48 protein-coding genes, 1 pseudogene and 1 riboswitch (2 of these 50 running past the window's edge) are annotated in these 57671 nt (G+C 60.1%); of the genes and pseudogenes, 36 read left to right on the forward strand and 13 right to left on the reverse strand.

Annotated elements, in window-relative coordinates:
- From JQN68_RS00970 to JQN68_RS00980, 3 genes are all read left to right on the forward strand, one after another.
- A protein-coding gene (locus tag JQN68_RS00970; protein WP_225071274.1) for a putative sulfate/molybdate transporter crosses the window boundary here: on the forward strand, nt 1–636 show its 3' portion. Its footprint begins 492 nt before the window's first position; only the last 636 of its 1128 coding nucleotides appear in the window; the start codon falls outside the window, past its left edge; the stop codon is at nt 634–636.
- A gap of 107 nt (nt 637–743) precedes the next feature.
- The gene (locus tag JQN68_RS00975; protein ID WP_225071275.1) at nt 744–941 is read left to right on the forward strand and encodes a hypothetical protein; all 198 of its coding nucleotides are present in this window, start codon (nt 744–746) and stop codon (nt 939–941) included.
- A gap of 228 nt (nt 942–1169) precedes the next feature.
- Nucleotides 1170–4037 (forward strand): EAL domain-containing protein, encoded by a 2868-nt coding sequence (locus tag JQN68_RS00980; RefSeq protein ID WP_225071276.1) that lies wholly within the window; start codon nt 1170–1172, stop codon nt 4035–4037.
- Nucleotides 4038–4071: 34 nt separating this feature from the next.
- On the opposite strand, the gene JQN68_RS00985 is transcribed toward JQN68_RS00980, so the two are convergent.
- Entirely contained in the window at nt 4072–4908 is an 837-nt protein-coding gene (locus tag JQN68_RS00985) for a sulfide/dihydroorotate dehydrogenase-like FAD/NAD-binding protein (protein WP_225071277.1), read from the reverse strand.
- Between the two features lie 218 nt (nt 4909–5126).
- Between JQN68_RS00985 and fdxA the strand changes: the two genes are divergently transcribed.
- The gene (fdxA, locus tag JQN68_RS00990; protein WP_225071278.1) at nt 5127–5300 is read left to right on the forward strand and encodes a 4Fe-4S ferredoxin; all 174 of its coding nucleotides are present in this window, start codon (nt 5127–5129) and stop codon (nt 5298–5300) included.
- Nucleotides 5301–5693: 393 nt separating this feature from the next.
- Here fdxA and ribB read toward each other — a convergent pair whose 3' ends face one another.
- On the reverse strand, nt 5694–6347 hold the full coding sequence (gene ribB, locus JQN68_RS00995; protein ID WP_225071279.1) for a 3,4-dihydroxy-2-butanone-4-phosphate synthase: 654 nt from the start codon (nt 6345–6347) through the stop codon (nt 5694–5696).
- Nucleotides 6348–6426: 79 nt separating this feature from the next.
- Nucleotides 6427–6573, reverse strand: a riboswitch (FMN riboswitch).
- Between the two features lie 123 nt (nt 6574–6696).
- On the opposite strand from ribB, the gene JQN68_RS01000 reads away from it, so the two are divergent.
- From JQN68_RS01000 to JQN68_RS01010, 3 genes are read left to right on the forward strand one after another with little or no spacing between them, the layout of a single operon-like run.
- Nucleotides 6697–7098 carry a PA2779 family protein gene (locus JQN68_RS01000; protein WP_225071280.1) on the forward strand — a complete coding sequence of 134 codons (402 nt, stop codon included), beginning with the start codon at nt 6697–6699 and terminating at the stop codon, nt 7096–7098.
- The gene (locus tag JQN68_RS01005) at nt 7095–7634 is read left to right on the forward strand and encodes a cysteine peptidase family C39 domain-containing protein (protein WP_225071281.1); all 540 of its coding nucleotides are present in this window, start codon (nt 7095–7097) and stop codon (nt 7632–7634) included. The genes JQN68_RS01000 and JQN68_RS01005 overlap by 4 nt, the downstream gene beginning before the upstream one ends.
- A gap of 11 nt (nt 7635–7645) precedes the next feature.
- Nucleotides 7646–8221, forward strand: coding sequence for a tetratricopeptide repeat protein (locus JQN68_RS01010; protein ID WP_249620957.1), 576 nt, complete (start codon nt 7646–7648; stop codon nt 8219–8221).
- 121 nt (nt 8222–8342) lie between these two features.
- Here JQN68_RS01010 and JQN68_RS01015 read toward each other — a convergent pair.
- Nucleotides 8343–8735: pseudogene (locus JQN68_RS01015) on the reverse strand (TraR/DksA family transcriptional regulator); the annotation flags it as partial.
- A 247-nt stretch (nt 8736–8982) separates the two neighbouring features.
- Here JQN68_RS01015 and JQN68_RS01020 point away from each other — a divergent pair.
- From JQN68_RS01020 to JQN68_RS01055, 8 genes are all read left to right on the forward strand, one after another.
- Nucleotides 8983–9252: a hypothetical protein gene (locus JQN68_RS01020; RefSeq protein ID WP_225071284.1), complete on the forward strand. Its 270-nt coding sequence runs from the start codon at nt 8983–8985 to the stop codon at nt 9250–9252.
- Nucleotides 9249–11696, forward strand: a complete 2448-nt coding sequence (locus tag JQN68_RS01025) for a hypothetical protein (RefSeq protein ID WP_225071285.1) — start codon at nt 9249–9251, stop codon at nt 11694–11696. Before JQN68_RS01020 ends, JQN68_RS01025 begins: the two co-directional genes overlap by 4 nt.
- Nucleotides 11671–12675: a phosphatidylserine decarboxylase gene (locus JQN68_RS01030; protein ID WP_225071286.1), complete on the forward strand. Its 1005-nt coding sequence runs from the start codon at nt 11671–11673 to the stop codon at nt 12673–12675. Before JQN68_RS01025 ends, JQN68_RS01030 begins: the two co-directional genes overlap by 26 nt.
- Nucleotides 12676–12856: 181 nt before the next feature.
- Nucleotides 12857–13954, forward strand: coding sequence for a prolipoprotein diacylglyceryl transferase family protein (locus JQN68_RS01035; protein WP_225071287.1), 1098 nt, complete (start codon nt 12857–12859; stop codon nt 13952–13954).
- A 368-nt stretch (nt 13955–14322) separates the two neighbouring features.
- Nucleotides 14323–15471, forward strand: coding sequence for a glycosyltransferase family 4 protein (locus JQN68_RS01040; protein WP_225071288.1), 1149 nt, complete (start codon nt 14323–14325; stop codon nt 15469–15471).
- Entirely contained in the window at nt 15404–17272 is a 1869-nt protein-coding gene (locus JQN68_RS01045) for a GGDEF domain-containing protein (protein ID WP_225071289.1), read from the forward strand. The genes JQN68_RS01040 and JQN68_RS01045 overlap by 68 nt, the downstream gene beginning before the upstream one ends.
- Before the next feature lie 129 nt (nt 17273–17401).
- Nucleotides 17402–17983 carry a phosphatase PAP2 family protein gene (locus tag JQN68_RS01050; protein ID WP_225071290.1) on the forward strand — a complete coding sequence of 194 codons (582 nt, stop codon included), beginning with the start codon at nt 17402–17404 and terminating at the stop codon, nt 17981–17983.
- Between the two features lie 22 nt (nt 17984–18005).
- Nucleotides 18006–20183 carry a methyl-accepting chemotaxis protein gene (locus tag JQN68_RS01055; RefSeq protein WP_225071291.1) on the forward strand — a complete coding sequence of 726 codons (2178 nt, stop codon included), beginning with the start codon at nt 18006–18008 and terminating at the stop codon, nt 20181–20183.
- A 265-nt stretch (nt 20184–20448) separates the two neighbouring features.
- Here JQN68_RS01055 and JQN68_RS01060 read toward each other — a convergent pair whose 3' ends face one another.
- Nucleotides 20449–20823 (reverse strand): T6SS amidase immunity protein Tai4 family protein, encoded by a 375-nt coding sequence (locus tag JQN68_RS01060; RefSeq protein ID WP_225071292.1) that lies wholly within the window; start codon nt 20821–20823, stop codon nt 20449–20451.
- Entirely contained in the window at nt 20820–21287 is a 468-nt protein-coding gene (locus JQN68_RS01065; protein ID WP_225071293.1) for a type VI secretion system amidase effector protein Tae4, read from the reverse strand. Before JQN68_RS01065 ends, JQN68_RS01060 begins: the two co-directional genes overlap by 4 nt.
- Before the next feature lie 430 nt (nt 21288–21717).
- On the opposite strand from JQN68_RS01065, the gene JQN68_RS01070 reads away from it, so the two are divergent.
- On the forward strand, nt 21718–22500 hold the full coding sequence (locus JQN68_RS01070) for an inositol monophosphatase family protein (RefSeq protein ID WP_225071294.1): 783 nt from the start codon (nt 21718–21720) through the stop codon (nt 22498–22500).
- A 44-nt stretch (nt 22501–22544) separates the two neighbouring features.
- On the forward strand, nt 22545–23351 hold the full coding sequence (locus tag JQN68_RS01075; RefSeq protein WP_225071295.1) for a pyruvate, water dikinase regulatory protein: 807 nt from the start codon (nt 22545–22547) through the stop codon (nt 23349–23351).
- A gap of 83 nt (nt 23352–23434) precedes the next feature.
- Here JQN68_RS01075 and JQN68_RS01080 read toward each other — a convergent pair whose 3' ends face one another.
- Complete coding sequence (locus JQN68_RS01080) at nt 23435–23737, reverse strand: rhodanese-like domain-containing protein (RefSeq protein ID WP_249620958.1); 303 nt, start codon at nt 23735–23737, stop codon at nt 23435–23437.
- Nucleotides 23738–23959: 222 nt separating this feature from the next.
- On the reverse strand, nt 23960–24415 hold the full coding sequence (locus JQN68_RS01085) for a YaiI/YqxD family protein (RefSeq protein ID WP_225071297.1): 456 nt from the start codon (nt 24413–24415) through the stop codon (nt 23960–23962).
- 385 nt (nt 24416–24800) lie between these two features.
- On the opposite strand from JQN68_RS01085, the gene JQN68_RS01090 reads away from it, so the two are divergent.
- The 7 genes from JQN68_RS01090 (at nt 24801) to JQN68_RS01120 (ending at nt 33462) form a co-directional block, all read left to right on the forward strand.
- Nucleotides 24801–26435: an ABC-F family ATP-binding cassette domain-containing protein gene (locus JQN68_RS01090; protein WP_225071298.1), complete on the forward strand. Its 1635-nt coding sequence runs from the start codon at nt 24801–24803 to the stop codon at nt 26433–26435.
- Between the two features lie 308 nt (nt 26436–26743).
- Nucleotides 26744–28078 carry a sigma-54-dependent transcriptional regulator gene (locus JQN68_RS01095; protein ID WP_225071299.1) on the forward strand — a complete coding sequence of 445 codons (1335 nt, stop codon included), beginning with the start codon at nt 26744–26746 and terminating at the stop codon, nt 28076–28078.
- A 235-nt stretch (nt 28079–28313) separates the two neighbouring features.
- Nucleotides 28314–30167, forward strand: coding sequence for a sensor histidine kinase (locus JQN68_RS01100; protein ID WP_225071300.1), 1854 nt, complete (start codon nt 28314–28316; stop codon nt 30165–30167).
- A 2-nt stretch (nt 30168–30169) separates the two neighbouring features.
- Entirely contained in the window at nt 30170–30838 is a 669-nt protein-coding gene (locus JQN68_RS01105) for a response regulator (RefSeq protein WP_225071301.1), read from the forward strand.
- Between the two features lie 6 nt (nt 30839–30844).
- A complete protein-coding gene (locus tag JQN68_RS01110) occupies nt 30845–31285 on the forward strand; it encodes an NAD-binding protein (RefSeq protein ID WP_225071302.1) in 441 nt (146 codons plus the stop codon).
- 3 nt (nt 31286–31288) lie between these two features.
- On the forward strand, nt 31289–31954 hold the full coding sequence (locus JQN68_RS01115) for a potassium channel family protein (RefSeq protein WP_225071303.1): 666 nt from the start codon (nt 31289–31291) through the stop codon (nt 31952–31954).
- Nucleotides 31954–33462: a TrkH family potassium uptake protein gene (locus tag JQN68_RS01120; RefSeq protein WP_225071304.1), complete on the forward strand. Its 1509-nt coding sequence runs from the start codon at nt 31954–31956 to the stop codon at nt 33460–33462. Before JQN68_RS01115 ends, JQN68_RS01120 begins: the two co-directional genes overlap by 1 nt.
- A gap of 293 nt (nt 33463–33755) precedes the next feature.
- On the opposite strand, the gene JQN68_RS01125 is transcribed toward JQN68_RS01120, so the two are convergent.
- Nucleotides 33756–36368, reverse strand: coding sequence for an MMPL family transporter (locus tag JQN68_RS01125; RefSeq protein WP_249620959.1), 2613 nt, complete (start codon nt 36366–36368; stop codon nt 33756–33758).
- A 256-nt stretch (nt 36369–36624) separates the two neighbouring features.
- Between JQN68_RS01125 and JQN68_RS01130 the strand changes: the two genes are divergently transcribed.
- From JQN68_RS01130 to JQN68_RS01145, 4 genes are all read left to right on the forward strand, one after another.
- Nucleotides 36625–37587: a glycosyltransferase family 10 domain-containing protein gene (locus JQN68_RS01130; RefSeq protein WP_249620960.1), complete on the forward strand. Its 963-nt coding sequence runs from the start codon at nt 36625–36627 to the stop codon at nt 37585–37587.
- 116 nt (nt 37588–37703) lie between these two features.
- The gene (locus tag JQN68_RS01135; RefSeq protein WP_249620961.1) at nt 37704–38336 is read left to right on the forward strand and encodes a bifunctional DNA primase/polymerase; all 633 of its coding nucleotides are present in this window, start codon (nt 37704–37706) and stop codon (nt 38334–38336) included.
- Nucleotides 38337–38378: 42 nt separating this feature from the next.
- A complete protein-coding gene (locus JQN68_RS01140) occupies nt 38379–40547 on the forward strand; it encodes a glycosyltransferase (RefSeq protein ID WP_225071308.1) in 2169 nt (722 codons plus the stop codon).
- A complete protein-coding gene (locus JQN68_RS01145) occupies nt 40544–42115 on the forward strand; it encodes a glycosyltransferase (protein ID WP_225071309.1) in 1572 nt (523 codons plus the stop codon). Before JQN68_RS01140 ends, JQN68_RS01145 begins: the two co-directional genes overlap by 4 nt.
- Before the next feature lie 101 nt (nt 42116–42216).
- Here the strand turns inward: JQN68_RS01145 and trkA are convergent, their stop codons facing one another.
- Nucleotides 42217–43575, reverse strand: a complete 1359-nt coding sequence (gene trkA, locus JQN68_RS01150; protein WP_225071310.1) for a Trk system potassium transporter TrkA — start codon at nt 43573–43575, stop codon at nt 42217–42219.
- Between the two features lie 78 nt (nt 43576–43653).
- The gene (locus JQN68_RS01155) at nt 43654–44808 is read right to left on the reverse strand and encodes a cation:proton antiporter (protein ID WP_225071311.1); all 1155 of its coding nucleotides are present in this window, start codon (nt 44806–44808) and stop codon (nt 43654–43656) included.
- Nucleotides 44809–45375: 567 nt separating this feature from the next.
- Between JQN68_RS01155 and JQN68_RS01160 the strand changes: the two genes are divergently transcribed.
- From JQN68_RS01160 to JQN68_RS01170, 3 genes are read left to right on the forward strand one after another with little or no spacing between them, the layout of a single operon-like run.
- Nucleotides 45376–46101: a LolA family protein gene (locus JQN68_RS01160; protein ID WP_225071312.1), complete on the forward strand. Its 726-nt coding sequence runs from the start codon at nt 45376–45378 to the stop codon at nt 46099–46101.
- The gene (locus tag JQN68_RS01165; RefSeq protein ID WP_225071313.1) at nt 46064–46816 is read left to right on the forward strand and encodes a hypothetical protein; all 753 of its coding nucleotides are present in this window, start codon (nt 46064–46066) and stop codon (nt 46814–46816) included. Before JQN68_RS01160 ends, JQN68_RS01165 begins: the two co-directional genes overlap by 38 nt.
- 22 nt (nt 46817–46838) lie before the next feature.
- Complete coding sequence (locus tag JQN68_RS01170; RefSeq protein ID WP_225071314.1) at nt 46839–47840, forward strand: polyprenyl synthetase family protein; 1002 nt, start codon at nt 46839–46841, stop codon at nt 47838–47840.
- A 16-nt stretch (nt 47841–47856) separates the two neighbouring features.
- Here the strand turns inward: JQN68_RS01170 and JQN68_RS01175 are convergent, their stop codons facing one another.
- Both JQN68_RS01175 and JQN68_RS01180 read right to left on the reverse strand, forming a co-directional pair.
- Entirely contained in the window at nt 47857–48561 is a 705-nt protein-coding gene (locus JQN68_RS01175) for a class I SAM-dependent methyltransferase (RefSeq protein WP_225071315.1), read from the reverse strand.
- A gap of 58 nt (nt 48562–48619) precedes the next feature.
- A complete protein-coding gene (locus tag JQN68_RS01180; protein WP_225071316.1) occupies nt 48620–49237 on the reverse strand; it encodes a hypothetical protein in 618 nt (205 codons plus the stop codon).
- A 297-nt stretch (nt 49238–49534) separates the two neighbouring features.
- Between JQN68_RS01180 and JQN68_RS01185 the strand changes: the two genes are divergently transcribed.
- From JQN68_RS01185 to JQN68_RS01205, 5 genes are all read left to right on the forward strand, one after another.
- A complete protein-coding gene (locus tag JQN68_RS01185) occupies nt 49535–50824 on the forward strand; it encodes an NRAMP family divalent metal transporter (RefSeq protein ID WP_225071317.1) in 1290 nt (429 codons plus the stop codon).
- 22 nt (nt 50825–50846) lie between these two features.
- Complete coding sequence (locus JQN68_RS01190; RefSeq protein ID WP_225071318.1) at nt 50847–52259, forward strand: sodium:solute symporter family protein; 1413 nt, start codon at nt 50847–50849, stop codon at nt 52257–52259.
- Nucleotides 52260–52270: 11 nt separating this feature from the next.
- A complete protein-coding gene (locus JQN68_RS01195) occupies nt 52271–53566 on the forward strand; it encodes an amidohydrolase family protein (protein WP_225071319.1) in 1296 nt (431 codons plus the stop codon).
- A 90-nt stretch (nt 53567–53656) separates the two neighbouring features.
- Nucleotides 53657–54073, forward strand: coding sequence for a cupin domain-containing protein (locus JQN68_RS01200; protein WP_225071320.1), 417 nt, complete (start codon nt 53657–53659; stop codon nt 54071–54073).
- Nucleotides 54074–54103: 30 nt separating this feature from the next.
- Nucleotides 54104–57307 (forward strand): autotransporter domain-containing protein, encoded by a 3204-nt coding sequence (locus JQN68_RS01205; RefSeq protein ID WP_249620962.1) that lies wholly within the window; start codon nt 54104–54106, stop codon nt 57305–57307.
- A gap of 186 nt (nt 57308–57493) precedes the next feature.
- On the opposite strand, the gene JQN68_RS01210 is transcribed toward JQN68_RS01205, so the two are convergent.
- Nucleotides 57494–57671, reverse strand: partial view of a hypothetical protein gene (locus JQN68_RS01210; RefSeq protein ID WP_225071322.1) — the final stretch only. The gene runs 656 nt beyond the window's last position; the window shows 178 of its 834 coding nt (coding positions 657–834); the start codon falls outside the window, past its right edge — the gene reads right to left on this strand; it ends in the stop codon at nt 57494–57496.

Genomic DNA, 57671 nt, shown 5'->3' on the forward strand with positions numbered 1-57671 from the left:
TTGGGTGTGGGGGTCATGGGTTTTCAGGGCAACCTGGCGGGTTTGCAGGCTCCGTCTTTTGCCTGGCCTTCCCTCACCGGGTTTTCCCTGCAGGACAGTTGGCGAACCATGCTCCTGGCCGGTTTTTCCCAAGTGCCCCTGACAGCGACCAACGCGGTCATCGCCACCGCCGTGCTGATACGGGAATACTGGCCGGAGCGGACCGTGAGCGAGAAGCAATTGGCCGTCAACATGGGCGTGATCAATCTGCTGGCTCCCTTCGCCGGCGGCATGCCCATGTGTCATGGTGCGGGCGGTTTGGCCGGCCAATATTATTTCGGTGCCCGCTCCGGGGGGGCCAATCTCCTGGAGGGTGCCATGGAACTGGCCATGGGGCTGTTTTTGGCCGGATCCATAGCTGCCCTGTTCGCCGCCTTTCCTTCTGCGATCATCGGTGCCATGATGCTGCTGGTGGGGATTGAAATGACCCGTTTTGCCCGCGATGTGCGTTGGGACTGGAACCTGGCGCCGCTGTTGATGACGGTTCTGGTATCCTTGCTTTTCAATATGGCGGTCGGTTTTCTGGCCGGCTTGCTGTTGCATTATGTGCTGTTGCGCTGGTTGTCGCGCCTGCCTTCCAGGAAGGCGGGGCCTTGACGGATTGCGCTCCCCTTGCGAGGGCGGTTGACCGGGTTATAATAGAACCATGCAAGGCGCAATCGGAGGCCGCGTCAGGTTGTTAACCCCGGACAGGAGAAGGTGCTATGAAAATCCAGGATGGTGACGTGCTGATTGGCAAGTGCGGTGAGTACGATATCGAATTGACCGTTACCAAGGTGTGCAAAGGGGATGTCTGCTGGTCGGAATGCGATGCCGATTTGGTCTGCAATGGCGAACCGATGATTCCCGTTGCCGCCGGCAAGCGGCTGTCCGAACGGCGGCCGGACCGGATCAAAAGCTAACAGTCTGTCGAGAGGCTGCCAAGGCGATGGTTCGGTGCTCCCCACGGCGTCGGGCAATTTTTGAACTGTGATGTTTGTGAACCCGGCAAGCGTCGTTTTCCCGGTTGGAGAAACGGCGCTTTTGTCGGGTTTTGCTTTTTTTTTATCGCCGCCTTGCCTACAATGCAACTTTGTGCATGCTGACCGCGTCTTGCCGCGGACTTTCGTTGTTATCGTGGGGTTTGGTTCATGAAGTACCTTCGCCTGAGCGGGCTGATCCTGTGGCTTTGCCTGCAACTGATGGGAATGGGGCAGGCCGAGGAATGTCGGGGGTTTATCCTGCATTCCTATCATTCCGGCTTTGCCTGGACCGAAAGCCAGCACCAAGGCTTTGTCGAGGTAATCCAAAAGGCATCCGGTTGCCGGCAGCCCTTTTGGGCCACGGAATATCTCGATACCAAGCGCAAGCCCTTCGAATCCTCCTACCAAACCGCCGCCGCGCGTTTTTTTCAAGACAAATATCGGGATTGGACCCCGGATTTCATCTATGCCACGGATGACGATGCGATTGGATTCCTGCAACGGTTCAAGAGAGATTTGTTTCCGGGGGTGCCGGTCTTTTTCAGCGGCGCCAACAACCTGGGCCTCGACCAAATTCTCGACCCGGTTCAATTCGCCGGCATCTACCAGGTTCAGGAGGTGGCCGCCAATGTCGAACTGGCACGTCGTCTGGCTCCCGGGCAGAAGACGCTGCTGCTGGTCGGTGACGGCACGGAACCGGATGTGGGCAATCGAAAACAGATTGAAGCCGCACTGGCCGGGCAGCCTGACGGGCTGAAGCCGGTCTTCATCAGCCATCGGCGCTTGGCCGAAGTGCTGCGCCAACTCACTCCCTACCGTAGCGGTGTGGTGATCCTGCTGACGGCCGGCGGCTTTCATGACGAGCAGGGCCGTTTGCTGTCGGTGCCCGAAGTCACCACCGCCCTGGGCCAGGCCGGTTCCTTCAAACTGCTGACCCTCAACGATGCCTACCTGACGGAACCGGTGCTGGGCGGCATCATGGCCAGTGGCCGCCAGCAGGGTGCCCACGCGGCGATGTTGGTTCGGGAGCGTTTGCTGGACGAATCCTTTGCCGATGTGGAGGCTTCCTCAATGGTGGCACCCTCTTTGGCTCTGTTCGACTATCGGCAGTTGCGCCGGCAGGGCATCCCTTTGGGTTCCCTGCCCGCAGGCAGTCTTCTGCTGAACCGGCCCTTGCCGTTCTGGCAGCGGATGCCGCAGTTGTTCTGGCCGCTGCTGACCACCGGGGCGATGATGCTCGCCCTGCTAGCCTGGCTGCTCGGGACAAAGCGCCGCTACCGTCGCGCAGCACAGGGGCAGAGGAAGACAGCCAAGCAGTTCAAGGCCCTGATCGAAGCCAGCCGGGATGCCATCATCGCCATCGACGAACGTGGCCGTATCACTTTGTTCAACTCCGTTGCTGAACAAGTGTTCGGTTGGGCCGCCGAAGACGTCCTGGGTGGTACCCTGGACCGGCTGATGCCGGAAAACTATCGTCGGCAGCACCGACAGGACGTGCAGGGTTTTTTTACCACCGGGCAACCTTGCGAGGCCGTTGGCCGACCACTGGAACTGTTGGCGATCCACCGTGACGGCCGCGAATTTCCCATCGAGCTGGAATTGACCGCCGGCGGCGACGGTGTTGACCGTTTCGTCCTGGCCACCCTGCGCGATATTACCCGGCAGCGGGAAATCGAGCGGGAAATCCGCCAGCTCTCATGGTTCGACAGCCTCACCGGCCTGCCCAACCGCACCCTTTTCGAAGAGCGGTTTCGGCGGGTGCTCAGCAACTCCGAACGGTCCGGATCCATGGCCGGACTGCTGATGCTGGGAGTGGACAACCTTAAAGTGATCAACGATACCCGCGGCCATTCCTGTGGGGACCAACTGTTGAAACTGATTGCCCAAAAGCTGAGCAAGTCGGTGCGGGCCGAAGCGACCGTGGTGCGTTGGGAAGGGGACAAGTTCGCCATTTTGCTGCCGGGGCTGCAGAACGTTTCCCAGATTGACGATTTAGCCCAGAAGATTCTGCAGTTGTTTACCGAGCCCTTCGAACTGGAGGGAAATCAGCATTTTTCCACCGCCAGTATCGGCGTCGCCCTGTTTCCCAAAGATGGCACTGACGGCGAGCGGCTGTTGAAAAGCGCCGATATGGCCATGTATGCGGCCAAGGAACAGGGCCGTCACACCTACCGGTATTTCAACGAGGACATGAATCGCCGCGTCATCGAACGCAGCGAATTGGAAACCAGCCTGCGTCAGGCCCTGGCACGGGAGGAGTTTTATCTGGTCTTTCAGCCACAAATCGATCATCGCAGCGGTGCCATGGTCGGGGTTGAGGCCCTGCTGCGGTGGTGCAACCGCGACAGGGGACTGGTTTCTCCCGGCATCTTCATCCCCCTGGCCGAGGAAACCGGTCTGATTCTGCCCATTGGCAACTGGGTGCTGCGCACCGCCTGCATGCAGAATCGCGCTTGGCAGGAAGCGGGCTTTCCGCCGTTTCGGGTGGCGGTCAATCTTTCCGCGCGGCAGTTTCAGCAGCCCGATTTTTATGATCAGGTTGCGCGGATTGTCGAGGAAACGGGTCTCGACCCCAACTATCTGGAGTTGGAGCTTACCGAAAGCGTACTGATGACGGACGCCGCCGGTGCGGCCGTAGTGCTGCACCGGCTGCGGCAGTTGGGGGTGCATATCACCATCGACGACTTTGGCACCGGCTATTCCTCGTTGGCCTATCTGAAAACCTTCCCCCTCGATCGCATCAAGATCGCTCAGGAATTCGTGTTGGACATCGCCCGGGATTCCGGCGATGCGGCCATCGTCGAAACGGTCATTGCCATGGCTCACGGCCTGGATCTGATGGTGGTGGCCGAGGGCGTGGAGACCGCGGAACAGCTCGATTTTCTACGGGTTCGGGACTGCCACATCATGCAGGGTTATTACTTTGCCCGGCCCATGCCGGCCGAAGAGTTCATTGAATACCTGTCCCTCGAGTGTCCGGTGGCCGCCGCTGCGGCGCAACCGTGCCCTGCCGCCTCGCCATTGAACGGCGCTTGAGGTCCCGGCGGTCGACGCCGCCGCCAAAGTCCGGTCAGGAGGAGCCTTCCTCCTCGAGTTGCTGCAGCATCCGGCATTCCTCGTTGCGGTAGGTGGTCAGGCGATCCGCCAGGAGGGCGAAGTCCACCTGATGGCCATCGAATTCCGGCCCGTCCACGCAGGCGAAACGCATCTTACCGCCGACCATGACCCGGCATCCGCCGCACATTCCGGTACCGTCGATCATGATGGGATTGAGGCTGACGATGGTTTCGATCCCCCAAGGGCGGGTCAGTTCGGCTACGGCCCGCATCATCGGAACCGGCCCCACGGCGAATACCGCCTGCGGCTGCAACCGGGGATTGACCAGCCTTTCACGCAGGGGGTCGGTCACGAAGCCGCGCCGGCCGAGGCTGCCATCCTCGGTGGTGATCAGCACCTCTTCACAGAAACGGCGCAAATCATCGGCCAGGATGACGAAGGCCGCGGCCCGCCCGCCGATGATGGCCAGCACCCGGTTGCCGGCTTCGGCCAGGGCTTTGGCCAGGGGATAGAGCACCGCCGTACCGACGCCTCCGCCGACGCAGGCGACTTGGCCCCACTTGGCGATATGGGTTGGGTTGCCCAGGGGACCCGCCACATCCCGAAAACCCGCGCCGGCGGGGAGCGCCACGATCTTGCGGGTCGAATAGCCGACGGCTTGGACGAACAGAGTGATGGTGCCGCTCCGGGAGTCGGCATCGGCAATGGTCAGAGGAATGCGCTCTGCGTTCTCATCGGCATGGACAATGACGAATTGGCCCGGTTGCCGGCGGCGGGCGATACGCGGAGCCAGGACCCGGATCCGGTGCAGGTTGGGTGCTATCTGCTGATTGTCGAGGATTGGGAACATGCCTTTTGCCTTTTTGGGAAAAGGGTTCACCACTCATTATAGCAGGCGGTCCCGGCGTCGCGGCGCAAGCTCGGCCAGAGGCAGGTCGGCATCGTCGGGGCCGGCTGGAGCAGGTGGCGGGTGCGGGTGCGGGAAAAATGTTCGTCAGCGCTGGACATGCCGACAGGGTTGGCTATTCTTTGGGTAGTTTTGCCCCTCAACCCGCACGGAGGTGAAAAATGGGAACCCACTATATTACCGAAGATTGCATCAACTGTGGTGCCTGTGACGATCTATGTCCCGTGGATGCCATCAGTGAACAGGGCGAAGTGCATGTCATCGACATGCCGGTCTGCACCGATTGCGGTGCCTGCGACGAGGTGTGCCCGGTGGATGCCATCAAATGGGACTGAAGTCGTTGCTCTGAAACACCCTCTTTCCTTTAATGCCGATTCCGGCCGTCCCTGTTGCGGGGGCGGCTTTTGTTTGTGTCGGCAATGCAAAAAAGGGCGGCCCTCGGGCCACCCTCGACATTGTGTGTCCGAAAGTAAAAATTCAAAAGTCGATGGAGAGGGCACAAAAAAAAGACGCGCTGCTCAGGAGGTTGAGGCAACGCGCCAAGAATGGAGGTTTGGAACTGTTCTCGCCAACCGTGTTGCAGGTTTTTGATGTCGTGATATTAGCTTGGCGGGGCCGGCATTGCTACGTGGGTTTTCGTAACAATGCCGAACCAAACCGACATTCTTGGACTGTGCTTATGCGCACGGCGGCTCCGCGCCGGATGAATAACCGTCTTTGCGGTCCTGTCAGGCGGTGGCGGCCAGGTGCTGGGAACGATAGGCAACCAGGTCTTCGATGGTGACTACCGGGTAGTAGTGGCGTTCAGCGAAGGTGACGATTTCCGGCAGGCGCGCCATGCTGCCGTCGGGATTGGTCAGTTCGCACAGTACTCCGGCCGGGCTGTAGCCCGCCAGGACCATCAGATCGACGGTGCCTTCCGTATGTCCGCGTCGGGTCAAGACCCCGCCGGGCCGGGCACGCAGGGGAAAGACGTGGCCGGGCCGGCAGAGATCCTCGGGACGGGCCTCGGCGGCTACGGCGGTGCGGATGGTGGTCACCCGGTCGGCGGCCGAGACACCGGTGGTCACCCCGTGGCGCGCTTCGATGGAGACGGTAAAGGCAGTGCCGTTGGCGCTGCTGTTGTCCTCGACCATCTGCGGCAATTGCAGTTGGCGGAGTTTTTCGTCCGTCAGGCACAGGCAGACGATGCCGCTGCATTCCCGAATCAGCAGGGCCATCTGCGGCACGCTGATGGCTTCCGCCGGGAAGATGAGATCGCCTTCGTTTTCGCGGTTTTCATCATCCACCAGCAGGATGCCGCGCCCCTGGCGCAGGCGTTCAACGGCTTTTTCGACGCGCTCCAGCGGTGCGCCGAAACGGCTCAGCAAAGAGTGGGACATCACGATCCTCCGGTTGTTCAGGTTGGTGGTACTCAGGATCGTGACGGGAGGCGGGAGGCAGGCGCAGGGCCATGTCGATACCAGTTCTCTCCCGTCCGGACTGTAACCGTCGGCTCCGGAATCACACCGGATCAGCCGCCCTGTCTGCGACAGGCGCTCGCGGGCTCGTTTGCCGATAGGCAACATCACCGCCGGTGGGGAATTGCACCCCGCCCTGAGAATGGTCTGCATGCAATCTACCGCCGTGACGGGAATCCTGTCAAGATAAAGTGGTTGCAAGGAAGGGGGGCCCGGTTACAATCATGACAAGGAGTGTTCTTGGATATGACGGACGGTTTGGAGGTGTCTCGTGAAGAAACCCTGGATTCTGGATGGCCGGATCTGCTGGCTGGTAATGCTGACCTTTTCCCTGTTGGCCGTTTGGCCGATTCAGAGCCACGCGGCCCTCGCACCCAGCCGCCTGGCCACCGGAGAGATGGTGACAGCGGAGCGCGCGGAACAGATCGCCAAGATCCGCCAAGCCCTGGAGCAGCAGGTCGTCGCTCAAAGGTTGGCCGATTACGGCCTCACCCCGGCCGAGGTGGAAGCCAAACTGCCAACTCTCAGCGACGAACAGCTGCAGCAGTTGGCCGGGTTGTCCGATACCCTGGCCGAAGGCGGAGTGCTGGGGGTCATTATCGCCCTGCTGGTCATCACCCTGCTGGTGATCGTCATTCTCAAGCTGATGAACAAGCAGATCATCATCCGGTGACGAGGTATCGTCATTGGTGGTGGTTTGCAGCCGTGATGCTGGTGGTCGGGTGCGGTCCCCTGCGCCCCGTCGACGAGGGCCGGCTGCACCCGGAGGCACAAATCCTTGCCGGGGTGCCCTTCGTCGCTCAGCAGGATCGCTACGATTGCGGGGCGGCGGCCCTGGCCGTTCTCCTCGGCCATGCCGGGCGGGACGTGCCTCGGGAGGAGATTCAAACAGCAACCTATATGTCGGTCCTGCGCGGCACCTTACTGCCCGATCTGGAAAATTATGCCCGGCGCCTGGGCCTGGCCACGGTTTCGGGGCGGGGCGGAACCGATCTGCTTCGACAGCGCCTGGAGGCCGGCTATCCCATATTGATCCCCTTGGAACTGGGCTGGGGGGGCGTGTCGCAACCCCATTACGTAGTGGTTGTGGGCCAGGATCGGGGAGGTTTTTTTCTGCGACCCGGCAATCGTCCGCTGGCGTATATTGCCGAGGCAGAGCTGGAAAATCGTTGGAGCAAAATGAACCATCTCTATCTGTATCTGCCATGAGCCGACGGATTTTGAAACTGCTGTCGGCCATGGCTTTGCTGGTCCTTCTGAGCGGTTGCAGCCTGCCGCGGATCATCGTCCTGAATGATCCCCTCACACCCCGGCAACACAACGATCTGGGAGTCGCCTACGAGCAGGCCGGAGAAACGGAGCTGGCCTTGCGCTCCTACCGGCGTGCGGCCAAGGGGGATCGCTGCTGGGCCCAGCCCCTGGTCAACACCGGCAACGTGCTGGCGGCCGGCGGCGATTGGAAAGGGGCGGTGACCAGCTTTCGGGCCGCCCTGCGGCGCGAAGCGCAACATGCCGAGGCCATGAACAACCTGGCCTGGTCCCTGTTGCAACAGGGCGAACTGGCGGAGGCCCGGCGCTGGGCGGAGGCAGCCCTGCAACAGCAACCCGATGAGGTACTGTTCCTCGATACCCTGGCTGAAATCCAGCTTGCCCAAGGGGATGCCGCCGCTGCCGGGGCCACTCTTTTACGTGCGCTGCAACAGCCTCTGCCGGATGCCGAACGCCGGCGCCTGCTTCAGCGTCTTGAAGAAGTGACCGGCGCCATGGGCGGGGCCGTCGGCGACGAAACACCCTGAACCTTCTTCGAGCGGTTTCGCCTGCCTCGAACTCACCTCAAAAGTTTGCGACTTCTCCGCCCAACCCGCGTTGCGGATTCAGTCCGGCAATATCGCCGAGACCGGGCCGGCTGTGATGGGCACGCTCCCGCATTTCCTGGGCCTCGATGGACAGGGTTGCAAAGGGCAGCACCTCCAGGCGGCGGATGCCGATTTCCTCGCCACTGGCCAGGCAATAACCGTAGCTGCCGTCGGCGATTCTCGCCAACGCGGCATCGATCTGCGCCAAGCGTTGCCGACAGCGCACCCGACCGGCCAGTTCCAGTTGCCGATCCGATTCCTGCACCCCGCGGTCGACGGGATCGGCGGAGCGCTCGTCATCCCGGCACAGCACCGCCAGGGTATCCTGGTCCTCACGCAGCAATCTCTGCCGCATCTCCAGTAACAGTCGCATAAAGTAAACCAGTTGCCGAGCATTCATGTAAGGTTCGTTTTCGCTGGGCCGGTACCCGTCTGCCTCGCTGAAGGGGATCATAATCCGTCCTTTGCCTTTCAAATCTGGAAGGGGGGTACTATTTTCAGGGGCATTAAAGGCGGTGTTTTTTAAGAAAATGTGAGTGCCGGGTGAGAATTCGTCCCGGCCTGGGTGTCGCGGGATTAAAATTCGATTTTTCCTTCCAGGAAAAGAAATAACCGGCGGGTAACCATTCTCTAACCACTCATGACTAGTCTCAGCGTCGCTGCGGCAGCCGTTGCTGTTGCACTTTTCTACGGGAGGCTGCATGAAATCCCATTCCGGAAGTACCAGAATTGCCTCCGCGACCGCCCGCCACGGAACGGAGTGTTCTGCTCTGGAACAATGTCACGGCGGGTTGCTGAGCTTGTTGCGGGCCGGGTCCTTGTGGTGGCGTCGACGGCGTCTGGACGGTCGGCAACGGCGTCGCTTGGAGCGTTTGCATCGGCAGTGCGATCACTTGCGGCGCCGTCTGCTGGCGGCCGGCGGTGATAAAACGGCCGGCCGGCCCGAGGCCGAGCGCAGGCGGATGCCATGAGCGGGCGCTGGTTGCCCACGGTACTCACCGGCAGCGCCGCCGGTCGCGATACGGTCGCCGCTCCGGATGAGGTGCTGGCACGCCTCGGCGTGGACACTGGCAGTGCCGAAGGGTTGCTGGCCACCCTGCCGTTTCTGCGCGACGACGCCACCGGCGGTGCCGAGGCGGAACTGCAAGCCGCCGTGGCGGGCGATGCCTGGGCGGTGGATCTGCCGGCCCGCCTGCGTCGTTCGAGCCATTTCGAACAGGTGGCCCGACGGGCCGCCACCGGCGACGTTTCACCCCGTTTGGCCGAAGGCCTGTTGGGCTATGTGGCGGACAACGATGCGGGCATCTGGGAAAACAGCTGGGTCTGTCTGCCCCGGCAATCCCTCAACGGGCTGGCCGAAGCCGTTCTGCAGCGGGATCTGTTGGCCGACAAACAGCGCCCCGAACTGGGACTGCGTAGCGACGTCCACCGGTTCGTGGCCGCCGGCACCCAGGGCGAGGAACTCCGCATCCCCGTCAGCTATCTGCTGAAGCTGGCTCTGGCCGATGCCGTGGGCCGGCCGGATCTTGCCGGGCCGGTGCGCGCCACCGGTCAGGAACTCCTGGAGCATTTTCTCAACGACAACACCTCTCCGGAAACCTTCTCCTTTTTTGTGGTGCCCCTGTCCCCCGGCCGCGGCTTGGGCCGGGCTTTGGGGCGGGAAGCGGCGCAGCGCTTTCTGCTCAGTCATCTGCTGGTGCAGTATGCCAATCGGCAATTCCATCTGGCGGACGGCGGCCAGCGGGCCATGATCTATGCGGCACCCCAGCCGCCCTGGCGCCAGCGCCGGCTCAACAGCCTGATTCCCGACGCCCTCTATCGCGAGCTGTTCATGAGCCCCTGCCTGTCCGGCTGGGATCGCGGCGAGGAAAAGCATCAATACATGCACCTTTGTCACCGCGTGCTCAGCCGCAGCCATCTCAATGCGGTGGCCAAGTTGCGCGATGCCGGCATCATCGTCAACAACCTGGTGGTGTTGCCCGATACCTCCAACACCAGCCTGGCCAACAACGGTGTCCATATCAGCCTCGGCAGCCGTCTGCTTGGCGCGGCCCGCCGGGATCCCGGTTCGGGCTTCGGTGCGGCCGAGGAGAAACATCTCGGCGACTTGGCCATCAAGATCATGGAACATTTTCTGCCCCTGTTTGTCGGTACCTACAGTGCCGCCCCTTGGCGCCTCGGCTTCGGCGATTTCCATCCGGAACAAGCTCTGGGATTCTTATCTCACGAGCTCGATTTCAGCCACCTGCGCATGCTCTGGCGTCGCTGGCGTCAGAAAGCCCGGTTGACGGTGTTGGGCCGCTCCGTGACACCCTTCGGTCCGCCCTGGTTGGATCGCCTGGTCGCCCGGGTGCTGGGTCTGCAGGGAGATTTCGTGCCCGACTACCGACTTGTCGATTATCCGGTGGCCCTGCTCAGCACCGAACGCTGTCCGGCCCTGGACGGTCGCCTCGGCAACCAGCAGCGCCTCAAGGAGGACCTGGCCGGGCTGGGGATCATCGATACTCGCATGGCTCTCTATCTGCCGGTGCGGCAGCGCGAGTTCGACGCCATGGGTTTTTGCGGTTTCGAGGGTCGTCAGTACAGCCTGTTTCCGGAATTCGAAGGGGATATGGGCGCCGCTGCGAGCCTGCAGCAGCTGATCACCGCCCTGGTTTACAAATACCTGGCATTGGGTCAGCTGGATCACCGCCATCTGCCCGACCAACCGGAGGCGGAAAGCGAGCGCCGGCAGATGTTCTTTGCCGCGGCCCTCGATCTGCCGGAATTTTTTGTTCGTCAAAACAGCCGCAACATCCTGTTGCATCGCATTCTGGCTCGTACCGTCGGGGTCCGACCCAGTCGGCGTTATGCCGGCTGGCTGCGGGTGCCGGCGGCCGCCTATCGCCTGGCGCTGCTCCATACCCTGCAGGCCGATGGTGCTGATCTGGTGGAGGCCTTGGGGCTGCAGGAAACTCTGCAGGATCTGCGGCGACGCCTGGAACTGCCCGGCCCCTTTGCCGCCAGCGGCCGGTTGACGGGGGCCATTCTGGAAGAGCTGGGGGCGGCCGAGCCCCTGGCCGTGCCGGCCGAGGAGTTCAACCAGGCCGCGGAACGGGTTTATCGGGAAGCCTTGCGCCGGAGCCAGTTGGCTGAAGGTCTGGAACTGCTGGCCACCGATTTGGCGCACCTGGAATGCCTGGCGGCCCGGGACGGGGAACTGCGGCAGGCCTTGCACGAGCTGCTCGGTGCCGGCTCGGCGGCCCAGTGGCTGCGGGCGTTGCGCGGTGATTGCCTGGAGGAGCGGCTGCCGGCCGAGGTACTGCGAAAGATCATCCATCTTGTCCTGCTCAACGTTCACGTTCAATCCGGTCGGGAATACCAGAACCCGACAACTGCCGGAGTCAAGAATGTCCATGCTGCATCAGTATATTGACCGCGACAGTGGCGCGGTGTGCACCGAACAGTTGTTTGGTGACCGTATCATCCGCTTTCTCTACGGCCCGGTGCGCGAAAGTGCTCCAACCCTGTTTCGCGCCTTGACCGGCGCCCGCTCTTCAGCGGCCCTGGCCCTGTTCAACTACGATTCGGTGCTTGGCACGCGGGTACTGGGCAACCGCCGTTTCCTGCAGGAAGCGGGGGTGGATTTGAGCGAATGCCTGGATCCGCCGGAAGCTCTGGATACGGCCCGCAAGGTCTTCGAGCGCCGCATCCGTTACTGGAGTTGCCGGCCCATGCCCACGGCGCCCCGGGCCGTGGTGTCGCCGGCGGACGCGCGCCTGGTGACCGGTACCTTTGCCGATGGCGAGCCCTTGCGCCTCAAAGGCTGTTTTTTCGACTTTGACGAATTGCTCGGCGAGCGGCAAGCGTGGCGCCGGGCCTTTGCCGGTGGCGATTACGCCGTGTTCCGGTTGACGCCGGACAAGTATCACTACAACCATACGCCGGTGGCCGGACGGGTTTTGGACATCTATACCCTGGATGGTGTCTGCCACAGCTGCAATCCCCAGGCGGTGGTGCGGTTGGTGACCCCCTATTCCAAGAACCGGCGGGTGGTGACGGTGTTCGACACCGACGTACCGGGCGGCACCGGCGTCGGACTGGTGGCCATGATTGAGGTGGTGGCCCTGATGATCGGCGATATCGTTCAGTGTTACAGCGACGTGGCCTACGACGACCCGGTGCCGGTGGTGCCCGGCCTGGCGGTGGCGCGCGGATGTCCGAAAAGTCTCTACCGTCCCGGCAGCAGCACCGATGTGCTCCTGTTCCAGCCCGGCCGGGTGTGCTTCGCCGCCGATCTGTTGCACAACCAGCGCCGACGCGATGTTCAGAGCCGCTTCAGCCACGGCTTCGGCCGGCCTTTGGTCGAGACGGAGGTGCGGGTGCGTTCCCTCATCGCCCGCGGCCTGGTTTAGAAAAGGCCAAACAGTTCAGAACGGGGTCTCGGGGTGCTTACGCCGAGGGTGTCTGGCGCCCGGATGGCGTCAGCCGAGCCCCAGGGATGGGTTCATGCGGCCTTCGGCGTAGGCGGCGCGAGACCCTGCTCCACCGCTGCTGAACAGGTTACCAGAAAAACACCCTTTCAGGAGGTATTCCATGCCCAATCTGCTGTTTCTCTGTGCTTTGGCCGGGCTGTCCGGCGGCGCCCTGCTCTGGGGTTGTCAGGTGCTGCCCCGTCCCCAATGGCAGGTGGCCGCGACCCTGCCGCGTTATGATGCCGCCTCGGACAGCTGGCAGGGGCTCAACCTGACCTGGTACGGACTGCTGACCGCCGGCGCCGGTCTGGCCGCCATGGTTCTTTCCCTCATTCTGCTGGGAGCTGTCGGTGCGGACCGCAACGCCGTGCTGCTGGTCATGGCCGCCCTGCTGTTGATTGGGCTGCCGACAGCCAAGGGCCTGGCTTACTGGATTGAGGGCCAGGCCCACACCTTTACCGTCGGCGGGGCGGCGTGCGTCGGCCTGCTGCTGGCGCCATGGCTCATCGAGGGGATCAATCGCCTGCTGCCGGACCATGTGGCGGCGCCCTTGCCGGTTCTGGCGACCCTGGCGGCATTGACCATCGGCTACGTGTTCGGCGAAGGATTGGGGCGGCTGGCCTGTATCAGTTACGGCTGCTGTTACGGTAAGCCGGTCGCCCAATGCGGTCGGCTCGGACAGCAACTGTTCAATCGCCGCCATTTCGTGTTTCACGGTGCCACCAAGAAGATTTCCTACGCCGGCGGCCTGGAGGGCACCCCCGTGGTGCCGGTGCAGGCGCTGACCATGGCAGTCCATGGATTGGCCGCCGTGGCGGCCACGGCTCTGTTTTTGGCCGGACGTTTCGGCAGCGCTTTTCTGGTCGCGGCCCTGGCCAGCCAAGGCTGGCGGGTGTTTTCGGAAACACTGCGCGCCGACTGGCGCGGCGGCCAGTCCTTTTCGGTCTACCAGCGCATGAGTCTGCTGGTCATGCCCTGCGCCGTCTTCATGACCTGGCTGTTGGCAGGGCCGTCCGTCCTGCCGGTGAATGTTGAGAGGGGTCTCGGCAGTCTCTGGCATCCCGGTGTCCTGCTGACTCTGCAGGCCGCGAGCCTGGGGATTTTCTGCTTTTTGGGCCGCAGCCGCATGACCGGAGCGGAGCTGTCCTTTTTCGTCACCGTGGAGCAGGGAACCTTGCCGAAACGGGAATTCGCTCACGGAGTTCAAGGACCAGGCTAACCTTCGACTAACGCCGGATAGCTATAAAGGAACCGACAAGGCTTCTGCAAGGCAATGCTTCAGCAGCGGTGGAGCAGGATCCTGTGCCGCCCACACCGAAACCCTATGCTGAACAGTAGCCCGAGCAGAAGCAGAAGCAGAGGAGAACATCGGTGGCCGGTGACGAACAGGGAGGTGAACATGTTCTGGCTCGGATTGCTGGTTTTTCTGGGTGGCTGCGTGGTGATCGGACGCTACAATTATCGCCATGCCCTAAGCACGGCGCGACGTCTGCAGCAGCTCTATCCCCGCTCCTGAGTATCCCATCCTTGGCGGTTGAGAACCGGGGGGCAGCGCACCCGGGCCCGGATTCCCGGAGGCCCTTGCGGGTGGCCTTGGTCACGGAAACCTACCTGCCGCAGATCAACGGGGTCTCCCGGACGCTCTTTCAGCTGGTCGAGCATCTGCTGGCCGGCGGCGATCAGGTATTGATCCTGGGCCCCCATTACGACGAACCGGCCCCACCGCAGGCGACGCAGCGCAGCACCTGGCGCGGCTGGCGCCTGCCCTTCTACCGGGAAGTGGTGCTGCCCCTGGCCTCGCCGCGCCGGTTGCGGCGCACCCTGAGGGATTTTGCGCCGGATGTGGTGCACATCGCCACCGAAGGCCCCCTGGGGTGGAGCGCCCTGTGCGCCTGCCGCAGCCTGGGTCTGCCGACGGTCAGCTCCTTTCATACCCTGTTTCCCAGCTACCTGCCCGCCTATGGGCTCGGCTGCCTGGAGGCTCTGGCCTGGCGTTATCTGCGCTGGTTCCATAACGCCACGGCCATGACCTTTTGTACCACGCCCTCCTTGCGCACCATGCTGGAAGAGCGCGGTTTCGAGCGGCTGCAGGTATGGAGCAGGGGGGTGGATACCAAGCTGTTTCATCCCGGCCTGCGGGATGCGGATCTGCGGCGCCAGTGGGGGATCGCCGACGACGAGGTGGTGGTGACCTATGTCGGCCGGCTGGCGGCGGAAAAGAATCTCGCCGAATTGCTGCAGGCCTGGCGCGCGGTACCGGCCGACGCCCGGCTGCGACTGGTGCTGGTCGGTGATGGTCCGCTGCGCCCTGCTCTGGAGGCGGCGGCGGACCGCCGGGTGATCTTTGCCGGTTACCGGCAGGGCGAAGATCTGGCCCGGCACTATGCCGCCGCCGACCTGTTCGTGTTCCCGTCCCGCACCGATACCTTCGGCAACGTGCTGCTGGAGGCCATGGCCTCGGGACTGCCGGCCATCGCTTTCGATGTTCCGGGTCCTCGGGATATCATTCAACACCAGCGTACCGGCCTGATCGTTGCCGAGCCCGGTGCCGCGGCCCTGGCCGCCGCTTTGCTGCAGGCGGCGGGCGAACCGGAACGGCGAATGTGGTCGGCGGCCGCCCGCCGCCATGCCGAAGGGCAGTCCTGGTTTCACATTCTGGAGCGCGTGCGTGAGCAGTATCACTACCTGGGACGCCCTGTCGGACCCGCCGTGGATGGATCCCGCCATGTTGGCTGACCTGCTGCGCGACATCCTCCATCAGCAAAATTTGAAAAGCCTGTTTCAGCCCATCGTCGATCTGGGCAGCGGCCGGATTTACGGTTACGAGGCCTTGCTGCGCGGACCTTCCGACAGTCCCCTGCATTCCCCGACCAGCCTGTTTACGGTGGCTGAGCGCTGCGGGCGCATGGCGGAACTCGACCAGTTGGCGCGCACCGTTCACATCCGAAATTTCGCGGCCCTGGATCTGCCCGGCAAACTGTTTCTCAATGTTTTTCCCGGCACTCTGCTGGACGCCGATTTCCGCATCGGCCTGACCCGCCAGGCCCTGCAGGAGGTGGGCCTCAGCCCCGGCCAGGTAGTCATCGAGTTGACGGAGCATTTTCCCATCGATGATTACGATCTGGTACGGCATGCCATGACTCACTACCGGCAGATGGGCTTTGCCGTGGCCATCGACGATCTCGGTGCCGGTTATGCCGGTTTGCGTTTGTGGTCGGAACTGCGCCCCGATTTCGTCAAGTTCGATCGCCATTTCATTCAGGGTATCGATACCGATCCGGTCAAGGACCAGTTTGTCCGCTCGCTGCAGGAAATCGCCGCCGAACTGGGTTGCCGGACCATCGCCGAGGGCATCGAAACCGCCAGCGAACTGGCTACCGTCGCCCGTCTCGGGGTCGGTTTCGGTCAGGGCTATCGGTTCGCCCGTCCGCAAGCAATCCCGGTGCGCTCTCTGAACCTGCCCGCCAGGCCCTGGATTGCCCTTCGGCAACAGACGTTACATACCGCCAGTCAGAGTCGGACAGCCGCCTGCCTGGTGCGGGAGGTGCCGACCGTGCGCCCCGAGGAACGGATCACGGATGTCGCCGAAATTTTTTCGGCCTCGCCGGCGTTGCAATCCCTGCCGGTGGTGGACGGCAACGGTATCCCTGTTGGCCTGTTGGCCCGCCAGCAGCTCATGAACATCCTCGGCAGCCGTTACGGGCGCGATCTGTACGGCCGCGATCCGGTGGCCAAGTTCATGGAGGTCCAACCGCTGGTCATCGAGAAGGATCAACCCCTGGAGGAACTCAGCCAGTTTCTGACCCGGTCCGCCGATACCACCGCACCCGACGACTTCATCATCGCCGACCAGGGCCGCTACCTCGGCACGGCCACGGTACTGTCCCTGCTGCGCGAGATAACCGATTTGCAGATCCGCCATGCCCGGCACGCCAATCCGCTCACCCTGCTGCCCGGCAATGTTCCTCTCAACGAGCACCTCGAGCATTTGCTGCGAAGCGGCGAAGACTTTGCCGCCTGTTATTGTGATTTGGACCATTTCAAGCCCTACAACGATCATTACGGCTATCGCCGGGGCGACCAGGTGATCTGCCTGCTTAGTCGTCTGCTGGTGGAAGCGGCCGACAGCCGGACGGACTTTGTCGGCCATATCGGCGGGGACGACTTCATGGTGGTGTTCCGCAGTGCCGACTGGCAGGAGCGATGTCGGGCGCTGATTGCCCGGTTCGATGCCGAAATCGTCATCCATTACGATCCCCTGGAACGTCACCAGGGCGGCTTCTATAGCGAGGGTCGGGAAGGCAGTCGCCGTTTTTTCCCCTTTGTCAGCCTTTCCATCGGCGCCGTCCACTCCGCCGCCGGGCCCTTCGATACCTGCCACGCCATTTCCGCCGCCGCCGGCGAAGTCAAGCACCAGGCCAAAAAAATCGTCGGCAGTTGTCTGTTTGTCGACCGTCGCAGCCGCGTCTTGACAACCTCGGCCGAACCTGCCCGGTGTGCAGGGGAGGGTGCGCAGAATACCGGTCTGTCAGTCTGAGAAAGGTCTTCTCGAAAATCTAGTCCCATCCTAACCGCACCGTAATCCCTGTGGGTTATCCCTGTAGCGAAGGAAGAGTCTGCCTTCGATGAACGGGTGAGGATGGAAGAGCCGCGAGGAGAAACAGCCATGACCGAGCTCTATGTTCTGAAGCGCCTGGTGGACGGTTACGCACAGCGGGTGACCCCCCTGGAAGTCCGGTTCATGTTGCGCCTGGCCTGGTGGCGGGACTTTCCCTGGCTGACGGCCTTTTTCAGACTGCTCAGCCGCCTCGGGGACGGGCCGCTGTGGGGCGCCATCGGCGTGACTTTGCTGTTGTTCGGAGCTGGGCCGGAGCGTCGGGCCGTGCTGGCCGGCGCCTTGGCGGCCCTGACCAGTGTCCTCTTGTTTTCGGTTCTCAAAGGTCTGATTCGGCGCCCGCGGCCTTTTGACCGCTGGTCGAGCCTGTCCGGGCTGGTGCCGACCCCGGATCGCTTTTCCTTCCCGTCCGGCCACACCATGACCGCCTTCGCCATGTATGCCTCCCTGGGTGGCATTTTGCCCATGTGGGGCTGGGTACTGCTGCCGACGGCCTGGCTCATCGGCCTGTCCCGAGTCTATCTGGGGGTACACTACCCGACGGATGTGCTGGTCGGCGCTCTGCTGGGAACCTTGGTGGGAAAGGGAGCCGTCTGGGCGGTGACCGAGATCGGTACCACTGTATTGCAATGAGTGAATAATAAGGGTGAAAAACATGTTATGGAAATGGACGATTGGTCGGCGGCTGGCCGGCGGTTTTGCCGGCATCATGGTGCTGGTCGGCCTGATGTTCCTGCTCATGACCTGGGCGACGCGGGACATCCGTTCGTCGCAGGGCGAATTGGCCGGAGCCCTGCGCGATGCCTCTCAGGTGCAGGTCGAGGCGGCGACCGTGGAACGCTGGTCAGCGGATTTGCAACAGACCCGCAGTGCCTTGGCGGCGGATCTCAATCTGCTGCGCGACGCGGTGCTCAACAACGCGCCGCGCGCCGAACTGTTTCCGGCCGGCCGACAGGAACCCCTGGCGGTCCTGCTGAAGGGAGCGGCCCTGCGGGATTTGCAGAAGGCCATGCCGGAGGCGAGCTCCACGGTCCGTAAACTGGCCGATGCCCAGCAGCAACTGCATGCCGCCGATGAGCGCATCCGTGCCCTCTGGCGGCCCCGTCACGACGGGCTGGCCGAGGCCTTGGACGATCTCAAGCGCACCCAGCTGTACTGGACCCTGAGCATCGCCAACATGCTGTTCATCCGCAGCAGCATCGGCGAGCTGCTGCATGAAAATCAGACCGACACCCCCTTCGAGGAGTTTCGCAACGGTCCCGTCGGCCGCCGTTACCGGGCTTCCTTCGCGCCTCTGCAGGCGGCGCTGCAACGCATCGCGCCGGTCAACAAGAAGCTCTGGGATGCCTCTTATAAACTGGCCGGCCTGATTATGGAAAGCAATTGGGAAGAGGCCCGCCTGCTGTACCGCGACGTCTTTCCGCCGGCGGTCAAGGCCATGTCCGTCGACCTCGACCAGGTGTTGGCCGCGGAGCGTCAGATACTCCACCAACAGCAGCAGGTGGTGACTCTGCTCAATGACCGGATCAAACCGGCCTCCGAACAGGCTTTTGCCGCCTTGGCGGAACTGGATGCCCAGTTGGCAACCCTCGGTGCCGCCAAGGGGGCGGCGGTGCGCGGCTCGGCCAACCTGATCCTGGAACGCGAGCAGGCCATGGCCGCAAAACTGACCGCCCTGCAGCGCGGCAGCCTGATACTGACCCTGGTGGTCATGGTGTTGTGCGCCGTGCTCGGTTGGCGTATCACCCGCGGCATTACCCGGCCTCTGAGCTTGACCGTGGACATGTTGCGGCAGCTGGGTGCCGGGCAACTGGACCGTCGTCTGGGTCTGACCTCGCGGGATGAATTGGGTGACATGGCCCGGGCTTTGGACGGCTTTGCCGATCAGATGCGGGATGAAGTGCTGGCGGCTTTTGATCGCCTGGCGGCGGGCGATTTCACTTTCCGCGCCGCCGGACCCATCCGTGTGCCCCTGCAGCAGGCCAACCTGGCCCTGACGCGCCTGGTGAAACGCATGCGCCAGGCCGGCCATCAGGTTGCCGCCGGCGCGGCGCAGATCGCCCGCACCAGCCAGGAATTGTCCCAGGGGACCGCCCAGCAATCCCAGGCCTTGCAGGATATGTCCGCCAGCCTTGGAGAAACCGTCGCCCAGGCCCGGCAGAACGCCGAACGCGCGGCCCGCTCCACCAGCCTGGCTGCCGGACTGCGGGATACCGCCCGCAGCGGTCAGGAGCAGATGCAGGACATGGTGACCGCCATGACCGAAGTGCGCGAAGCGGTCCAGGCCATAGCCGGCGTCATGCGCCTGATCGATGACATCGCTTTTCAGACCAATCTTCTGGCCCTCAATGCCTCCGTCGAGGCCGCCCGCGCCGGCCATCACGGCAAGGGCTTCGCGGTGGTGGCGGACGAAGTGCGCAACCTGGCGGTACGTAGTGCCGAAGCCGCCCGGGAAACCGGCAGTCTGATTCAGGATACCCTTCAAAAGGTGGCCTTGGGGGTCGATTCCGTGGCGGATACCGACGAAGCCCTGCGGCATATCGGGCAGGGTGTGGTGGAAGTCGCCGCTCTGGCCGACGAGGTGGCTCTGGCTTCCCAATCCCAGGCCGAAAAGGTGGACGACATCACCCGGTCGGTGGCCCGCATCGATCAGGTTATCGACCGCAATGTCGCCGGCACCGCCAAGGCCGCGGCAGCGGCCGGGGAACTGGCCGCCTGGGCCGAGCAGTTGCATCGGATGCTGGGCACTTTCCAGTTACCGGATACAGTGGCGGAACCGGCACCGGCCGGGAACGATGCCGACCGCCATCACCGTCATCGTCTCAGCGCCTGACGGCGTTCATGCCCGGAATATCGCCCCCGGGAAGTGGCGAATTCCGAATCGTACCAGTCGCCTCCGAACCGTTGCCGGGTGTCCCGACGCATCCACCAACGGATCGCTCCGTGCCCGCCAAACCGCGTTGTCTCTCCCGCGGTTTTGGCGGGAATTTTTTTCGGGCTGGTTTTTCGGAATCAATGGGTTTTCCATGCGATATCTGACGCGGACTATTTCGTTGCAGTTGTTACTCGGGTTCTGTGATTTTTCGAAAAAGCTGCTGCTAGCGTGATTCGGAAGCATATTTCTCGATTAAATCAGTCATGGCTGGGGAGGTGGATAAGTCCAGGCACTTCATTATGTGTAAAGGACGACCATCCTTGCCTAAGTATGGTACGGAAAGAGTCTTCTCAACCAGGTGAACGGCTTCTTCATAGGCTTCGATGGGCAAGCTTCCGAATTCCATGTAGCCTGCCGAGGCCGCACGAGCTTCGCATGCAACTTCGCTGTTCGGATAAGCACGTGCAATGCATTGGCTTAGGATAAATTTCCGAAACAGGTTGGCTTCGAGAATATCTATATTTCGAGCATTTTTTTGGTGAGAGCAGGCAATTGATACCATTGATAATAGTATAATTATTAATTTTTTTGGTTTCATCTCAGTTCCCAAAATAAGATACGACTGGATTGGGAAAAATAACACCTGTCTGAGCACTGATAACCGTTCCATAGCGTGGCATGTCCTGTTGCATTGTTCCAGATTGGTACCTCAAAGATCAAGATTCCTTTTTTGTTTTCTAGTCTGGCATCATTTGTGTTTGATAGTGTTATGTCCGGAGGGCCAAAAGTTTTTCGCAGATATTCTGTCAAGTCGCGAATACGATAGAGGTATAGAAAGCCATTGTTGTCCGATACTGTGGCACCTGCAGCAGCAGAAATTCGGACTCCGCTCGTATTTAATACAAAGCTCATCCTCAGGGCACATGCATTTTGAAAAATACCACTCTCGATATTCAATCCGACTCTTCCACCAATATGCTGGCCTACATGATCCAGGGAGCCATCACCATGGACGCGTGAAAAGGCGTTCCATGCTTGCGTGAAATCAGGTCTGCTGCCCATTTGCGTCTCCGCTTTGGTTGTTAAATTTAATAATCTGGATATGCACTCCACTCCGGTTGATTCTGTTCGTTCTCGTTCTCGTTCTCGTTCTCGTTCTCGTTCTCGTTCTCGTTCTCGCCGTGGGATCGCTTGCGATGACGCAAACGACAACCCTTCCGCTACCGCTTCACGGCCAACGACGGGAACTCCTGGAAGCCTTCGTAAGTTCGACTAATGAATGTGCGGAGCAATATATAATAATACAAATTAAATTAAAAATTTAATTTGTCAAGCACGTTTTTGCCGCTGCCGTTTCTGCAGATCTTACTCGGGGGCATTCGGGCTTTTTTCGGCGAGACGACCTCTGTTGCAATATGCTATGTTTCGACCGTTGAAGATGGCCGCATAACACTGCCCTGATCCAACCCCAAAAAGAGACGATCACCCTGCCATGCACGAGATTCTGCGTACCGCCGAAACCGCCGCCCGCCAAGCCGGCGCCTATATTCTGCAGGCCATGTCCGAGCTGCGCCAGGTGGATTACAAGGGGCGCGTCGATCTGGTCACCAATGTCGACCGCGGCTCCGAAGCCATCATTCTGGAATGCATCCGCAGGGCCTATCCCGAACACGCCATCCTGGCCGAGGAAACGGGCGATAATCAGCAACGCAGCGATTGGCGCTGGATTATCGATCCCATCGACGGCACCACCAATTTTGTCCATGGCTATCCGTTTTTCTGCGTCTCCATCGCCGTGCAGTTCCAGCGGCAAACGGTCGCGGCGGTGGTTCTCGATCCGGTGCATGACGAAATGTTTTCGGCTCTGCATGGCCAGGGAGCCTTTCTCAACGGCGCGCCCCTGCGGGTATCGCCGACCGCCGAGTTGGGCAAGGCTCTGCTGGCGACGGGCTTTCCCTACGAAATGGGCGACCGCTGGCACCGTTCCATGGATTACTTCAAGCTGTTTTATTACCGGACGCGCGGCATTCGCCGCGATGGCGCGGCGGCTCTCGATCTGTGCTACGTGGCGGCGGGGCGGTTCGACGGTTTCTGGGAATATGATTTGAAGCCCTGGGACGTAGCGGCGGGCATGCTGCTGGTGACCGAGGCCGGCGGCAGGGTCAGCGACTATCGGGGCAATCCGGGCAGCATCGATGCCGGTCAGCTGCTGGCCAGCAACGGTGCCATCCACGATGCCATGCTGGAAGTGCTCAACACCTTGCCGAATCTTTGATTCGCTCCTCGGCGCTTGCCGTTCGGCCATTTCCCGGAGGATTCATGACCAGTCCGCAAATGATTTACCTGCTTTCCGATGCCACCGGCGAGACCGCCGAAAAGATTGTCAACGCGGTGCTGGTTCAGTTCCGGGACAAGCCGGTGAGGCGGCGGCGCATCAGCCATGTGCGGGACCAGGCGGCCGTGCTGCATGGGCTCGATGAGATCATGCAAAACCCCGGGATGGTGGTCTATACGGTCGTCAACCGGGATCTGGCCCAGTTCATTCAGACCGAGTGCGAGGCTCGGGGTCTGATGGCCTTTGACTTGGTGACGCCCTTGTTGTCCCAGTTTGCCAAATTTTTCGGGCGGTCGCCGAAACAGACGCCGGGGCTCCTGCACAGCATGGACGCAGATTATTTCCGCCGCATCGAGGCGGTGGAGTTCACCGTCAAGCACGATGACGGGCAGTCGGTCCAGCATTTGGCGGATGCCGATATCGTGCTGGTAGGAGTCTCCCGTACCAGCAAAACGCCGCTGTCGACCTATTTGGCTCATCTCGGCTGGAAGGTGGCCAACGTGCCGCTGGTGTTCGGCATCGACCCACCCAAGGAACTGTTCCACGTCGATCCCCACCGGGTGGTCGGCCTGTATATCGAATCGCAACGCCTGGTGGAGTTGCGCATGGCACGGCTGCAACATCTCGGGCAGGATTTTAAAACGGCTTACGCCAATATGGATAAAATCGAAGAAGAGCTGCGGTATGCCAGAATGCTTTATCGCCGTCAAGGCTGGGTGACGGTCAATGTTTCGGGCAAGGCCCTGGAGGAAACCGCCAACGAGGTGCTGGTCAAGCTGAAGCTGAAATGAAGGTATGGCCAGAGGTTTTTGGCGTCTGTCAGTGAATCCGCAGAGGGCGGAGCAACTCCTTATTTCACAGGAAACCCGCCGGCCTATTTCGGGCCGGGCCAACCGGCTACGCCACCATCCAGTATCGCCACATTGTTCCACCCAGCCGCCTGCGCCAGGTGGGCCGCTACGGTGGCCCGGCGCACCGTCCGGCAGACGAAAATCAGGGGGATGCCTCGATCCTGCGGCAATTCGTGCAGCCTGTGCGGCAGACTGTCCAAGGGAATCAGCCGCTCACCCAGTCCCAGACGGTGGGCCGCGAACTCCTCGGCACTGCGTACATCGATCAAAGCGTGCGGCCCGGCCATCCAAGCCGTTCGCAATTCCTCGGGCGATATCCGTTTCACTCGTTGCGGCTCCTGCGAAAAGGCCGTGAACGCCTGGATGACCAGAAATAGGGCTGTCAGGGCGCTCATGGCTATCCAACGCCATGCTGTATCCCCTTGGAGTGGTGCCAACTTAAGCATCATCGCAATCCTAAAATATTCAGGTCTGCTGGGCCATCTATCATGGTCGACCCATCTTCATCCAGTTCCCTCCGAAAGAATAATCCAAACTTCAATCCTCTGTCACCCAGGTTTCAGCGCCCGGGTTAAAACCTGATCCAGCCGGTTCGAAAAGGCCTGCCGGTCGCTCTGACTCAGGGCCGAAGGACCCCCGGTCTCGATGCCGCTGCCGCGCAGGGAATCCATGAAATCCCTGATGGCCAGCCGTTCCCCGATGGTGCCGGGGTCATACAGTTCACCGCGTGGATTGAGGGCATGACCGCCCTTTGCAATGACCTGCGCCGCCAGGGGAATATCCGCCGTGATCACCAGATCGCCGGGGTCGAGGCGTTGGACGATTTCATTGTCGGCCACATCCATCCCCGGCGCCACGTGCAGAAAGCGGATATGGGGGGAGGGGGGAAAGCGCATGGCATGGTTGGCGACCAGGGTCAGGATAACGCCGGTACGCCTTGCCGCTCTGAATAGAATTTCCTTGATCACCGCGGGGCAGGCATCCGCGTCTACCCATATGTTCATGGCAGAACATTCCTGTTGAAGAGGCTGAGGGTTACATTCAATCCGGTACCCAAGTTACCTGCAAACAACCGGATATGACAGGTAAATCTTCCTGCGTAGGGGCTTTTTCGCCGAGTTGCACGCAAAACCGGTTGCCGCGGTCCGTTGATCGGTGGTATAAGGCACGGCTTGCATGAACCCTGGGGAACGTCCCTGCGGTTCTTTTTTTATTTCAGATCGGGGTAACTTTCAGCCGCTGTAGAGAAGGACCTCGCGCCCCCCACGCCGAGGGCCGCATGAACCCATCCCTGGGGCTTGGCTGACGCCATCCGGGCGCCAGACACCCTCTGCGTGGGCGCCCCGAGGCCCTTTTGTGAACAGTTAGAGACAAGGAAGTATTGCAACCATGATCAGCGCCCACAACGTGGCCCTCGCCTACGGCAAAAGGGTCATTTTCAAAGACGTCAACATCAAATTCATTCCCGGCAACTGCTACGGTCTCATCGGCGCCAACGGGGCCGGCAAATCGACCTTTCTCAAAATACTGGCCGGGGAAATCGAAGCGGACAAGGGCGATATCTCCGTCGGCGCGGGCCAGCGCATCGCCATGCTGCGCCAGGATCACTTTGCCTTCGACGAGGAGACGGTGTTCAACACCGTCATGATGGGGCACCGCCAGCTTTACGAGGTTATGGCCGAACGGGAGGCCATCTATGCCAAGGGGGAATTCACCGAGGCGGACGGCATCCGCTCCGGCGAACTGGAGGCTCTGTTCGCCGAAATGAACGGCTACGAAGCCGAGTCGGAAGCGGCGGTGCTGCTCAACGGTCTCGGCATCCCCGAAGACCTGCGCGGCAAAAAGATGAAGGAACTCGAAGGCGGGGAAAAGGTCCGCGTGCTGCTGGCCCAGGCCCTGTTCGGCAATCCCGATATCCTGCTCCTCGACGAACCGACCAACCACCTTGACCTGAAATCCATCGCCTGGCTGGAGGAGTTCCTCTCCCGGTTCCAGAACACGGTCATCGTGGTCTCCCATGACCGCCACTTTCTCAACCAGGTCTGCACCCACGTGGCCGATATCGACTTCGGCAAGATCACCGTTTATGTTGGCAATTACGACTTCTGGTACGAAGCCAGCCAACTGATGCTGAAGCAAAAGCAGGAAGAAAATCGGAAGGTTACGGAAAAGGCCAACGACCTCAAGGAATTCATCCAGCGCTTCAGTTCCAACGCTTCCAAGGCCAAGCAGGCGACCTCGCGCAAAAAGCTTCTGGAAAAACTCACCGTCGAGGATCTGCCCGTCTCCTCGCGCAAATACCCCTTCGTGGTGTTCAAGCCGGAACGCTCCTGCGGCGATATCATCCTGGAGATCAAGGATCTGTCCAAAACCGTTGACGGCGTAAAGGTGCTGGATGATTTCAGCCTGACCGTCAACAAGGGGGACAAGATCGCTTTCGTCGGCGGCGACGCCCAGACCAAGACCACCCTGTTCCAAATCCTGGCCGGTGAATGCGAACCGGACAGCGGCGGCTTCCGCTTCGGAGTTACCATCACCCCGGCGTTTTTCCCCAAGGAGAACCGCCGCTTCTTTGAAAACGATTTGACCCTCATCGATTGGCTGCTGCAATACGCACCGACCGAGGGGGAGAATTTCGCCCGCGGTTTTCTCGGCCGCATGCTGTTTTCGGGGGAAGAGGCGACCAAAAAATCCAACGTCCTTTCCGGTGGCGAAAAGGTGCGGTGCATGCTTGCCCGGATGATGCTGACCGGGGCCAACGTGCTGGTTTTCGACGAACCGACCAACCACCTCGATCTCGAATCCATCACCTCCCTCAACAACGGCCTCATCGCCTTTCCGGAAGTGGTGCTGTTTGCCAGCCACGACCACAAGTTCCTGTCGACGGTCGCCAACCGCATCGTCGAGTTTACCCCCGCCGGATTCATCGACCGCAGCATGACCTTCGACGAATACCTCGAAAGCGCCGAAGTCGCCATGGTCAGGGAGGAACACTACGGCGAGGAGGCTGCTTTGGCCCTGTAGTCAAGGTTCCCAGCTTCCCGGTTGGGACCAGGAAAGAAGCCCGGCGCTATAAGGTGCCGGGCTTCTCCTTTGTCATGCTTGGCAAAAGGCCGACAATTGTCCTCCCATGTTGTCTTGGTCCCCCATATCATTTCTGGGCAAAGACCTTGGCCTTGGGTTCCTTGCCCGCCATGGCGGGGTGGTGGCCAGATGGTTGAGAAACTCATCCCTTTTTAGCTATCGACCGAATATGCTACAAAAGAATCTTGCTGACCGTTTCCTTCTCCTGTCGTAAGTTCGAGTGCGGTGCAATCATCCCGGAGAAATGAATGACTCTGGACATCCTGGTTATCGACGACGAACCGAATATTTGTAAAACGCTCTCTCTGTGCCTGGAGTCCGAAGGGCACCATGTGGTCAGCGTGCACCATGCCGGGGATGGGTTGGCGAGGATATCTCACGCGGTCTTCGACCTTGTGTTTCTCGATCTCAGGCTGGGGGCTGACAATGGCCTCGATCTTTTGCCCCGATTATTGGCGGAGTTGCCTGGTGCCAGGGTTGTCATCATCACTGCCTTTGCGACCATCGATTCGGCGGTCTCGGCCATCAAGGGGGGCGCCTTCGATTATCTGACCAAACCTTTCAGCCCCGACCAGGTTCGCATGCTGGCGCAAAAGGTCGCGGAATTGCGGACCATGGAGGAACAAGTCCGGAGTTTGCAGAACGATCTGAATCAATCGCATCCCCCTGGAGATTTATCCAGCACCTGCCCGGCCATGAGCAAAGTCCTGCAGATGGCCAGGCAGGTGGCGGATTCGGAGGCAAATATTCTGTTGCGGGGGGAAAACGGGACCGGGAAGACCCTCTTGGCCCGGGCCATCCATTCCTGGAGCCCGCGGGCCCGAAATGCCTTTGCGGTGGTGTCATGCCCCTGCCTTTCCCCCGAGTTGCTGGAAAGTGCCCTGTTCGGCCATGTCAGGGGAGCTTTTACCGGGGCCATGCGAGACCAGTCCGGGCGTATTGCGGCGTGCGATGGAGGCACCTTGTTTCTGGACGAAATCGGCGATCTGAGCCTTGCCCTGCAAGCCAAACTGCTGCGCTTCGTCCAGGATCGGGAATACGAAAGAGTCGGCGAATCCCGAACCCGCAAAGCCGATGTGCGCATTATTGCGGCGACCAACCTGGATCTTGCTGCTGCCGTGGCCGGGGGGCGGTTTCGGGAAGATCTTTACTACCGCCTTAACGTCATCGCCATCGATTTGCCACCACTGCGTGAGCGAACCGAGGACATCGGCAAACTGGCTCGCAGACTGCTGGCCTGGTTCGGTCGGCAGAGTCGAAAAACCATACAAGATTTTACGCCGGAGGCGATGGATATATTCATGAAGTATTCTTGGCCCGGCAATGTGCGGGAACTTCGGAATGTCATCGAAAGAGCCGTCATTCTGTGCCGGGCCGACATGATTGGACCGGAACTGTTACCCGAAAACCTGTCCCAAGCAGAGCCCCTGCCACGCTCCGACAATTCCATTTCCCTGGCGGTGATGGAGGAACAACACATTCGCCGCATCATCGCTGGTGCTGCAACCCTGCAAGAAGCCGCTGCGACTCTTGGTATCGATCAGGCAACTCTCTGGCGCAAACGGAAACTTTACCGCATTTGACCTTCTCTTTTTTGATCCACCTCTATTTGGTGTTGCAAAATGCAATGCCAAATCGCCTGATTATTGCACAATGCAATTCCTTAAATATCTAAACCGCTCTAACTGGCTATAATTGCTATTTTTTTCTTGGCACGTCTCTCGCTATTGAATCAGAGAGTCGTATGAGGTGGTACACTTATCTCGGAATGAGCTGTTTCTTTCCACCATTTGAGGATATTGTCCCGGGGTGCCGACGGTGAAACTACGAACCAAAATTCTTGGCGGCTACTGTCTGATTTTGGCGCTGATGATGGTGGTCTGGGCGGTGGCCGTGGTCAACTTGTATCAGCTTGGTCGGGCTGGCGAGGCCATTCTTCAAGAAAATCAGCTCAGCGTTCAGGCCGCGGAAAACATGATCCAACACCTTGAGCGGCAGGACAGCGCCGCTTTGCTGTTTTTCCTCGGCGATCCCAATAGCATGGAGCAGTTCCGGAACAATCAGATTGAATTTGTCCAATGGCTGGGGCGGGCCCGGGACAACCTGACGGAACCGGGCGAAGAGAAGGTCATTGCCGACATCGATGCGGCTTACCGTCGTTACATGGCGCTTCTCCAGTCCATGGCTGCTTTGGCATTCGACGACCATCAAGAGGCTCTGAGTTTTTACCATAAAAGGCTTTTTCCGGGGTTCATGCAGGTGCGCTTATCCTGTCTCACTCTGCGGGAAATGAATCAGAATGCCATGGAAAAAGCCTCCCGCCATGCGCACCGCCTTTCGGTTAGGACCATCTGGTCCATGACGATCGTGGGAGCCGTGTCCGGTTCGGTTGGGCTGGTGTTCAGTATTATACTTTCAGCCCTTTTGCTGCGCCCCCTGGCTGCCATGACCCGTGCCACCGAGCAGCTTGCCGAAGGGGAATACGATGTCAGCCTTGAGGTCTCATCCGGCGATGAACTGGGGCGCCTGGCCAAGCAGATTGTCACCATGAGTCAAAAGCTCAAGATCTTCCACGATTTGAATGTCGGGCACCTGATTGCGGAAAAACGCCGGGGTGAAGCCATTCTGCGGAGCATTGGCGACGGTTTGGTCGTCGTCGACGAAACGTTTCATATCTCCGCCATCAATCCGCAAGCGGCAAAACTCCTGAATCTTTCCTCAACCGAGCCCCAAGGCAAACCGGTATCCGAGTTGCTTCCGAATGAGCAGCTTATCGAGGTCATTCGAAAGACCACGGAATCGGGTCAAGCACCCGAGATCCCGCCGGAGCAGGCCGAAATTTGTTTCGGGAGTGAAGACTCCCGGCAGTTCTTCCGGTATTCCGTCACTCCTATTCGCTCCGAGGGGGGCAAGCAGGTTCAGGGGGCGGTGGTGTTGTTGCAGGATATAACCCGGCTCAAAGAGCTGGATCGGCTGAAAAGCGAATTCGTGCTGGCTGCCTCCCATGAGCTAAAAACTCCTCTGACCGGTCTTTCCATGAGCATCAACCTGTTGCAGGAATTGGCGGACCAGTGGCCTCAGCGAGAACGCGATCTGATCCGCGTAGCCCATGAGGAGACCTCGCGTCTGCGGGCCTTGGTCAGCGATCTCCTCGATCTCTCCCGGCTGGAATCGGGGCGGGTTGAGATGGAAATCCAACCTATGAATGTCGCGTATCTGTTTGAACGGATCCTGGCGCCATTTCACGACCAGGCCAATGCCAAAGGCATCGAACTGACTACCTCCATCCAACCGGACACCCCCGAGGTTCAGGCCGACCCCACGAAAATTGCCTGGGTTATCAGCAACCTTGTTTCCAATGCTCTGAGATATACTTCCAAGGGTGGTCATATTCGGGTCACCGCCGAAGGGAGCCTGGACCGGGTCTACCTGACCGTCACAGATGACGGTGCCGGGATCCCCGCGGAGTACCGGTCGCGCATTTTCGACAAGTTTGTCCAGGTTAAAGGCGACAGCAAGGCCGGCAGCGGATTGGGGTTGGCGATCTGCAAGGAAATCATCAAGGCCCACGGTGGCAGCATTTGGGTCGAATCAACGGTAGGCAGCGGTAGCACTTTTACGTTTTACCTGAAGCCGGCCTCGTCTTCCGTTGCCATGCACCAAGGAGAATAACCATGTCCAAGGCGAAAATTCTGGTCATCGATGATGAAAAGAACATCCTGTTCACCGTTCGGCAAACTCTGGAAGCCGACGGCTATGAGGTGAGTACCGCGACGACGGGCGAGGCGGGGTTGCGTATGGCCGCCGAAGCGAATTTTGATCTGGTGTTGCTCGATCTGAAACTCCCCGGTATCGATGGCGTGGAGGTGTTGCGCCAATTGGAGCAACGTCCTCGGCGTTCCCAGGTCATTGTCATTTCGGCCTATGGGACGGTGACCAATGCCGTGGAAGTCATGAAGCTTGGAGCGCTGGATTTCATTGAAAAACCATTTGCGCCGCGAGAGTTGCGTGAAGCGGTCCTCAAGGTTCTCAGTCGTCCCGAACCGGGAACGGATCCCGGGAACGATTACAATGGCTGGATCGCCTTGTCCAAGCGTTGCGCCGCGCAAGGCCAACTCGGCAATGCCATTGCCCATGCGCGGCATGCCACGGGGCTTGAACCCGACCGGCCGGAGGCGTTCAATCTGCTGGGGGCGTATAGCGAGATGCAGGGCAAAGCCATCGAGGCACAGAAATATTACCGGGCCGCGCTGGAGTTGAACCCAGGCTACTTGCCCTCTCAAGCCAATCTCAACCGGTTGGTGATGAAAACAAAGGGGCCCCTCCTTCTGGGCCAGGAGTGATCAGCCATGCCTCTGAAAAGACAGAACGGATGGCCGCAGTATGTGGTGATTGTCGGTTGTGGCCGGCTCGGCTCCCTGTTGGCCGGGTTGTTGAGCGAGGTCGGCAGCAGCGTTGTGGTCATTGATATCGAAGAGTCGGCCTTCGATTTGCTGACGGCGGGCTTCAGCGGCTTTCGCATCGTGGGCGATGCCGTTGAAATCGAGGTTCTCCGCGCCGCCAAAACCCACAAGGCGGATTGCCTGCTGGCGACCACCGAAGAGGACAATGTCAACCTCATGGTTGCCCAGGTGGCTCGCAAAGTCTTTAATGTTCCAAAAGTTTTGGCTCGGGTGTTTGACCCTCGTCGAGAAGGGGTTTATCGGGAATTCGACATCGAGACGGTCAGTCCGACTAAGTTGATGGCGGATGCCTTTCTGGCCAGCCTGGAAAATCGGGGGGAAGAGTAAGACATGCGTGTGATTGTGGTGGGCTCCGGCAAACTTCTTTATTATCTTTCCCGGCAATTTGCCAGTAAAGGGTATGAGGTTTCCTTGATCCTCTCCGATGGCGCCGAGGCACGGATGCTCTCCCGTCGAGTCAAGGCGTTGGTTCTGCACGGCAACGGCAGCGATCCTCATATGCTCGAAGAGGCCGGGGTCCGTCGTGCCGACGTGGTGGTGGCGCTGACCTCGAAGGACCAGGATAATCTGGCCGTATGTCAGATTGCCCACAAAATGTTTCAGGTGCCGCGGACGGTGGCCCTGGTCAACGATCCGCAAAACGAGGAAGTGTTTCGAAAATTGGGTGTCAGTGTCGCTTTCAGTTCGACCCAGATCATCGCCCGCATTCTCGAGGAAAGAACAGGATTCGAGGATATCGCCAACCTGATTCCCCTGGCTGAAGGACGCGTAACCGTCTCCGAAGTAGCCCTGCGGGCGGAGGCTCCCGCCGCGGACAAGGCCTTGCGTGATCTGACCTTGCCCGTCGGAGCGTTGGTCGGCGGGATCATTCGGGACGGCAATGTCATCGTCCCGCGCGGAGATACCTGTCTTAGAGGGGGTGACCGCCTCATCCTCATCAGCAGTCCCGACTGTTATGATCGGGTGCTGAAACTTCTGACCGGGGAAGAAGACTGATGAGCCGGCGCAGATATGCGGAATTCATGCGGGAGCGATGGCGCATCATGCTCGGCTATACGGGGTTGGTCAGTGTTCTGGTCGGGCTCATCATTCTGTTGCCCTGTGTGGGGCTGCCGTTTTTTCCTGGAGAGTCGAACCTGGCTTGGGGAGTGGCCTTGCCCGGCCTGGGTTTAAGTCTGCTGGGGGGACTGACCTGGGGCGGTTTGCTGCCAAGGGGCGGGGCCACCATTTCCCTCCAGGAAGGGGCTGTAGTCGTGGTTCTTTCCTGGCTGCTGGCCGTTTTGACGGGGGCGATGCCTTTCATCCTGATCGGCGGACTTGACTTTACCCAAGCTGTGTTCGAAGCCACCAGTGCCTGGACCACCACGGGTCTATCCGTCGTGGATGTCGAGAATGCATCCCGATTGCTGCTGCTGTTCCGCAGTGTCATGCAGCTTGCCGGCGGGGCCGGCCTGGCCATCATCATGCTCAGCGCCCTGACCGGTCCCAGCGGCAGCGGACTGAGTGCGGCGGAGGGCCGGGCCGATCAGTTGGTGCCCAATGTGCGCCGCTCTGCCAAACTGGTCATGACCATGTACAGCGGCTATGTCCTGGTCGGAGGCCTTGCCCTCTATTTCGCCGGCATGGGGTGGTTCGATGCCATCAATCACGCCTTTTGCGCCCTGTCCACAGGGGGATTCTCCACCAAGGCGGCGTCCATTGGCTACTGGAACAGTCCGAGCGTAGAAGCCGTAACGATTGTGCTCATGCTCCTCGGTACCATGAACTTTGTCACCGGCTATGCCCTGATGCATGGCAAGATTCGCGCAGTCTGCAAAAATGGCGAGATCCGCCTTCAGATGCTGCTCCTCCCCGCCGCGGCGTTAATCGCATTCTTCGGCGTCACGGTGAAGATTTATGCGACGGTAGGTCAACAGGTCAGGGTGGCGGTGTTTGAAACCGTTTCTGCACTGTCGACGACCGGATTTTCCACCGTCGGTTATGGGGATTGGAACGGGCTGGGCTGGTTACTTCTGGTCGGGTTGATGATTGTGGGGGGAGGGACGGGATCCACGGCCGGAGGACTCAAGCAATACCGCGTATACGTACTTTACCGTAACCTGACCACGGAATTGCGCAGAATGTTTTTGCCCCGCCATGTGGTAATGGAACCCGATGTTTGGGTGGGCGAACAGCAGCGCTTTTTGCAAGATAGCGATATCCGGCAGATTGCGGCCTTTACCTTTCTTTATTTTCTGACCCTGGCGCTGGGGACGGGCATCGTCGCGTCCTATGGCTATTCACTCAAGGAGAGTTTGTTCGAATTTGCCAGTGCTCTGGGTACTGTAGGTCTTTCCGTGGGCGTAACTGCCGCCGATGCCCCCGCAGGGCTGCTATGGACCCAAACCATCGGAATGCTTTTGGGCCGGCTGGAATTTTTCGTTGTTTTCGTCGGATTAGGAAGAATCCTCACAGTCCCGCCGATTTTTTTCAAAGGAGCCAAGCTTCGTACTTTATTGTATTAGTCTGAATTTATTGTGGGGCTCCGGTTGAATAGGGAAAGTTCCTGCGAAGAAAACTAGCTTGTGCTTGTATTCGGGTGGGCCATGGAGGCAGGGACCCCTCTAGTTAAACCATAAAGAGGTAGCATGGCGGTTGCCGTTGTCGTAATCGCAGGTGGCCTGGGAAGGACTGAGATTACCACAACCATTCGCTTTTGCTGGAACCCAGCGTATAAACAGATGCCCTTTTGGTTCCTTGGAAGGGTAAAGGTTTAAAGGTTGAGAATCTTCGCTTTTCGAGCCTGACCCCGGATAATTCAGCGGTTTCGCTTGCGTCCGGAAAACCAGCGCAGCAGGGCCGGCAGGACCAGCAGATAGCTGAACATGCCGGTCAGCGAGCCCAGTACCATCACCCCGCCGAGGCTGGCCAGGCCCCGATGATGGGCGAGCAGCAGGCCGCCGAAGCCGATCATGGTGGTCGCGAAGCTCACGGCCACCGCCATCGGCGTACTGGTTGCGAACAGATCTCCGGAGGAAATATCTTTCCAACGATGCTGGAGGTTCACGCCGCCATCGACACTGATGGCAATGAGCATGGGGATGGCGAAGAAGTTGGCCAGGTTGAAGCTCAGGCCGATCCAGCCCATGATGGACAGCAACCAGACCATGCTGATCGCCAAAGGCAGCAGAGCCATTGCCACGTAATGGAAGGCCCGCGAAAATCCGTAGAGCAGCAGGCTGACCAGCAGCAGCGTCAGCAGGGCGGCCTTGAGGAAGGTGCGCCGCATCAGCTGGGCTGATTCGTACACGCTGATCGGCACCCCCGTGATCTGCGGATCCACTTGCCGCAGTTCGGCAATGAAGCGTTCCAATTGTTCGAACTGCCAGATATCGCCGCGCGGCACGACCTTTACTTGCAGTCGCCCATCGCGCCCGACAAACTGTATGCGTACCGACTCGGGAAGGGTTTCCACCGTCACCGGCGCCGCTGTCAGCCATCGACGAAGCAGGCTCTGGGTGTCGGCCGCCTCCCGCTGCAGTTGTGCCTGCAGGCCGGCCAGCCGTTGCGCACGGGCAGGATCCTCGTTAAGTTGCTTGGAAGCTTTTTCGATCCGGACCAGAACCCTGTCAAGGCGGCCCACATCCTCGCCGGCGCCGGCGGCGAACAACCGTTCCGCCAGTTGCTCCAGGGCTGCTGCCAACCGGCGTAAAGCCGGGGCGAGGACCGCACCGTCGACGTCTTCCACCCAAGACGTTGGGCCTGTCTCCGGACCGATGGATGCGGCCGCAGCGGCGAACAGCTCGGCCTTGCGCTCCTGATCCTGGGGCAGATAATCGGTGAGACTTTCCATGTGTCCCACTGTCGGCAAGGCCGCGAAGCGGCGCTGCAGGTCCCGAGCCTCGGCCAGATCGTCGGCCACGGCGATGGCATACCAGGTTGATTCGTCGGCCGTATCCACCAGCAACTTTTCGTATGTCACCGATTCCAGGCCGCGGGCTTGCAGTTCCAACAGGTTGTAACTGAAACGCACCCGCATCAGCCCCGGCAGCAGCACCAGGGTGAAAATCGTCAGCACCGTCAGCAGCCGTTTAGGGTGCGCCGTCCAGCGGCCGATGAACGGCAATCTCACCATACGCGCAGGTACCTGGTCGCGCCTTTCAACCAGCAGCAACAGGGCGGGCAGAATCACCAGCATGGCTGCCAGACTCAGCAGAATGCCCGTGCCGCCGATGAGTCCGAGCTGCGCCAGGCCGGAAAAATCCGAGCCCAATACGGAGTAGAAGGCGCACACCGAGGTGACGGCGCCCAGGATGACGCCGGGCCCCGTTCGGCTCAAAGCAATTCGCACCGACTCTTTGATGTCCATCCCCTCCTGGCGACACTCTACATAGCGCATGACCAGGTAGACGCCGAAGTCCTTGCCGATGCCGATGAGCACCAGCACGAAAACGATGGACAGCAGGTTCAGAACCCCCACGCTGAGGGTGGTGAACCCGAAGGTCCAGGCGATGGCGAGCAGTTGGGCAAGAACCACCAGCACCGGTCGCACCCAGCCGTGCATCACGATCATGAACAAGGTGCCGACCAAAGCGATGGCTATCAGGGAGGCACGGGTCATATCCCGATTGGTGGTGGTCATTTCATCGGCCGACAGCACCGGACGACCGGTCAACCCGGCTCGGATCCGCGGAAATTCGGCCCGCGTCGCCGCCAATTCCTGGCGAATCGCCGCCAACGGCGCGGCAATCACGTCCACCGTGCCGTAATCCTTGACCGGCAGGATGCGCATGATGAGCAACTGCTGCTCGCCGGCATAAAAATAGTGCTGAAAGCCTTCACGAACATCGAACAACTGCTCGGCTTGAGGCTCTCCCTTGAGGGCATCGTCCATGCGGCGGCTGAAATCCTCCAGCGCGGCAAGGGCCGGGCCCAGCATCCGCGCATCCAGTCCGACGTCGTTGTCGCCGCCGTCCAGCAGGGCGGCGCTCCGCTCCACCAGTTCAACCAGGCTGCCGCGCTGCAACCAGGCGCTGAGCTCAGGCCCGAGGGCCGCGACCAGACTACTCAATTCGGCGGCTTCATCCAGGGAGGAATAGTAGAGAAGGCCGGCTCCCAAATCGTCTGCCGTAATACGATAGTAAAGCGCTTCCACGTGCTCCGGATGAGTCCGCAGGCGCGCGGCCAGGGAAGCGGCAAACGCTTCCGCATGGATGGTTCCGTCCGGGACGTCCGGCACCTCCACGACCACATACAGATATTCCTGGTCGCCGAAATTTTTCAACGCTTCCAGATAGCGTCGCTGGTAGGGCACGCGCGGTGAAACCAAGTTGTCCTGATCGCTGTCCAACTGCAGGAAAAGAACCGCAATCACCGTGGAAAAGGCCGCCAGTAATGCTCCCGCCATTAAAATGCCACGCGGAAAGCGCACAATCAGGCTCCATAAACGGGTCAGGAGGCGATTCACTTGTCCCGATACCATGCGGCCTCCAATCTTCTGGGCCCTACGATTAAACAGCGAAAAAGATTGGTCCTTTCGGGACCGAGGGGCATAACCTAAATGCTTGAATTATACCAAAGGCCTTGGTAATTTTTGCCTGTGCTGGATGTTCGGAAAAATGGAATCTACTAAACGGGGTCATCTATTAAAAGGCTGTCGGTCAAGGGTGAGGAATTCACCCAAAACATTGGACAAATGTGTGGTTCTTTCCGGGGGAAATGTGAAAAATAAGAAATTTATTCTTTTCTATAATACGATGTTTAATATGCCTCTCCATTATGACAAGGCGGATATCCCGGAAGAATTTGAATTATCCACTGACCGAAAGTTGTTGCCGGAAGCTGATGCTGTCGTATTTCATATTCCCTCGCTCTTTTCTTCATTAGATAAAATCTCGCGATTTGTTCCTTCCATTTACTCGATGGCTTTAAGATTAGAGCGCCTTCGAAAAAAAAGAAATCAGATTTGGATCGCATGGTTTATGGAATCTGAGGTTAATATCCCTCATTTCAGAAAATCATCTTTCTTGAAATTCTTTGATTTGATTATGAGCCACCATCTGGATGCAGATATTCTTGCGCCCTATTTTTATTATGAGCTCAATGATTTGCTGAGAAGACCAGTCCGCGAAAAAGTTGAAGGGAAAAATGTTTGTGCTTTTATCTCAAGTCCTTTTCATAAGAGCGGCAGGCTGGACTATTTGAAGGAATTTATGAATTATTTGGATATCCATTCCTATGGGAAGGTTTTACGAAACAAAATTATTGAAAAAGATACCGGACGTCAAACCAAGCTGGATATTTTGGCTAATTATAAGTTCACCATCGCCTTTGAAAATGCTATCGCAAAAGACTATGTAACCGAAAAATTTTATGATCCATTAATTGCGGGTTCCGTACCGATTTATCTTGGCGCTCCTAATATTAATGAATTTGTGCCTGGAGACAAATGTTTTATAAATGTAAGTGATTGGGACGGGCCTGAATCTCTATCAAGATACATAATTTCAGTATCTGAAGACGATGATCTATACAATAGCTATTTTTCATGGAAAAAAAAGGACTTAAAACCTTCGTTTATGAATTTGCTAGAAAAGAATAAGGAACACGCTTTTGTCAGGTTGTGCAGGAAAATTAAAGAAATAACATAGAAAATATTTGCCGTTTTTCCTGACAGTCGATTTATTGATATCAGGACCATGTTGAGCTATCATCCGTGCCCCGGGAGCCGAGGATATCAATGAAGAGGTTGAGAGCAGGAATCCATGTGGACTATGCGCTACAGCTGCTCAACAAGGGCTTCGTATGCCTGCCCTTGCGCGCCGGCGGCAAGCACCTGGACCTCGCCGCCATGGGCATTGAACCGCTCCATCTTCACACCATGGGCAAGAGGCTGAAGGAAGCCATGTTTACGGGCATCACCATGTCTTTATCCCTCAAGCCACCCGGAGCAGACGACATCGAGCGCTGGTTCAGTGAATTCAGCGGCAATATCGGCATTTTAGCAGGCCACGGCAATCTCATCGTGCTCGATTTCGACTGTCCGGCCGCTTTTTTCCGCTGGCGCAAATCACATACCGAGCTGGTTTCACGCACTCCGGTTGCCCAGACCCCCGGTGGTTTCCACGTCTACCTGAGGTCGACCCAGCCCACGGTGACCTCAAGTCTCTATGGCGGACTGCGCAAAGCCGGTCATATCAAGGCGCTCAGCGGCTACGTCGTCAGCAGCCCGTCGCGACTTCAGGACGGCTCGACCTATTCCTGGCTTCCCGGACAATCGCCCTTCGACTGCAGCCCGCAGGAAGTTCCGGACCTTGGAAGCCTGTCGCTGTACGGGGAGTCGCCGCTCAAGCGCGTTTATGATCGCATCCTCAAGCGCGGCTATTTCGACCATCAGTAGTCAGCGAGAGCCATGTCTTCAGCCAGGAAGATATCTGTGGAGATGTCCGACGGAAAGCGATGCGGAACATTACCCTGCGTCAGCGTCGTCATGCCCGTGCGGAATGGAGCTGCAACCATCGCCAGGACGTTACGTTCGCTGGTCCCCGACCTCGGATTGATCTGGGAGATTCTGGTCCTGGATGATGGCTCAACGGACCAGACGCCGGCAATTGCTTCCCGGATGGCGCAGCTCTACGGTCTGCCTCTCGAGGTCATTCCGGTTTGCGCCGGCAGCGCGGGCGGGGCCCGCAATGCCGGCCTCGCCCAGGCAACCGGGGAGTTTATCTTCCTGCTCGATGCCGATGACGAAGTGGTCGCCGGCGGCTTGTCGCTGCTGCACGAGGCATTGTGTCGGGATAAGCGCGCGGGACTTTCCATCGGCGCCAACATCCGCCGGACGCAAGGGCGGCCCGATAAGCTGAAGGTTCCGGTGGGCTATGGCGACAATCCGACGGAAAACGCACACAACTACCTGCGCAACGGGATATGGCCGATTGCCATGGGCAGTGCGCTGGTCGTCTCCGCACGACTCGGGTCCCTGCGTTTTCCCGAGGCAATCGGACTGGACGAGGACACTTGCTTCTGGGCCGCGCTGCTGGCGCGTGAGCGGGTCGCGACCATCGCCTCACCCGTTCTGCTGTACCACCATGACGAAACGCGGATGGCCGATCGCTTCCTCCGTGCCCCTCGCCGAACCCTGCTTGCCATTTCCCGCGAATTCAACCGGCTTGCCGCCTTCGGCATCGACGGCGCTACCCTGCAGTGGCGCAAGGCATGGATTGCCCTGCGCATCGCCCGCCAGCTCCTGATAAGCCGGCGCTATGCCGAAGCGGCATACATCCTGCGCGTTGCGCGGGCCCATCCTGCGTTCCGTCAGGGCTGGAAGGTTTTCCAGTATCGGCTGCGCATCGGGACGGGCCTTGCTTGGAAAAATTGGCGGTCGGGCATTTCAGCAGAGTCCCAGCCGCACGGCGGTCCGCGAACCTTGATCCTGACCTACGATCCAGCCTGGCCGCCCGTTTCCGGCGCGGATCTCCGGAATTGGGGCAACGCAAAAGCGGCCGCACAGAGCGGGCCGGTGCTGCTCGTTTCGGTCCGTCCCCAGGAAGTCTCCGCGCCACCTCCCGAAGCCGCTGTCACCATCGCGTCCCTGGAGCGGGCCGGGGAGGGTCGAATGCCGAGCCTTGCCCGCCGCCGGACGCGCATCGAGCCGCGCATTTCCGCCGTCGCCCTGCAGCGATTGCTCGATATGGCCGGCACTTTCCGGCCGGATGCCATGGTGGTGGAGGGTATCCCCCTGTTTCGCCTCATCCCGCCGCTGCGCCGACTCGCGCGGCTGCTGGTTCTCGACATGCATAATGTCGAGTCCGAGCTGGTCAGCCAGCAGGACGAGCGGGCAACTCCCATGATGCAACTGACGCGGCTCCTGCGGAACGATGCCGCCCGCATCCGCCGACTGGAAGGCAAGGCCGCGACAATGGTCGATCGCGTCTGGGTCTGTTCGGAGGATGACCGCGAAAGGCTGCTGGCATTTGCCCGGCCCGGGGCGGTCGATATCGTTCCCAACGGCATCCCCCGCTGCGACGAAATGCCCACCGGCTTGGCGCCGCTGCCGCCCCTCGACGGCGGGTGCCCGACACTGCTCTTCGTCGGCCATCTCGGCTACTGGCCGAACGTGGAAGCCGCTCAGTGCCTGGCGCAGTCCATCCTGCCGCGGATTCGAAACCGGTTTCCGCGCACTGAACTGATACTGGCCGGCCGTTATCCCAAACCCGCGGTGCGAGCCCTGGCCGAACTGCCTGGCGTGCAGCTCGTCGAGGCTCCGCAGGATCTCGCCGCTCTTTATCGCCGCTCCCAGCTCTGCGTCGCGCCCATCCGGGCCGGCGGCGGCACGCGGATCAAAATCATGGAGGCGATGGCCTGGGGACTGGCCGTGGTGGCCACGCCCCTTGCCGTGGAAGGCCTCGGTCTGGCCAACGGCATCGACGTTTCCCTCGCCGATACGGACGAGGGGCTGGCGAAACTCGCCTGCGATCTTTGCGCCGATCCGGCACGGTTGGAGCGGCAGCGCCGATTCGCGCATGCCTTTGTCAGATTGCAGTTCGGGCCACGGGCTATCCATGGCGCCGTGCGGCGCGGCCTGAACATTACCGAGGATGGACGCCCATGATACCACCGTTGCTGCACCAGACATGGAAAACCGATCACCTTCCCGACCGCTTTGCCGGCTACGTTGAGAGCTGGCAGCGTCATAATCCCGGCTGGACCCGCATTCTGTGGACGGATCGGATGCTGCTCGAATTTGTCGCCGAACACTATCCGGATTTTCTTTCCACGTTTTGCAGCTACCGCTTTGGCGTCCGGCGAGCCGATGCCGCCAGATATCTGTTATTGCATCATTTCGGCGGTATTTATGCCGATATCGATTGCCGGTGCGTGGCGCCCTTCGACCCCATCATGGACGAAGAGCGAGTCGTGCTGTGCAAGGAGCCTCCATCCCATGCGGATCGGCAGGCAACGCTTCGCGGTCTTCCCTATCTGGTCTTCAACGGTACCATGGCAAGCCCGCCCGGCCATCCCTTCTGGCCGCACGTCCTCGCTTATCTCCCGGGTCTGGCGCAGGCCAAGGAAACCCTCGACGCCACCGGCCCCTGCCTGCTCACATCCGCCCAACTGAGCTTTCCCAACCAGGCCGGCCTGGTGATCCACCCGTCGCACCTCTTTACGCCCCTGAACAGCAACGGCGCCCGAGAGGCCGGCACAACCGGCCGGGTTGAATTGTCCATCCACGACTGGGCCGGTACCTGGTGGTCGCCAAAGCCTGCCGGGAAATGGCACGATCGCCTGCGCCTCGCCTTTTACAAAACGCGTTATCGCCTGGAACGCGGCGAGCATCTGTGTGAAACCACCGCGCGCCTGTCGGTTGATGCGGCCGCCTTGACGGCGTCGGCACCACGCGGCGACAACCTTGCGATCCTGGTGCCGCTGCGCGACGCGGCACAGCATATCGAACCGTTTCTCAAGGCTGTCGGCGGATTGGAACATTCCAAGGAAAAGACCAAACTCGTTTTCTGCGAAGGGGACAGCGCGGACGACAGTTGGGAGCGACTCCAGGCAGCGGTTGAGCCGCTGCGGAAAGAATATCGCCATATCGTTCTGTTGCAGAAGCAGGTAGGTACGCGAATCGACAGGTCAAAACGATGGAAGGCAAAGATACAGCGGGCGCGGCGCGCGGGTATCGCTTCCGTGCGAAATCACCTTATCGACCATGGTTTGGATGCTTCCGACGACTGGGCGCTGTGGATGGACATCGACGTCTGGCACTTCCCGGCGGACATGGTCCGGCGTCTTGTAAACACCGGCGGCCGGATCGTGACCCCCAATTGCGTGAAGGTGCCGGGCGGTCCGAGTTTCGATCTCAATGCCTTCGTAACTCTCCACCCGGAAAAGGATTATCGCTACTACCGCGCCACCCGCCGCGGGCTGTATCAACCGCCGGCCAACACCGTCCGCCGCATGCATCTCAGCGACGTTCGCCATCTGGAGCGGATCGATCTCCACTCGGTGGGGGGTACCATGCTGCTGGTCGACGCCGCGCTTCACCGCGCAGGCCTGCGATTCCCGGAAATTCCCTATTGCGACCTCATCGAAACCGAAGGATTCGCCGCCCTTGCACGCGATCTGGGCATCATCCCCCTCGGCTTGCCAAAGGTTGAAGTGCTACATGTGCCTTGGTGAAGGATGTGTCGAAATCGGAAATGGGGTCAAATCTGCTGTTGGCTTTTAGTACTCATGACCCCTTTGGTTCCCTGCCTTCTGCAGGCCGACTGTGTCTCCCCTCAGGTGAAATAGCGTTCCATCTTGGTGAAGACTTCGGGCATGCAGAAAATGATCAGATGATCATCGGCCATCAGCCGGGTATCGCCATCGGGTATGATCACATTCTGCCCCCTGACGATGGTGCCCACCAGCAGGCCCCGCGGGAAGTTGGCATTGGATATTTTCTTGCCCACCACCGCCGCCGAAGCCGGTAGAACCAATTCCATCGTTTCGGCCATCTCATCCTGCAAAAGGGAAAGGGATAGGACATCCTCCCGCATGGTGAACTTCAGGATTTTGGATGCCGTACTCAGATGCGGATTGATGGTATCGCCGATTTCCAAAGCCTCGTACACGGGGGCGTATCGGATTCTGGTCACCTCGGTGATCATCTTCTTTACACCCAGTTTCCGCCCCAACACCGAAGCCACCAGGTTGATGCGGTCATCCCCCGTTGCGGCCACCAGTACGTCGGCTTCCGAGATCTCCTCCTCGTTGAAGTAGGAGAGGTCGGTTCCGTCGCCCTGCTGGACGATGGTTCTGCTCAGTTCGCGATTCAGAACATCGACCCGTGACTCGTTCTTTTCGATGAGCTTGACGAGAAAGGAATGTTCCTGGTCGGCTTCCAAAAGGGTGGCTAGGGTATATCCGATATCTCCCCCTCCCAGTATGACCACACGGTCGATTCGGGTAGTGGTGCGGTGCAGGTAACGGCTCGCCTCCTGCATGACCTCCGCCTTGCCGATGAGGTAGACCTTGTCGCCCGCGCTTAAGGTGTCCGCTCCACTGGGCAGGAGAAAGTTGCCGTCCGTCCTCCTGATGCCCACGACAATGCACCCTTTGGGCAGGGACAATGCGTGCAGCGGCTTTTCGACGATTTCGGCGTTCGCGGCCACATGGACGGCCATGTGCATCGCTTTCCCTTCATCATAGTATTCCACTTCCACGGCATCGGGAAAGTAAATCCGCTTGGCGATTTCCCTGGCCGCGGTCTTTTCCGGACTGATGATCAGGTCAATCCCGAGTTGGGTCTGGGTCAGCCCTCTGGTGTCCACATCGATGCTGCCGGCGCTTTCCGGCTTTCGAACCCTGGCTACCGTATACTTAACGCCGAAAGTTTTGGCGATCATGCAGGCGATGATGTTCACCTCATCCGATTCGGTGACCGCGATGAGCATTTGGGCTGATTTAATCCTGGCCTTCTCCAGCACGTCCAGATTGGCCCCGTTGCCGCTTATGACCGGGAGATCCAGTTGCTGCCCCAGGATCTTCACGGTTTCAGGGTTTTTGTCCACGATCACGATTTTCTGGTTCCTGTGCTTGAGGTTCTTGGCCAGTTCCTGGCCGACGTCGCCTCCGCCGATGATCACGATGTGCATGCGATACCGCCTCCTCACGGTTCCCGTTTCCGTCCGGAAGTGAAACGCCAAACATCCGAAAAGCAAAGTAGACGAATGTTACCTTCTCCTGAGTCGATCGATCCGGTCGGCGATGGCGGGGGCCATACGAAACAGGTACACGCCGAGGATGGCGGTAACCACGATGTAAATCCCCAGGAAAACGCGCAGCACCGTATCGGCCAGGGCCGCGATGACGACCGAGAATTCGCCTCTCTGCGTCAGGGAGAATGCCGCCCTCACGGCCCCCTTGAAGGAAAGGCCGTACATTCTTCCGCCCCAGAACCCGACGGTCAATTTCGCGACAATGGCCCAGAAAATGAGAACTGCCAGGGCCGCGGGTGAAATGACTCCGGTGCCGAAGGTGACGGAGGTTCCGAACCAGAAAAAGAAAAAGGGCAGGCTCAGGTCCTTGATCGGTTCGATCAACTTGCCCATATCTTTGGAGGTCCCCGTCTCCGAAAGCATGACGCCGGCCAGAAACGCTCCCAGAAGTTTGGAAAGCTCCATCGCCTCCGCGATGCCGGCGAAAACCAGGGCCACGGTCATGGCAAAGAGCGGCATGAAGTCTCTGGACATATATCGGTTGACGAATATGTCCAGTCTGCGGAAGCCTTGGTGGGCAATGAGAATGGAGGCCGCCGTGGCCAGGACGACCTTGAGGAAAATCATGCCCACCGCCCCTGGGGAGATGAGCCCCCGGGTGCTGAGCCCAACCAGGAAGGAGACCATCACCGGGGCGGCGAGGTCCTCGAAGATCAGGAGCGCAAGCTTGAATTCCCCTTCGGGACTTTTCAAGCGGCCGGTTTCCTCCAGCATCTTCACCGTGATGGACGAGCTGGTCGCATAGGCGACGCCACCAATGATCAAAGCGGCCATCAGGTTGAACCCGAACAGATAGGCAATCAGAGAACTGCCGCCGAAATTAAAGCCGATGTCCATGACTCCGACTTTCCAGATCCGGCGAGAGATATTGAGCAGGCGGTTCAGGGGAAAATGGAGGCCCAGCAGGAAAAAAAGCAGGATAATCCCAAATCTGGAGATCTGGTCTATGATGGTCAGTTCCGCACCGGTGAGCAGTCCGGACAGGGCGATGCCGAAGAAAATATAGGCCAGCAGGGAAGGGAGTTTGAGTCGTTGAAAAAGGAAGTTGCCGAGGAAGAACAGAAAAAACATTACCCCGGCAATCAGGAACAGGTGCTCACTATGGGCCATTGCGGCATCTCCCGCCTGGATTCAGCCGGTCATCCTTGCCCGGCAAGTCCGGTTGAATCTCTTTTTCATTCAGGAACTTAGACCGTACCGTTATGGGGCCGCAAACAGTCGACGAATCCACGCACGGAGGTCATGCCTCAATTAAAGCAGAAAGTCACGGTTATGACAGGAGCTTCGACGCCTCCTCCAACTTCCCGGCCGGCAAGCCGTCCGTTACCATTCTCCGTTCAATATGGCGTGCTGCCTGCCTGAGACCCGAAAGGTCCCGCCTTAAATACACGGCCAATTCTACCCGCGCCAGGGTTTCACAATGCCTGGCCAGCAACGCCGCCAGCGCTCTGGCTTCGGCAGCGAGCTGCGCTTTGCCTGGCTGGAGCAGTTCCTGTTCATGAACCATGCGGGCTTGTATTGCCCATTGGGTCTGTTATGGTTTTTTTGTGACGACAGAATCGGGTCATTGTCTGGTCGGTAATCGTCCTGGATTTGTCGACAGTTCGCCAATGAATGTCGAGGATGATGCCTTGAAAATGGTTTCGGCTCCTCAGCCCTTTTCCCGGACCATTTCGAATGATCCTTCCGGCTGTCCTATCATCCCTGCTGGGTGGGCTGTTGCTGCTTTGGGCCTGCGAGGTGGCTGCCACGCCCCCCGAATTGGCGCCGTTCGATGTGGGCACTGTTGTCGCGAGGATGGCCGCAGCCTTCCAACAGATGGACGCCTACCAGGCCGAGATTGAGACCAGCGAATATCAGGATGGCCGGATCGTGACGACCCGGCGCTTTCGCTTTTCCTTCCGAAAACCGGACCTGCTGCGAATCGACATGGAAACCCCTCATCCGGGCATGCGCCTGGTCTATCCCGATGAAACCGGGCGGGTGTTCGTTCAATTCGGCGGCTGGAAGGGGTTTTTGAAGTTGCGTCTGGCGCCGGACAATCCTCTACTTGCAACCCGGTCCGGGCAACGGATCGATCAGTCCGACCTCGGTCTGCTGATCCGCAACATCGCCCGCAGCGTCGGCGAGCCAAGCCGCGGCGAACCGCAGCTGGTGGAAAAAGACCGGCAGTTGCTGCTGGAGGTGGTGGCTGCCGACCATTTCCTGCCCGGGGTGGTGACTCGTTACCGGTTCGTCATCGACAAGACACTCTGGCTGCCCGTGGCGGTCGATGAGTTGACCCCCGATGGCCGGATGAAAAGAACCGTCCGTTTCCGCAACCTGAATATCTCCCCCCAGTTGCCGGAGGATTTCTTTGCCATCGATGGAAAAACGGGCAGCCATGGACCGGCAGCCCCATAGCGAGGGGGGCTCCCGGAGAGGCGAATGGTTCGTCCCCCAATGGGGTTCGGCCCGGTTCCGCACCTTTGTCGGACTGCTGTTTCTGCCCTATACCGGCATGGTCCTCTCCTTTGCCGTTATCGGCTCGGTGCTGGCCCGAGAGGTTTTTTACGGCCGCCTGCTGGCCATCGTGCTGGTCTATTTTTTCGGCCTGGGGATCGCCGCTCACGCCCTCGATGCCCTGGGCAGTCGGGGGGTGAAGCCCTGGGGTACGGTTTTCAGCCGGATTCAGCTGTGGGGGATGGCCCTTGCCGCGCTGGCTGCGGCCTACGGCATCGCCGGCTACTACATGGTGCGCTACGTGCCGTGGTTGTGGTGCATCGCCCTGCTCGAGGGATTCTTTGTCTTCGCCTACAACCTCGAACTGTTTTCCGGCCGCTTCCACACCGACGGCTGGTTCGCCTTTTCCTGGGGCGCGTTGCCGGTACTGGCCGGGTACGTCATGCAGACCAACCGCATCTCCCTTGCCGCCCTGCTGTTGGCCGCTGCCATGGCGCTTTTCAGCCTGGTCGAGATCAAAGCTTCCCGCCCATACAAAGAATTGCGCAGGAAAGGTCCCGTCCTTGCCGGTGAGGAACAGGCCCTGTTGCGGCGCTACGAAACCCTGCTCAAATGTATCAGCCTGGGAACGATTCTGTTGGCGGCGGGGTTGCTCCTCGGGCGGTCTGCCGGATAACGTCCAAGCGAGAGGATTGCCCATGTTCGCCGATTTTCAGGAGTATGCCGCCGGCGTGAAACCGGCGTTGGATGCCGCCTTCGACCAGCGGGTCATCCACCTGCTGGGGGAGATCGGTTCTCGGCCGGAGATGGCCGCCGGCCGCTGTCTGACCGGCGGCAAGAAGATCCGCGGGATATTGCTCTGCCTGGTCACCACTGCCCTTGGAGGCCGTCTTGAAGCTGCTTTGCCCCGGGCGGTGGCGGTGGAGCTAATCCAGGCCGCCACCCTGATTCACGACGACTTCGTCGATCAACACCCAAGCCGCAGGCTTCAGCCGGCCCTCTGGACGCTGGTGGGAGCCCGCCGGGCCGTTCTGCTGGGCGATGTCATCTTTTCCTCGGCGATTCACATGATGAGCGAACTGGGCAGGCGGGATTGCGAGATCGTCTCCAAGGCCATCGCCGATCTGGCCCGCGGGGCCTGGCATGAACCTCTCGATGCCGGTGCCCTGCTGGCGGCCTGCCTTGGGCCTGGGGAGAACGGGCTGGATTATGAGCGAATCATTGCCCTTAAAACCGGTATCCTGTTTGCCGCGGCCTGCGAACTGGGGGCCCTGGCCGCCGTCGTCCCGGTTGCCCTGCAGCGGAGTTGGCGCCGTTACGGCCAGAAGATCGGCGAGGCTTATCAGATTACCGACGATCTCCAGGAAATGACGGGGGCCATAGGTCGGGAGGCACAGAACCTCGACCAACTGGCCGACCTCGCTCCCGCGTTGCTGTATTTCGTCCCCCAAAGTCGGGACCTGCTGCGTCGGGCGCTCCTGGCCGAAACCGCCGTCGCCGCTCGGGAGTTGTCACCCTATTTGCTGCAGGCGAGGGCGGCGATGGCGGCGGAGCGGGAGCGTCGCCTGATTGCAGCGGTCGCCGAATTGGAAGGCATGGTGCCCGAGGGTCCCTTGGGCCGACTGGCCCGCCGGGCTCCGCGGGATCTGCTGGACATGTTCGATGCGGAGGCCGTACGTGCCCGAAATTGCACCGTATAGAAGGACTGCTCTGGATTCAGGGGCGTGGCTTTTGAGCCGTAACGATCGCCGAGGTGCCGAAAGTCAGTGATGTGCAGGTGATGGCGGTGAAGCCCAATTCCTCCAACAGGGAAAGGGTTTCGGGCAGCCAGCGGGTTTCCTGCAAAAAGCCCGGCAATTCATGAAACACTGTCCGCCACTCGGGGAAAAGGCGGCCGCCGACGGTCTGCATCAGGCGAAACCAGGCCTTCCAGAGGGCAAGGAACAGGGGGTGGGTCGGGTAGGTGAAGTCGTGCAGGATGATTCGGCCCCCTGGCCGCAGGAGCCCGGCGGCGTTGACCAGCAGCGGCCGCAGATCGGCATATTTGGCCAGGTAGGAGGAGGTGATGCAGTCGAAATGCTCCCCCGGATCCACCTCTTCGGCCCGACCGAGCAGCCACCGGACGTTGGAAGCCCCTGTCTGGCGGGACTTGGCCTGGGCGAGAGCAAGGTATTCGTCCCGCAGTTCGACCCCCGTGACTCGGCAGCCGGGCAAGGCGCGGGCGATTTTCAGGGTAAGGATGCCTGTGCCGCAGGCCTGATCAAGCACTGCACCTGCACCGACGGGAATGAGACCCATAATCCGTCTCTTCCAGTAGCAGTCAAAACCACAGGTCCAGAGGTTGACCACCCTGTCGTAGGAAAAACCGGTGTCGGAGAAAAAACGGTGGACCACATCCAGTTTCGAGCCCTGATTCCGCATTTGATGCAAGCTCCTTTTTCGGCTTTCGCCATATCCAACCAGGAAAGCCAGGGAGTCATCAGGGGAAAATACCGGCTCCCTTGGGGCATTCCCCGGGTCTCGGCAGACCCCGGCTTTCCGCTTCCAGCACCTTGAGCAGGCATTGGAATTGGGGCGACGCCAGCAACAGCCTGGGACCGATGTTGACCAGCTTTTCTACCTGTTCCGCACTCAGCGAGAAGGAAGTGGGCAGATCAAGATAATAGCGCGGATCTTCATCCGGAAGCAGGGCTGCGGCCTCGAAATTGATCTCAATGACGTACGGGTCCACCTCGGCGGCAAAGGCAACAGGCCTGGGTGCGTCGGGGCAGTGCTCAGCCAGAAGGTCGATGCAGGCCCGTTCGTCCCTCTGGGTCTGGACCCGGGCATATAGCGCCTCGCGCAGGCTCGCCACGCTTTCATGGCTGTAATTGTCCATGGCCACAGTGGCGGTCTTGGCCGCCGCGGTAAAAAATCCGGATGGCCTTTGCCTGGTGCTCAGGCGGTCCTCGCTTTTGGTCCGGGCATTGACCACGATCAATACCAGTGGGTCAATCTCGCCCTGGTTGATCCGGGTCCGGATGAAGCCCCGGTCGAATGCCTCCAGGACCGCCCTGGCGCCGATATTGCTACTGTCCCCCAGGGGTTCGACTGTCAAATCCCGCCGTAATACATGACCCGGTAGTGGCGTTCAGCACTGCTCTTCAGCCTGGCGTTCTGCATCGCATCCATGAACCCCCACCCGCCCTGATCCGCATATTCCGTATTCGATGCTGGATTAATGCTCAGATGGAACCGGTATTGCAAAGCAGTATGGATATTTTCGCTGGCCTGCAATCGGACCGGCGCTCAAGTCTTTTGAATCGTTCAAAAACGGCCGATGCGCCAGCGTGAAACGCAACTGTTATGGAGAATATCATGATATGCGCCCCTTGGGGCTTTGCAAGGAGGAGAGATGGAAAACGATGCCGGGATGTTGTCACATCTGCGTCAATTACGTGACTCGAAGCTGCTCAAAGCTCTGGGACCAGGCATCCTGGTGGCCTGCGCCGCCGTGGGCGGTTCCCATCTTGTCTGGTCGACCCGAGCCGGCGCCCAGTACGGCTGGAGCCTGGTAGGACTGGTGCTGCTGGCCAATCTGCTCAAGTACCCCTTCTTTCTTTACGGACAACGCTACACGGCCGCCACCGGCGAGAGTCTGCTGGCCGGGTACTACCGGCACGGCAGGAGCTATCTGGCGATTTTTCTGCTCATCAATATCCTCACCGGCACCATTAATGTGGCGGGGGTTGCCATGCTCAGCGCAGCGCTGCTTGGCGGCTACGGCCTGATTCCGCTGAGCGTTCCGCACCTGACCGTGGCCATGCTGCTCGGCTGCGCACTGCTGCTGCTCCTGGGGAGCTATCGGCTGCTTGACACGTTGGCCAAGTGGATCATCTGCCTGCTCGGCATCGGCACCATAGCGGCCGTTTTTTTCGCCTGGCAGCATCAGTCACCGCTGGCGGCCGGCTTCGTCCCCCCATCGCCCTGGGAGTGGAGCACCCTGGCCTTTCTAGTCATGCTGCTCGGGTGGATGCCGGCCCCGGTGGATCTTTCGGCCTGGTCCTCCCTGTGGATCTTCAGCCGGGAGCAGCAGACCGGGCATTTCGCCACCGTCCGCGAGACCAGTATCGACTTCTACCTCGGCTACGTATCGGCGGTGGTGCTGGCGGTGGTTTTTCTGGCTTTGGGCAAATTGGTCCTGTTCGGCTCCGGCGAAGCGTTTTCCGCCAGCGGTATCGCCTTTTCCCAACAACTGGTCAGCCTCTACACAGCGACCATTGGCGAATGGTCCCGGCCGCTGATCCTGACCATGGCCTTCATCACCATGTTCAGCACCACCATCACTGCCTTGGACGGTTATCCCCGGTCCCTGGCGGCCTGCTGTGCCTTGTTCGGCAACTTCGATGCCCGCCGGTTCAAGCAGATCCACCAGATTTGGATCCTGCTGACGACCGTCAGCGGCGCCCTGATCGTGCTGTCCTTCGTCGCCAATCTCATCCAGTTGCTGTCTTTCGCCGCCGTCGTCTCCTTCCTCACCTCTCCGGTGCTGGCCTACATCAACTACCGGGTGATGAACGGCCCGAACGTTCCGCAGGAAGAACGTCCCGGTCCCCTGCTCAAATTACTGACCTGGACCGGACTGCTGTTTTTCGTTCTGATGAGCGTCGGTTACGTCTACGTGACCTTTTTTCGCATTCCTTGAAACGGGGAGGGAGAATTTATTTATGCTCGAACTGACTCTGATCGACCAGATGACCATCATCCTCTATCTCGGCTGTGTGCTGGGCCTCGGGCTCTGGGCCGGGAGGCGGGTGAACGACTTGGAGGAGTATGCAGTGGCCGGCCGCAACTACACCGCGCCGATCATCGCCGCGACCCTGTCCGCGTCCTTCATCGGCGGCGGTTTTACCATGGGGAATGCCGAAAAAGTTTTCACCATGGGCATTGTGAACATCATGGCGCTGTGGGGTTTCAGCCTCAAGGAAATGCTGGTGGCCCGCTTCATCGCGCCCCGATCAAGGCGTTTTCCCACGGCGATTTCCGTCGGCGACGTCATGGAGGTGAATTACGGCAAAACCGGCAAGTTCGTCACGGGGATCTTTTCGGTGCTGCTGTGCGCAGGGATTCTCGGAGCTCAGATAGGCGGCATGGGCTATCTGTTCAACCTGTTCCTGGGTCTTTCGGTGCCCACCGGCATCATGATCGGCATGGGGATCATCATCCTGTACGACACCGTCGGCGGCATGCGGGCGGTGGTGTCCACCGACGTATTGCAGTTCGCCATACTGGCCGTCGGCATGCCCCTGGTGCTGATTTTCGGCATCTCCCAGCTCGGCGGGCTCGGTGAAGTTCTTGATCGGGTGCCTGCCGGCCATCTTGAAGTATTCAGCAAGATGACCCCGATGCAGTTCGGCTCACTGTTCCTGACCTTCATGCTGGGGGAAACCCTGGTGCCCCCTTATGTGCTACGGCTGTTCATCAGCCGGGACACCAAGGCCGTTTCCCGGGGCACCCTCTGGAGCGGTCTGTTCTCGGTGCCGTTTTTCGCCATTTCCGGAGGCATCGGCCTGGTGGCGCTGGTGCTTAAGCCCGACCTCAACCCCAATCTGGCGATCCCCTTCGTCGTGGAAAGCGTGCTGCCGATCGGGATGCGGGGCCTGGTGATCGCGGGAATCCTGGCTGTGGTCATGTCTTCGGCCGACTCCTTTCTCAACAGCGCCTCCGTTGCCTTCGTCAACGATATCGTCAATCCTCTTCGCAGAGAGAAACTCAGCAACCGCACCGGCCTGCTCTGGGCCCGCCTGGCGACCCTGATCACCGGCTTCCTGGCGATCGTCATTGCCATCCGTATTCAGAGCCTGCTCGATATTTTGCTGTTCGCTTACAACTTCTGGTCGCCCATCATCCTGGTGCCGCTTGCCGCCACCCTGCTGGGATATAAAGCCACCCCCCGGGCTTTCATCTCCGGAGCCGCGGCCGGCCTCATCGGCGTCTTCGGCTGGAGCCGGCTACTCGGCGCGCCGGGCGGCTTCGACGGCCTGATCATCGGGGTCTTTGCCAATTTCCTGGTTTTCTGGGTTGTCAACCGCGTGCAAAGTGCTGAACCCGAGTGCGCCCAAGTTCTTGCCCGCGATTGACAGGAGGCGGCATGTTCGACTTGATCGTACGCCAGGCCCGGCTTTTGGGAAAACATGAGCTGCAGGACATCGCCTGCAGCAACGGATGCATCGTCGATGTGAGGCCCCGCATCGAGGCCGAGGCGGTCGAGGCGGTCGAGGCGCGCGGCTACCTGGTTTCGCCGGGATTCGTCGACAGTCATTTCCATATGGATGCGACCTTGAGTCTCGGCCGGCCCCGCCTCAACCGGAGTGGCACCCTGCTGGAGGGGATCGCCCTCTGGAACGAGCTGAAGCCCGAACTGACCCTGGAATCGCTCCGCGACCGGGCCTTGCAGTGCTGCCGCATGGCCGTCGCGCGCGGCACCCTGCACATTCGCAGCCATGTGGACGTTTGCGACGAGCGGCTGCTTGCCGTTCAAGCGTTGCTGGAAGTCCGGCGGGAGATGGCCCCCTATCTCGATCTGCAGCTAGTCGCCTTTCCCCAGGACGGCTACCTGCGTTCTCCCGGCGCCCGGGCGAACCTTCTCCGGGCGCTGGACATGGGCGTGGATGTGGTGGGGGGAATCCCTCATTTCGAACGCACCATGGCCGACGGCGCCGCCAGTGTTCGCGAACTCTGTGAACTGGCTGCGGCGCGGGGGCTGCGGGTCGATATGCATTGCGATGAAAGTGACGATCCTTTGTCGCGCCACGTCGAAACCCTGGTCGCTGAAATCTGCCGCCTCGGACTGCAGGGAAGGGCGGCCGGCTCCCATCTGACCTCCATGCACTCCATGGACAACTACTATGTCAGCAAGCTTCTGCCGCTGATGGCCGAGGCGCAACTGCACGCGGTGGCCAATCCCCTGATCAATATCACATTGCAGGGCCGTCACGACAGCTATCCCCGGCGGCGGGGGATGACCCGGGTGCCGGAGTTGCTGGAGGCGGGAGTCAATGTCGCCTTCGGCCACGACTGCATCATGGATCCCTGGTACAGCCTCGGTTCCTACGACATGCTCGACGTCGCCCACATGGGGCTCCATGTCGCGCAGATGACCGGGCTGGAGCAGATGCGGGAATGCTTCGCCATGGTTACGACGCGCGGCGCGCGGGTGTTGGGATTGGATGGCTACGGTTTGGAGCCGGGCTGCTTCGCCGACATGGTGCTGCTGCAGGCCCGGGGGCCGATCGATGCCCTGCGGCTGCGCCCGGCGCGACTCGCGGTCATCCGCCGCGGCCGGGTCATCGCCAGCACCCCGGAGGTCCGGCCCAGGCTGCTTCTCCATGGGGAAAGGGAACTGGATTTGACCAGCGATGTTTATGAAAGGAGAGAAAAAAACTAGTTCCGAAATCAAAAGCCGATTTTAGCTTTTTTTCAACAAGTTATCAGTAATTAGCGCCAAATTTTCAGGAATTTTTCAAGGAGGGAAACCATGATCAGACTGCTTGCGGTCCTAGTGTTCTATGCGGCCCTCTCCGGTCCCGCATTCGCCCTGGATAATCCCGGTATCGAGGTGGAAACCCTGGTCCAGGGGAACGCCAGCTGGGATGGAACCCTCCTGCCGGCCTATCCCGACAGCCAACCCCAAATCACCATCCTGCGCATCGGCATTCCGCCGGGTACCACCCTTCCTTTGCACAAGCATCCGGTGATCAATGCCGGAGTACTGGTCCGGGGCGAGTTGACCGTCGTCACCGAGCAGGACGAGACCCTGCAGCTGAAGGCCGGAGATCCCATCATCGAAGTGGTGGACAAGTGGCACTACGGCAAAAACGAAGGGGCGGAAACGGCTGAAATTATAGTGTTTTACGTCGGCACTGCAGATCTTCCGCTGACAGTTAAGCAATAGCTTTATCATATCGACCACTGCGGAGACTCAATGAAATTCACACTGCTGACCTGCCTGTCCGCCATCCTGTTGTCTGGTGGCGTGGTCCATGGCCTCGACCTGCCTTCCTCCTTTGACCTGAGAAATATCGACGGCCGCAGCTACATCGGCCCGGTCCGGGACCAGGACCAATGCGGAAGCTGCTGGTCCTTTGGCACTTTGGCGTCGGCGGAAAGCGTCTGGAACCGGACCCATAACCGGTACGACGGTCAGGCGGTCGATTTTTCCGAAAGCTTTCTGGTCTGGAGCGTGAGTCCCCTTTATGAGAACCTGATGGGATGCGACGGGGGAGGGCTCGACCTTCCGCAGAATGATGCCCTGATCGAGCATGGCGTGCCTTTGGAATCGGACTTTCCCTACACCATCGAAGATCCCGGCGACGATCTTCGTTGGGACGCCCAACGTTACACGTTTCTCGACTGGTACCGCATCCCGGCCGGCGACATCGAGACCATGCGCCGCGTGCTCTACGAGGTGGGGGCGGTGACTACCGGGGTATATGTCGAGGACGATTTCTATGCCTATGAAGAGGGGATTTTCGAGAATCAGCGCACTACCATCAGTCATTCGGTCCCTTATTACTCCGACGCCAACCATCTGATCTCCCTGGTGGGCTGGGAGGACGAGCCTGGGGACGACGGTCTCGGTTACTGGATTCTGCGCAACAGCTGGGGGCCCGATGTCTGGGGGGAAGAGGGGTACATGCGCATCCGCTACACCTCCGCCAGGGTCGCCCTGTTCGGATCCTATATGACTCTGCAGGAATGGGACGGCGCAAGCGCCGCACTGGAGAACGATGGGGAAATTTCTGCCGTCCCCTGGAGCGCCGGCGGCACCCTCAACGCCCACGGCGTGGATCTTTGGGGCGGGGCCGCGAGCAGCGTGGCGAATCGCGGCCTGATCCTGGCCCAGGCGATGAGCGACACGGAACTGGCTACCGCCCGGGGGGTCTATCTCTGGGGCGGCCCCGAGGGACAGGTGATCAACGAGGGGGGCATCGGCGGGCTGGCCATAAGCGAAAATCAGCAGGCCTATGCCTATGGCATCTGTCTGCAGGGAGGCCGGATCGACAACAGCGGTCAAGTGGTGGCCGCTGCCCTCAGTGGGACGGATCAGGCCATGGCCTTCGGCATCTGGGCAGGCAACGGCGGCAATCCCCTTGAAATCGTCAACAGCGGATCGATTATTTCGGTGGCCAGGGGCAATGTCCTGAACGCTGCCTATGGCATCTGGGCAGACAATCGAGAGACATTAAGAGTGAATAACAGCGGTCATATCGGTGCCTTCGCCGACGATTACGCCGTCGGCGTGCTGCTCAGCGGAAGGTTCTCCGTACTGGAGAACAGCGGCGTCATCGAATCCGCGGCGTCCTTTACAGACCCGGAACTGATTTCGGGTCACAGTGCGGGCGTCAGGGTATCATCGACCGGGACCATTATCCGGAACAGCGGCACCATCAGCGGGGCTTCCTACTCGATCTATTCTTCCGAAAGCACATTCCTCAGTCTTGAAACGGGCTCCGACCTGGTCGGCCCCGCCCGTTTCAATGGGGACAACGATGTGCTGGCGTTGTTCGGCACCGGCACTGAAGAGATCGATTTTCATGGAGTAGAAACACTGGTCGTGGCCGGGTCGGACTGGACCTTGAGCGGCGATTCCTCTTTCGATTCCATTCAGGTGGTTTCGGGGCGTCTGGGAGCGGACGGCTCTCTGGCCGGGCAAACCAGCGTCCTGTCCGGCGGCACTCTCGGCGGCAACGGCTCGCTGACTGGAAACGTGGCCAGCGTCGGGAAGGTGGCGCCGGGAGCCTCTGTCGGGCATTTGACTATCGACGGAGATTTCACCCAATCCGCCGACGGTACTCTGGAGATCGAGATCGGCGACGGCGTCGCCGATCTGCTGACCGTCACCGGCACCGCCGATCTGGCCGGAACCCTTCTGCTCCTGCCGGACGGCTATGCCACCGGTGGCAGTTACACCTTCCTGGAGGCCGGTGCCATCATCGGCGGCTTCGACACCCTGTCCGCCGCTGCTGTTTTTAGCTTCAGCCTTCTGAGCGCCGCGGACAGCCTGACCCTGGACGTGACGCGCAACAGCTATGCTGACCTGGCGGCCACCCATAACCGGGGCCTGTCGGCCTTGCTTGATCAGGAGAGGGCAGGCTCCGAAGGGGATTTCGCCGTTCTTCTCAACAGCCTCGATATGTCCCTGAACCTTGAGGCCCTGAACGACAACCTGGAGACTCTGACCCCCCGCATTCATGGGGCGGCCAGCATCGTGGTGCTGGACGATGCCCAGGCACGGCTGGCCGATTTGCGCCGTCACTTGCGCCGGATGGATGGGGAGGTGAAATCCCCGAGTGTGACCGGCTGGCTGGAATTGCTCGGCCGGGATGCCGATTATCGCCGGGCCGGCGCCTATGACGCCATGCATGCCAATCTGCACGGGCTGATGCTGGGCGTGGAACGGACCGCCAGGGGGTTGACTTTGGGGGTGGCGGCGTCCGTGACCGAAAACCGCTACGAGTCCCGGCATTCCCGCGACAAAGGGAAGAGCGACAGCCAGCAGGGTTATCTTTATGCCTCCTGGCGGGATTCCCGCCGCTCCGGCGGATGGCACCTGAATGCCGTCTTGGGCGGCGGATTGGTCCAACTTGAAGCCGACCGGAACATCCCCTTTGCCGGCAGGCAGGCGAAGAGCGAGCATGACGGCACCCTCTTCGGCGCCGCAATCAGCGGGGGCCGTGTGCTGAATCTGGGGAGCTGGATTCTCGACCCGGCCGTGGGGCTGAGCTACGTTCACCTGCGCGAGGAAAGTTTCCGGGAAAAAGGGGCCGACAGCGCCGATCTCGAGGTCGGCACGCGGGATAACGCCTCCCTGCAAAGCCTGGTGGGGCTTCGGCTCAGTCGTCCCGTTTCTCTGTCACGGGTGCGGCTGGTTCCGGAACTGCAGGCCGAGTGGCGGCACGAGTTCGACCGCCGGACCGAGGATCTGTGGGCGGGCCTGGCAGGGGGGGGCGGACGTTTCCATACTCCCGGCCGGGATCTGGCCTCGGACAGCATGCTGCTCGGCGTTTCCCTGGGAGCCTGGATGTCGGAAAGATTCCATGCCGGTTTGGGTTACAACTGTGATCTGCAGGGCAGCGGCGGCTCCACCCGCCACTCGCTGAATCTGACAATTGCTGCAAGTTTTTAAGGCAGTTTTTACGAGAGGCGTGACGTTGGTTGTCGAATCCAACCTGAATTTTAATCAGAAAATATGCTGGCAATTTCATTATAGGAAAGCGTTTCAACCCAGTATCTGTGGGAGTATCTTTGGGTAGAGTAGAGGGCAGGAAATACCTGCCCTCTACTCTACCTACTGCTCTACGATTAGAAGCATTTACATCTGAGCCAAATTGGTAATGAGGTTGTATGTAAACCAACCATCACCTGTCTGGAATGACTGCGGTTTGGCTGTTTGCGCATCCCTTTGCACCCCAATTCCATCAGAAAAAGGCTCAAAGGTAACAATCTTGTTGTAAGCAATGCGAAACCGCTTTGATGGTCCGGCAAAGTAA

The sequence above is a fragment of the Desulfuromonas sp. CSMB_57 genome, assembly GCF_020194955.2.
Classification (GTDB): domain Bacteria; phylum Desulfobacterota; class Desulfuromonadia; order Desulfuromonadales; family Syntrophotaleaceae; genus JAFCIY02.

What these genes read in the sequence shown, in the direction of transcription:
- JQN68_RS00980 (WP_225071276.1), top strand. Translation starts at nt 1,170, where the DNA reads ATGAAGTACCTTCGCCTGAGCGGGCTGATCCTGTGGCTTTGCCTGCAA.
- JQN68_RS01185 (WP_225071317.1), top strand. Translation starts at nt 49,535, where the DNA reads ATGGAAAACGATGCCGGGATGTTGTCACATCTGCGTCAATTACGTGAC.
- JQN68_RS01145 (WP_225071309.1), top strand. Translation starts at nt 40,544, where the DNA reads ATGATACCACCGTTGCTGCACCAGACATGGAAAACCGATCACCTTCCC.
- JQN68_RS01105 (WP_225071301.1), top strand. Translation starts at nt 30,170, where the DNA reads ATGTCCAAGGCGAAAATTCTGGTCATCGATGATGAAAAGAACATCCTG.
- JQN68_RS01055 (WP_225071291.1), top strand. Translation starts at nt 18,006, where the DNA reads ATGTTATGGAAATGGACGATTGGTCGGCGGCTGGCCGGCGGTTTTGCC.
- JQN68_RS00975 (WP_225071275.1), top strand. Translation starts at nt 744, where the DNA reads ATGAAAATCCAGGATGGTGACGTGCTGATTGGCAAGTGCGGTGAGTAC.
- JQN68_RS01060 (WP_225071292.1), bottom strand. Translation starts at nt 20,823, where the DNA reads ATGAAACCAAAAAAATTAATAATTATACTATTATCAATGGTATCAATT.
- JQN68_RS01115 (WP_225071303.1), top strand. Translation starts at nt 31,289, where the DNA reads ATGCGTGTGATTGTGGTGGGCTCCGGCAAACTTCTTTATTATCTTTCC.
- JQN68_RS01200 (WP_225071320.1), top strand. Translation starts at nt 53,657, where the DNA reads ATGATCAGACTGCTTGCGGTCCTAGTGTTCTATGCGGCCCTCTCCGGT.
- JQN68_RS01160 (WP_225071312.1), top strand. Translation starts at nt 45,376, where the DNA reads ATGATCCTTCCGGCTGTCCTATCATCCCTGCTGGGTGGGCTGTTGCTG.
- JQN68_RS01165 (WP_225071313.1), top strand. Translation starts at nt 46,064, where the DNA reads ATGGAAAAACGGGCAGCCATGGACCGGCAGCCCCATAGCGAGGGGGGC.
- JQN68_RS01090 (WP_225071298.1), top strand. Translation starts at nt 24,801, where the DNA reads ATGATCAGCGCCCACAACGTGGCCCTCGCCTACGGCAAAAGGGTCATT.
- JQN68_RS01025 (WP_225071285.1), top strand. Translation starts at nt 9,249, where the DNA reads ATGAGCGGGCGCTGGTTGCCCACGGTACTCACCGGCAGCGCCGCCGGT.
- JQN68_RS01155 (WP_225071311.1), bottom strand. Translation starts at nt 44,808, where the DNA reads ATGGCCCATAGTGAGCACCTGTTCCTGATTGCCGGGGTAATGTTTTTT.
- JQN68_RS01030 (WP_225071286.1), top strand. Translation starts at nt 11,671, where the DNA reads ATGTCCATGCTGCATCAGTATATTGACCGCGACAGTGGCGCGGTGTGC.
- JQN68_RS01140 (WP_225071308.1), top strand. Translation starts at nt 38,379, where the DNA reads ATGTCCGACGGAAAGCGATGCGGAACATTACCCTGCGTCAGCGTCGTC.
- JQN68_RS01190 (WP_225071318.1), top strand. Translation starts at nt 50,847, where the DNA reads ATGCTCGAACTGACTCTGATCGACCAGATGACCATCATCCTCTATCTC.
- JQN68_RS01195 (WP_225071319.1), top strand. Translation starts at nt 52,271, where the DNA reads ATGTTCGACTTGATCGTACGCCAGGCCCGGCTTTTGGGAAAACATGAG.
- JQN68_RS01205 (WP_249620962.1), top strand. Translation starts at nt 54,104, where the DNA reads ATGAAATTCACACTGCTGACCTGCCTGTCCGCCATCCTGTTGTCTGGT.
- JQN68_RS01175 (WP_225071315.1), bottom strand. Translation starts at nt 48,561, where the DNA reads ATGCGGAATCAGGGCTCGAAACTGGATGTGGTCCACCGTTTTTTCTCC.
- JQN68_RS01035 (WP_225071287.1), top strand. Translation starts at nt 12,857, where the DNA reads ATGCCCAATCTGCTGTTTCTCTGTGCTTTGGCCGGGCTGTCCGGCGGC.
- JQN68_RS01110 (WP_225071302.1), top strand. Translation starts at nt 30,845, where the DNA reads ATGCCTCTGAAAAGACAGAACGGATGGCCGCAGTATGTGGTGATTGTC.
- JQN68_RS01085 (WP_225071297.1), bottom strand. Translation starts at nt 24,415, where the DNA reads ATGAACATATGGGTAGACGCGGATGCCTGCCCCGCGGTGATCAAGGAA.
- JQN68_RS01095 (WP_225071299.1), top strand. Translation starts at nt 26,744, where the DNA reads ATGACTCTGGACATCCTGGTTATCGACGACGAACCGAATATTTGTAAA.
- JQN68_RS01020 (WP_225071284.1), top strand. Translation starts at nt 8,983, where the DNA reads ATGAAATCCCATTCCGGAAGTACCAGAATTGCCTCCGCGACCGCCCGC.
- JQN68_RS01120 (WP_225071304.1), top strand. Translation starts at nt 31,954, where the DNA reads ATGAGCCGGCGCAGATATGCGGAATTCATGCGGGAGCGATGGCGCATC.
- fdxA (WP_225071278.1), top strand. Translation starts at nt 5,127, where the DNA reads ATGGGAACCCACTATATTACCGAAGATTGCATCAACTGTGGTGCCTGT.
- JQN68_RS01050 (WP_225071290.1), top strand. Translation starts at nt 17,402, where the DNA reads ATGACCGAGCTCTATGTTCTGAAGCGCCTGGTGGACGGTTACGCACAG.
- JQN68_RS00985 (WP_225071277.1), bottom strand. Translation starts at nt 4,908, where the DNA reads ATGTTCCCAATCCTCGACAATCAGCAGATAGCACCCAACCTGCACCGG.
- JQN68_RS01070 (WP_225071294.1), top strand. Translation starts at nt 21,718, where the DNA reads ATGCACGAGATTCTGCGTACCGCCGAAACCGCCGCCCGCCAAGCCGGC.
- JQN68_RS01170 (WP_225071314.1), top strand. Translation starts at nt 46,839, where the DNA reads ATGTTCGCCGATTTTCAGGAGTATGCCGCCGGCGTGAAACCGGCGTTG.
- trkA (WP_225071310.1), bottom strand. Translation starts at nt 43,575, where the DNA reads ATGCACATCGTGATCATCGGCGGAGGCGACGTCGGCCAGGAACTGGCC.
- JQN68_RS01075 (WP_225071295.1), top strand. Translation starts at nt 22,545, where the DNA reads ATGACCAGTCCGCAAATGATTTACCTGCTTTCCGATGCCACCGGCGAG.
- ribB (WP_225071279.1), bottom strand. Translation starts at nt 6,347, where the DNA reads ATGTCCCACTCTTTGCTGAGCCGTTTCGGCGCACCGCTGGAGCGCGTC.
- JQN68_RS01065 (WP_225071293.1), bottom strand. Translation starts at nt 21,287, where the DNA reads ATGGGCAGCAGACCTGATTTCACGCAAGCATGGAACGCCTTTTCACGC.